At 48.6% G+C, this 56,480-nt stretch carries 56 protein-coding genes, 2 tRNA genes, 2 pseudogenes and 1 riboswitch (1 of these 61 running past the window's edge); of the genes and pseudogenes, 23 read left to right on the forward strand and 37 right to left on the reverse strand.

What is annotated here, in order from left to right:
* Positions 1 to 36, reverse strand: the 5' portion of a protein-coding gene (locus R0134_RS03855; protein ID WP_319783217.1) for an IS1634 family transposase. It extends 1,575 nt beyond the left edge of the window; 36 of the gene's 1,611 nt are visible here — the first part of the coding sequence; it begins with the start codon at positions 34 to 36; its stop codon lies off the left edge, out of view.
* 81 nt (positions 37 to 117) lie between these two features.
* Here R0134_RS03855 and R0134_RS03860 point away from each other — a divergent pair, with 81 nt between their 5' ends.
* On the forward strand, positions 118 to 408 hold the full coding sequence (locus R0134_RS03860) for a hypothetical protein (RefSeq protein WP_319783548.1): 291 nt from the start codon (positions 118 to 120) through the stop codon (positions 406 to 408).
* 232 nt (positions 409 to 640) lie between these two features.
* Here the strand turns inward: R0134_RS03860 and R0134_RS03865 are convergent, their stop codons facing one another.
* The 6 genes from R0134_RS03865 to R0134_RS03890 are packed head-to-tail and all read right to left on the reverse strand — an operon-like array spanning position 641 to position 5,214.
* Positions 641 to 1,219, reverse strand: coding sequence for a TerD family protein (locus tag R0134_RS03865; RefSeq protein ID WP_319783549.1), 579 nt, complete (start codon positions 1,217 to 1,219; stop codon positions 641 to 643).
* A 60-nt stretch (positions 1,220 to 1,279) separates the two neighbouring features.
* On the reverse strand, positions 1,280 to 1,858 hold the full coding sequence (locus tag R0134_RS03870; protein ID WP_319783550.1) for a TerD family protein: 579 nt from the start codon (positions 1,856 to 1,858) through the stop codon (positions 1,280 to 1,282).
* A 33-nt stretch (positions 1,859 to 1,891) separates the two neighbouring features.
* Positions 1,892 to 2,941, reverse strand: a complete 1,050-nt coding sequence (locus R0134_RS03875) for a TerC/Alx family metal homeostasis membrane protein (protein WP_319783551.1) — start codon at positions 2,939 to 2,941, stop codon at positions 1,892 to 1,894.
* A gap of 13 nt (positions 2,942 to 2,954) precedes the next feature.
* Positions 2,955 to 3,410, reverse strand: a complete 456-nt coding sequence (locus R0134_RS03880) for a tellurite resistance TerB family protein (protein ID WP_319783552.1) — start codon at positions 3,408 to 3,410, stop codon at positions 2,955 to 2,957.
* A 56-nt stretch (positions 3,411 to 3,466) separates the two neighbouring features.
* The gene (locus R0134_RS03885) at positions 3,467 to 4,618 is read right to left on the reverse strand and encodes a TerD family protein (protein ID WP_319783553.1); all 1,152 of its coding nucleotides are present in this window, start codon (positions 4,616 to 4,618) and stop codon (positions 3,467 to 3,469) included.
* Entirely contained in the window at positions 4,618 to 5,214 is a 597-nt protein-coding gene (locus R0134_RS03890; RefSeq protein ID WP_319783554.1) for a TerD family protein, read from the reverse strand. The genes R0134_RS03885 and R0134_RS03890 overlap by 1 nt, the downstream gene beginning before the upstream one ends.
* A gap of 687 nt (positions 5,215 to 5,901) precedes the next feature.
* Here R0134_RS03890 and R0134_RS03895 point away from each other — a divergent pair.
* From R0134_RS03895 to R0134_RS03915, 5 genes are read left to right on the forward strand one after another with little or no spacing between them, the layout of a single operon-like run.
* The gene (locus R0134_RS03895; protein WP_319783555.1) at positions 5,902 to 7,041 is read left to right on the forward strand and encodes an ATP-grasp domain-containing protein; all 1,140 of its coding nucleotides are present in this window, start codon (positions 5,902 to 5,904) and stop codon (positions 7,039 to 7,041) included.
* Positions 7,041 to 8,153, forward strand: a complete 1,113-nt coding sequence (locus R0134_RS03900; protein ID WP_319783556.1) for a phosphoribosyltransferase domain-containing protein — start codon at positions 7,041 to 7,043, stop codon at positions 8,151 to 8,153. Before R0134_RS03895 ends, R0134_RS03900 begins: the two co-directional genes overlap by 1 nt.
* Positions 8,146 to 8,922, forward strand: coding sequence for a hypothetical protein (locus R0134_RS03905; protein ID WP_319783557.1), 777 nt, complete (start codon positions 8,146 to 8,148; stop codon positions 8,920 to 8,922). Before R0134_RS03900 ends, R0134_RS03905 begins: the two co-directional genes overlap by 8 nt.
* A 1-nt stretch (position 8,923) precedes the next feature.
* On the forward strand, positions 8,924 to 10,021 hold the full coding sequence (locus tag R0134_RS03910) for a cysteine protease StiP family protein (RefSeq protein ID WP_319783558.1): 1,098 nt from the start codon (positions 8,924 to 8,926) through the stop codon (positions 10,019 to 10,021).
* Positions 10,022 to 10,023: 2 nt separating this feature from the next.
* Complete coding sequence (locus R0134_RS03915; RefSeq protein ID WP_319783559.1) at positions 10,024 to 10,971, forward strand: HpcH/HpaI aldolase/citrate lyase family protein; 948 nt, start codon at positions 10,024 to 10,026, stop codon at positions 10,969 to 10,971.
* A 31-nt stretch (positions 10,972 to 11,002) separates the two neighbouring features.
* Here R0134_RS03915 and R0134_RS03920 read toward each other — a convergent pair whose 3' ends face one another.
* From R0134_RS03920 to R0134_RS03935, 4 genes are all read right to left on the reverse strand, one after another.
* On the reverse strand, positions 11,003 to 13,384 hold the full coding sequence (locus R0134_RS03920; protein WP_319783560.1) for an ATP-dependent DNA helicase: 2,382 nt from the start codon (positions 13,382 to 13,384) through the stop codon (positions 11,003 to 11,005).
* Positions 13,381 to 15,051, reverse strand: a complete 1,671-nt coding sequence (locus R0134_RS03925) for a VRR-NUC domain-containing protein (protein WP_319783561.1) — start codon at positions 15,049 to 15,051, stop codon at positions 13,381 to 13,383. Before R0134_RS03925 ends, R0134_RS03920 begins: the two co-directional genes overlap by 4 nt.
* Before the next feature lie 133 nt (positions 15,052 to 15,184).
* Entirely contained in the window at positions 15,185 to 16,507 is a 1,323-nt protein-coding gene (locus R0134_RS03930) for an ATP-binding protein (RefSeq protein ID WP_319783562.1), read from the reverse strand.
* 177 nt (positions 16,508 to 16,684) lie between these two features.
* Positions 16,685 to 17,806, reverse strand: coding sequence for an amidohydrolase family protein (locus R0134_RS03935; protein WP_319783563.1), 1,122 nt, complete (start codon positions 17,804 to 17,806; stop codon positions 16,685 to 16,687).
* Between the two features lie 318 nt (positions 17,807 to 18,124).
* Between R0134_RS03935 and umuD the strand changes: the two genes are divergently transcribed.
* Both umuD and umuC read left to right on the forward strand, forming a co-directional pair.
* On the forward strand, positions 18,125 to 18,550 hold the full coding sequence (gene umuD / locus R0134_RS03940; protein ID WP_319783564.1) for a translesion error-prone DNA polymerase V autoproteolytic subunit: 426 nt from the start codon (positions 18,125 to 18,127) through the stop codon (positions 18,548 to 18,550).
* Positions 18,547 to 19,818, forward strand: a complete 1,272-nt coding sequence (gene umuC, locus R0134_RS03945; protein WP_319783565.1) for a translesion error-prone DNA polymerase V subunit UmuC — start codon at positions 18,547 to 18,549, stop codon at positions 19,816 to 19,818. Before umuD ends, umuC begins: the two co-directional genes overlap by 4 nt.
* Before the next feature lie 18 nt (positions 19,819 to 19,836).
* Here the strand turns inward: umuC and R0134_RS03950 are convergent, their stop codons facing one another.
* The 7 genes and pseudogenes from R0134_RS03950 to R0134_RS03980 all read right to left on the reverse strand — a co-directional run bounded on the left by R0134_RS03950 (position 19,837) and on the right by R0134_RS03980 (position 27,743).
* Positions 19,837 to 20,550: a hypothetical protein gene (locus tag R0134_RS03950; protein WP_319783566.1), complete on the reverse strand. Its 714-nt coding sequence runs from the start codon at positions 20,548 to 20,550 to the stop codon at positions 19,837 to 19,839.
* 61 nt (positions 20,551 to 20,611) lie between these two features.
* Positions 20,612 to 21,199 (reverse strand): DUF6933 domain-containing protein, encoded by a 588-nt coding sequence (locus tag R0134_RS03955; RefSeq protein ID WP_319783567.1) that lies wholly within the window; start codon positions 21,197 to 21,199, stop codon positions 20,612 to 20,614.
* Positions 21,200 to 21,754: 555 nt separating this feature from the next.
* Positions 21,755 to 22,390 carry an MAE_28990/MAE_18760 family HEPN-like nuclease gene (locus R0134_RS03960; protein WP_319783568.1) on the reverse strand — a complete coding sequence of 212 codons (636 nt, stop codon included), beginning with the start codon at positions 22,388 to 22,390 and terminating at the stop codon, positions 21,755 to 21,757.
* Positions 22,390 to 23,481, reverse strand: a complete 1,092-nt coding sequence (locus tag R0134_RS03965) for a DUF262 domain-containing protein (RefSeq protein ID WP_319783569.1) — start codon at positions 23,479 to 23,481, stop codon at positions 22,390 to 22,392. Before R0134_RS03965 ends, R0134_RS03960 begins: the two co-directional genes overlap by 1 nt.
* 1,053 nt (positions 23,482 to 24,534) lie before the next feature.
* Positions 24,535 to 25,209 (reverse strand): ankyrin repeat domain-containing protein, encoded by a 675-nt coding sequence (locus R0134_RS03970; RefSeq protein ID WP_319783570.1) that lies wholly within the window; start codon positions 25,207 to 25,209, stop codon positions 24,535 to 24,537.
* A 188-nt stretch (positions 25,210 to 25,397) separates the two neighbouring features.
* Positions 25,398 to 25,966: pseudogene (locus R0134_RS03975) on the reverse strand (IS1595 family transposase); the annotation flags it as partial.
* Between the two features lie 151 nt (positions 25,967 to 26,117).
* The gene (locus R0134_RS03980; protein ID WP_319783571.1) at positions 26,118 to 27,743 is read right to left on the reverse strand and encodes a methyl-accepting chemotaxis protein; all 1,626 of its coding nucleotides are present in this window, start codon (positions 27,741 to 27,743) and stop codon (positions 26,118 to 26,120) included.
* Between the two features lie 847 nt (positions 27,744 to 28,590).
* On the opposite strand from R0134_RS03980, the gene R0134_RS03985 reads away from it, so the two are divergent.
* Complete coding sequence (locus R0134_RS03985) at positions 28,591 to 28,797, forward strand: Arm DNA-binding domain-containing protein (RefSeq protein WP_413641449.1); 207 nt, start codon at positions 28,591 to 28,593, stop codon at positions 28,795 to 28,797.
* Positions 28,798 to 28,830: 33 nt separating this feature from the next.
* Positions 28,831 to 29,391 carry a phage integrase central domain-containing protein gene (locus tag R0134_RS03990; protein WP_319783573.1) on the forward strand — a complete coding sequence of 187 codons (561 nt, stop codon included), beginning with the start codon at positions 28,831 to 28,833 and terminating at the stop codon, positions 29,389 to 29,391.
* Between the two features lie 57 nt (positions 29,392 to 29,448).
* Here R0134_RS03990 and R0134_RS03995 read toward each other — a convergent pair whose 3' ends face one another.
* Positions 29,449 to 30,237, reverse strand: coding sequence for a hypothetical protein (locus R0134_RS03995; protein ID WP_319783574.1), 789 nt, complete (start codon positions 30,235 to 30,237; stop codon positions 29,449 to 29,451).
* Between the two features lie 1,280 nt (positions 30,238 to 31,517).
* Between R0134_RS03995 and R0134_RS04000 the strand changes: the two genes are divergently transcribed.
* From R0134_RS04000 to R0134_RS04015, 4 genes are all read left to right on the forward strand, one after another.
* Positions 31,518 to 31,745: a hypothetical protein gene (locus R0134_RS04000; RefSeq protein ID WP_319783575.1), complete on the forward strand. Its 228-nt coding sequence runs from the start codon at positions 31,518 to 31,520 to the stop codon at positions 31,743 to 31,745.
* Positions 31,738 to 34,089 carry a heavy metal translocating P-type ATPase gene (locus tag R0134_RS04005; protein WP_319783576.1) on the forward strand — a complete coding sequence of 784 codons (2,352 nt, stop codon included), beginning with the start codon at positions 31,738 to 31,740 and terminating at the stop codon, positions 34,087 to 34,089. Before R0134_RS04000 ends, R0134_RS04005 begins: the two co-directional genes overlap by 8 nt.
* 191 nt (positions 34,090 to 34,280) lie before the next feature.
* Complete coding sequence (locus tag R0134_RS04010) at positions 34,281 to 34,754, forward strand: hypothetical protein (RefSeq protein WP_319783577.1); 474 nt, start codon at positions 34,281 to 34,283, stop codon at positions 34,752 to 34,754.
* Positions 34,755 to 34,966: 212 nt separating this feature from the next.
* The gene (locus R0134_RS04015; RefSeq protein WP_319783578.1) at positions 34,967 to 36,379 is read left to right on the forward strand and encodes a heavy metal sensor histidine kinase; all 1,413 of its coding nucleotides are present in this window, start codon (positions 34,967 to 34,969) and stop codon (positions 36,377 to 36,379) included.
* 85 nt (positions 36,380 to 36,464) lie between these two features.
* Here the strand turns inward: R0134_RS04015 and R0134_RS04020 are convergent, their stop codons facing one another.
* From R0134_RS04020 to R0134_RS04040, 5 genes are all read right to left on the reverse strand, one after another.
* Positions 36,465 to 36,884: a hypothetical protein gene (locus R0134_RS04020; protein WP_319783579.1), complete on the reverse strand. Its 420-nt coding sequence runs from the start codon at positions 36,882 to 36,884 to the stop codon at positions 36,465 to 36,467.
* 113 nt (positions 36,885 to 36,997) lie between these two features.
* Positions 36,998 to 37,402 (reverse strand): cytochrome c, encoded by a 405-nt coding sequence (locus R0134_RS04025; protein ID WP_319783580.1) that lies wholly within the window; start codon positions 37,400 to 37,402, stop codon positions 36,998 to 37,000.
* A 107-nt stretch (positions 37,403 to 37,509) separates the two neighbouring features.
* Positions 37,510 to 37,995 carry a cupredoxin family protein gene (locus tag R0134_RS04030; RefSeq protein WP_319783581.1) on the reverse strand — a complete coding sequence of 162 codons (486 nt, stop codon included), beginning with the start codon at positions 37,993 to 37,995 and terminating at the stop codon, positions 37,510 to 37,512.
* A gap of 53 nt (positions 37,996 to 38,048) precedes the next feature.
* Positions 38,049 to 39,056: a copper resistance protein B gene (locus tag R0134_RS04035; protein WP_319783582.1), complete on the reverse strand. Its 1,008-nt coding sequence runs from the start codon at positions 39,054 to 39,056 to the stop codon at positions 38,049 to 38,051.
* Positions 39,057 to 39,082: 26 nt separating this feature from the next.
* The gene (locus R0134_RS04040) at positions 39,083 to 40,891 is read right to left on the reverse strand and encodes a copper resistance system multicopper oxidase (RefSeq protein WP_319783583.1); all 1,809 of its coding nucleotides are present in this window, start codon (positions 40,889 to 40,891) and stop codon (positions 39,083 to 39,085) included.
* 220 nt (positions 40,892 to 41,111) lie between these two features.
* Here R0134_RS04040 and R0134_RS04045 point away from each other — a divergent pair, with 220 nt between their 5' ends.
* Positions 41,112 to 41,789 carry a heavy metal response regulator transcription factor gene (locus R0134_RS04045; protein ID WP_319783584.1) on the forward strand — a complete coding sequence of 226 codons (678 nt, stop codon included), beginning with the start codon at positions 41,112 to 41,114 and terminating at the stop codon, positions 41,787 to 41,789.
* Between the two features lie 276 nt (positions 41,790 to 42,065).
* Here R0134_RS04045 and R0134_RS04050 read toward each other — a convergent pair whose 3' ends face one another.
* The 5 genes from R0134_RS04050 to R0134_RS04070 form a co-directional block, all read right to left on the reverse strand.
* A complete protein-coding gene (locus R0134_RS04050; RefSeq protein ID WP_319783585.1) occupies positions 42,066 to 42,638 on the reverse strand; it encodes a manganese efflux pump MntP family protein in 573 nt (190 codons plus the stop codon).
* 38 nt (positions 42,639 to 42,676) lie between these two features.
* A riboswitch (yybP-ykoY riboswitch) is annotated at positions 42,677 to 42,815 on the reverse strand.
* A 72-nt stretch (positions 42,816 to 42,887) separates the two neighbouring features.
* On the reverse strand, positions 42,888 to 43,748 hold the full coding sequence (locus tag R0134_RS04055) for a pirin family protein (protein WP_319783586.1): 861 nt from the start codon (positions 43,746 to 43,748) through the stop codon (positions 42,888 to 42,890).
* Positions 43,745 to 44,713: a glutathione S-transferase family protein gene (locus tag R0134_RS04060; RefSeq protein ID WP_319783587.1), complete on the reverse strand. Its 969-nt coding sequence runs from the start codon at positions 44,711 to 44,713 to the stop codon at positions 43,745 to 43,747. Before R0134_RS04060 ends, R0134_RS04055 begins: the two co-directional genes overlap by 4 nt.
* On the reverse strand, positions 44,713 to 45,114 hold the full coding sequence (locus R0134_RS04065; protein ID WP_319783588.1) for an FMN-dependent NADH-azoreductase: 402 nt from the start codon (positions 45,112 to 45,114) through the stop codon (positions 44,713 to 44,715). Before R0134_RS04065 ends, R0134_RS04060 begins: the two co-directional genes overlap by 1 nt.
* A gap of 333 nt (positions 45,115 to 45,447) precedes the next feature.
* Complete coding sequence (locus tag R0134_RS04070; protein WP_319783589.1) at positions 45,448 to 45,927, reverse strand: VC2046/SO_2500 family protein; 480 nt, start codon at positions 45,925 to 45,927, stop codon at positions 45,448 to 45,450.
* 122 nt (positions 45,928 to 46,049) lie between these two features.
* Between R0134_RS04070 and R0134_RS04075 the strand changes: the two genes are divergently transcribed.
* Positions 46,050 to 46,134, forward strand: a tRNA-Tyr gene (locus R0134_RS04075).
* A 164-nt stretch (positions 46,135 to 46,298) separates the two neighbouring features.
* Positions 46,299 to 46,383, forward strand: a tRNA-Tyr gene (locus tag R0134_RS04080).
* Between the two features lie 364 nt (positions 46,384 to 46,747).
* On the opposite strand, the gene R0134_RS04085 is transcribed toward R0134_RS04080, so the two are convergent.
* The 3 genes and pseudogenes from R0134_RS04085 to R0134_RS04095 form a co-directional block, all read right to left on the reverse strand.
* A complete protein-coding gene (locus R0134_RS04085; RefSeq protein ID WP_319784296.1) occupies positions 46,748 to 47,833 on the reverse strand; it encodes a ketoacyl-ACP synthase III in 1,086 nt (361 codons plus the stop codon).
* 109 nt (positions 47,834 to 47,942) lie between these two features.
* Positions 47,943 to 48,320 (reverse strand): DUF393 domain-containing protein, encoded by a 378-nt coding sequence (locus R0134_RS04090; protein WP_319783590.1) that lies wholly within the window; start codon positions 48,318 to 48,320, stop codon positions 47,943 to 47,945.
* 224 nt (positions 48,321 to 48,544) lie between these two features.
* Positions 48,545 to 49,027 (reverse strand): annotated as a pseudogene (locus tag R0134_RS04095) (carboxypeptidase M32); the annotation flags it as partial.
* 65 nt (positions 49,028 to 49,092) lie between these two features.
* On the opposite strand from R0134_RS04095, the gene R0134_RS04100 reads away from it, so the two are divergent.
* Complete coding sequence (locus R0134_RS04100; RefSeq protein ID WP_319782624.1) at positions 49,093 to 49,614, forward strand: helix-turn-helix domain-containing protein; 522 nt, start codon at positions 49,093 to 49,095, stop codon at positions 49,612 to 49,614.
* Positions 49,575 to 50,114: an IS630 family transposase gene (locus R0134_RS04105; RefSeq protein ID WP_319782623.1), complete on the forward strand. Its 540-nt coding sequence runs from the start codon at positions 49,575 to 49,577 to the stop codon at positions 50,112 to 50,114. Before R0134_RS04100 ends, R0134_RS04105 begins: the two co-directional genes overlap by 40 nt.
* Positions 50,115 to 50,118: 4 nt before the next feature.
* Here R0134_RS04105 and R0134_RS04110 read toward each other — a convergent pair whose 3' ends face one another.
* The 3 genes from R0134_RS04110 to R0134_RS04120 form a co-directional block, all read right to left on the reverse strand.
* Positions 50,119 to 51,132: a hypothetical protein gene (locus R0134_RS04110; protein WP_319783591.1), complete on the reverse strand. Its 1,014-nt coding sequence runs from the start codon at positions 51,130 to 51,132 to the stop codon at positions 50,119 to 50,121.
* 225 nt (positions 51,133 to 51,357) lie between these two features.
* The gene (locus R0134_RS04115) at positions 51,358 to 51,504 is read right to left on the reverse strand and encodes a DUF3149 domain-containing protein (RefSeq protein WP_087034823.1); all 147 of its coding nucleotides are present in this window, start codon (positions 51,502 to 51,504) and stop codon (positions 51,358 to 51,360) included.
* Positions 51,505 to 51,675: 171 nt separating this feature from the next.
* On the reverse strand, positions 51,676 to 52,527 hold the full coding sequence (locus tag R0134_RS04120; RefSeq protein ID WP_319783592.1) for a TraB/GumN family protein: 852 nt from the start codon (positions 52,525 to 52,527) through the stop codon (positions 51,676 to 51,678).
* 100 nt (positions 52,528 to 52,627) lie between these two features.
* On the opposite strand from R0134_RS04120, the gene R0134_RS04125 reads away from it, so the two are divergent.
* Positions 52,628 to 52,966, forward strand: coding sequence for a DUF1904 family protein (locus R0134_RS04125; RefSeq protein WP_319783593.1), 339 nt, complete (start codon positions 52,628 to 52,630; stop codon positions 52,964 to 52,966).
* A gap of 15 nt (positions 52,967 to 52,981) precedes the next feature.
* Here R0134_RS04125 and R0134_RS04130 read toward each other — a convergent pair whose 3' ends face one another.
* Complete coding sequence (locus R0134_RS04130; RefSeq protein ID WP_319784297.1) at positions 52,982 to 53,812, reverse strand: SDR family oxidoreductase; 831 nt, start codon at positions 53,810 to 53,812, stop codon at positions 52,982 to 52,984.
* Positions 53,813 to 54,104: 292 nt separating this feature from the next.
* Here R0134_RS04130 and R0134_RS04135 point away from each other — a divergent pair, with 292 nt between their 5' ends.
* A complete protein-coding gene (locus tag R0134_RS04135) occupies positions 54,105 to 54,818 on the forward strand; it encodes a Crp/Fnr family transcriptional regulator (RefSeq protein WP_319783594.1) in 714 nt (237 codons plus the stop codon).
* Between the two features lie 119 nt (positions 54,819 to 54,937).
* On the opposite strand, the gene R0134_RS04140 is transcribed toward R0134_RS04135, so the two are convergent.
* Positions 54,938 to 55,081 (reverse strand): hypothetical protein, encoded by a 144-nt coding sequence (locus R0134_RS04140; protein ID WP_319783596.1) that lies wholly within the window; start codon positions 55,079 to 55,081, stop codon positions 54,938 to 54,940.
* Between the two features lie 309 nt (positions 55,082 to 55,390).
* Between R0134_RS04140 and R0134_RS04145 the strand changes: the two genes are divergently transcribed.
* Together R0134_RS04145 and R0134_RS04150 are read left to right on the forward strand one after the other, a co-directional pair.
* Positions 55,391 to 55,669 carry a hypothetical protein gene (locus R0134_RS04145; protein WP_319783597.1) on the forward strand — a complete coding sequence of 93 codons (279 nt, stop codon included), beginning with the start codon at positions 55,391 to 55,393 and terminating at the stop codon, positions 55,667 to 55,669.
* A 207-nt stretch (positions 55,670 to 55,876) separates the two neighbouring features.
* On the forward strand, positions 55,877 to 56,371 hold the full coding sequence (locus tag R0134_RS04150; protein WP_319783598.1) for an MgtC/SapB family protein: 495 nt from the start codon (positions 55,877 to 55,879) through the stop codon (positions 56,369 to 56,371).
* Positions 56,372 to 56,480: the final 109 nt, after the last annotated feature.

Consider the following 56,480-nt stretch of genomic DNA (forward strand, 5'->3'; position numbering starts at 1 on the left):
GTCGAGATTCTTGATGCGATAAGAAGGAGTGGTCATGATACTGCCGCCAAATAGAAGTAATAGGATCAAACTGGCGGATCCATGTCAAGAAAAACAAATCAGGAAATTAGGTGCGGAATGTCGGTTCAAGCGCAATATCCGCAGATTTCCCAGCAGGTTTTAAGCTGGTATCTCAAGGCGCCCGGTGCCGAAACCCTAGCGCATGCAAAGCTGCGACTATTAAGCTGGCTGCAAGACCCTAATCTACCTGAGCAGGTGTTGGTGGTGGGCCATGGTTTATCGGGCGCGTTGCTACGGGGCGTGTATGCAGAAATGGATGAGGGCGCGGTCTGGCAGCAAGAAATTCCGCAACATGCTTTTTTTAAGTTACATCAGGGCCGAATAGAGCGCATTGCCTGCTATAAATAAGGGAACATAAGTAGCGAGTTATAAATAGATGGATATAAATAAAGCGGAATAATCAAGAGGGCAGGATTAAAAAGTGGTCTTTTTATAAATAGATAAATAGATAAATAGATAATAAATTAAATTCAGAGCTAATAAAAACAACGGTAGTGGCAATATTATTGAGAAGAGATGATGGCAAGCCTATCGTGATTCCTTGCCACCATTGGTTACTGTTTTTTATTAATGATTAGCCTTAGCCAACATTAACGCCGTGCTCGCTGGCCAAGGGGGCTAAGCCGCCGTTAAAGCCCTGACCAATAGCTTTAAATTTCCACTCGTCATTGTGGCGATACAGTTCACCAAAGATCATGGCAGTTTCGCTTGATGCATCTTCACTCAAGTCATAACGGGCCACTTCGGTGTTGTTATCGCTGTTTACCACACGAATGTAGCTGTTGCTCACTTGGCCAAAAGATTGCTTGCGCGCTTCAAATTCATGAATGGTCACCGCAAATACCAGCTTTTTAACGTCGGCCGCGATTTTATCGAGGTCGATATTAATGGTTTCATCATCGCCATCGCCGGCGCCGGTCAAGTTATCGCCCGTGTGCTCTACTGAACCATCGGCCGCTTTTTTATTGCCGTAGAAGATAAAGTCAGCATCGGTGCGTACTTTGCCATTCTCACCGACCAAAAAAACGGAAGCGTCAAGGTCAAAATCTGCGCCATCGGTCACGCGGGAATCCCAACCCAAACCCATGGCAATTTTTTTCATGCCTGGGGCTTCTTTAGACAGAGAAACGTTACCGCCTTTAGATAAAGATACCGCCATTTTATTATTCCTTAATAAGAGTATAAAAAAGGGGCAATATTGCCCCAAAGTAGGTATTACTTATGACGCGTTAACGCCAAACTCGCGGCACATCGCTAACAAGCCACCGGCATAACCTTGGCCAACGGCGCGGAATTTCCACTCGGTGTTGTGACGATACAGTTCACCAAAAATCATGGCGGTTTCAGTAGAGGCATCTTCACTCAAGTCGTAACGAGCCACTTCAACGCTGGTGTCTTTGTTCACCAAACGAATAAAGGCACCACTTACCTGACCAAAAGATTGCTTGCGTGACTCGGCTTCATGGATGGTTACGGTGAATACTATCTTGCTGACGTCGCTAGTAATTTTATCCAAGAAAACATACAGCGACTCATCATCGCCATCGCCTTCACCGGTCAGGTTATCGCCGGTGTGCTCAACGGAGCCGTCATCACTTTTCAGTTTGCCATAAAAGATAAAATCGGAGTCGGTGCGCACTTTTCCGTCAGCACCAACCAAAAATGCAGAGGCATCTAAGTCGTAATCGGCACCATCGGTAGAGCGAGCATCCCAACCCAAGCCAACAAGAATGTTCTTCATGTTGGGGGCTTCTTTACTCAGTGATACGTTTCCACCTTTGCTTAACGAAATAGCCATTTATTATCTCCTTATTCTGGTGTGGTTTTACGTTTATTTTTCATCAATAGATACTGTGTCGGTATGGTCTGCTTTTTCAGGGAACATAACACTTGCCACTATACCAATAGCCAAGGTGATTAACACAATCACAAGGCTAGTTGTTGCGTCAATGCTATACCCATGGTCAAATAAATGATTGCTGGCGTTAAGTGCTAACTTGCCGGCAATAAAGAACAATAGAGCCACAACGGCTTTTTCTAAATGCACTAAATATTGCTTTAGTGCTTCTAATACAAAGTACAAGGTACGCAGGCCCAAGATGGCAAACATCATGGCCGAAAATACGATTAACGGCTCACGACTCACGGCGATAACCGCAGGCACAGAGTCAAACGCAAACATCACGTCAGACAGTTCGATCACCGCCAGGCACAATAGCAGTGGCGTGGCATAATACTTGGCCTTGCCGGTGCGGCCCACTTGCACATCTTCATTACCCGGTTGCGCCAATTCATGGTCAACGTCTTTCTGGGTCATTAAAAACTTATGACCGTGTAATTTTGGCCACACTGGGAACAGCTTTTTAACGGAGCGAAAAGCCATGTGTTGCGAGTAATCTTCAATACTGTCTTCATCGCCGCCGCTTTTGAGCATCATGACTGCGGTCCACGCCACTATGGCGGCAAAGGCCATTTCGACCCAAGGGCCGAGCATCAACAAGCTGGTACCAATAGCAACGAAGATCAAACGGAACACGATTGCGCCCATGATCCCCCAGTACAATACCCGGTGCCGATAGCCGTCGGGCACGGAGAACCAGGAGAAAATGGCCATCATGACGAACAGGTTATCTACCGACAGTACTTTTTCCAGGGCGTATCCGGTGACAAACAGACTGGCTACTTCGGCACCATGGTGCCAATGCAGATAGCCGGCAAAGGCCAGTGAAATAAGCACCCAGAATACCGACCACAAGGCGGCACTTTTTAGTGGAATCGGCTTATCGTCACCGTGAGCGTACATGTCAATGGCAATGGCCCCCACGGACAATACCAAAAACACAATGATGGTCTCGATAGGAAAACCAATCGATGCTTCCATATAAAATTATCCTTTACAGATCATAGTCAGTGGGGGAGAGATTAAGTGCCGTACAAATGTCTTTGGCGCTGGCTTTTTCGGCTGCATCAAAGTCACCGTCACTCTTGCCGATGGCAATCGCGACTCTCAACATCAGTTGGGCAGCATCGCTTTCATCACGCATGCGCGTGATCAACTTCATTGCTTCACCTTTGCCAATGTCCTGGTCAAACTCAAAGTTGCTGGCCAGTTTATTGAACACTTCGATGATTTGCTCGGTATCAAACACGTTCAACTCTGGTGAATTTTTGATGAAGCCAATCATCTTTTGCTTTTCTTCTGCGCTGACGCCACCACTGGCCATGGCCACGTAGGCACAGGCTGCGACTGTGCCTTCCATAAACTTGCGGTTTTTGTACTTGCTGACCCGAGTCGCCAATTCGCTGCGCCCAGTATTCAGTGATTCTTTGATCTTGTTAAAAAATGACATTGTTATTCCTGTCTGTGTTGATGATTCATGTATAAAACATGAATACGTAAAAGCCATTACTTACTACCACGGCCCCAGCTAAAACCCCAGCCAAAAGCATTATCCAGCTCTTTATGACCAGAAAAATACCGATTAATTCGTTCTACTTCAATGGAGCCGTTGATGTTGCTGAGTCGGGCGATGGCACACATACCCTGACGGTTGTTGCCTTCGGTTAAACAGGTTTCAATGGGCCCCTGGCCTGGAATATGGATGGTGACCACGCCATCGGTATTTTCCCAGCTGGGTGTACCTTGATAGATAAAGGCAAAAATCAGAACTTCTTCAAGCTCTTGCCAGTGTTGGCCACTAATGTGTAACCATTCACCACCCGCCACTTCACCGGTACGATCATCCCCTTGCAACTCTACGTAGGGTGATAGGTTCATGGCACCAAAGCGTTCGCCGAGCGCCTGAATAACATCACGATTACCATTACGGGTTTTTACAAAGGCGCCCAAGTCCAGGTCTATGCCGCTGGTGCGGCCAAAAAGACCGGTTTTCTTCTTGCCCTGATTCCAGTCCAGGTTGACCTTAATAAGACCAAAGTTGTCTTTTTTGGCCAAGTTCACCCGGGGCGATTCTTTGGTTAAAGATACTTTACTCAGCCGTACCGGCGGGGCGGCAGGCGTGGGAGCCGGTGCGGGTGCGGGAGCGGGAGCGGGGGCTGACTTGTCGATATCAACGCCAAAGTGTTCGGCAAGCGGCTGCAGTCCGCCGTTAAAGCCCTGACTGATGAAGCGGAATTTCCACTCCTGATTACGGCGATACAGCTCACCGAGGATCAAGGCGGCTTCGGGGCGGCCTTGCAGTTCGACCTGTCCGCGAACCACGGGTTGACCATTTACCTCCACCTGAATTTCAAGGGTACGCAAGCTGGTGATTTGCGCGTTTTGTTCAGCCGTGGCGGTAAAAGCAATGCGCTGCACTTCGGAGCGCATGCGGGAAAGATCCACAGTAAAAGCGGAGTTGGAGCCATCGGATATCATCTGTATGGTGCTGTCGTCGTTCTGCTTCTGGCCATAAAACACCATGTCGGCATCACCACGTACCTTGCCCGAGTCATACAGCCGAAAGCTGGCAATATCAGCAGCTATCCCAGAGATAACGCGCACCGTGACATTAGTACCTGAAATAGGGGCATTACCCCCAGGAGTTAACTCAACCATTAAGCACCGACCTCTTGGCTGATCATCGGGAGCATATCATCTACGGTACGCCCAGGAGCGGGCTGACCGTGGGCGGTGAAGTTCCACTCTCCGCCTTGGCGGCGCAATGACGCAATAAGAATGCCGGTATGGGAGCCTTGCTCGGATAACAAAAATTTGGTCAGTTCGGTACCCTTATTGTCGAGTACACGGCAAAACGCATTTTCCACTTCATTAAAGGTTTGGCCACGGAAGCTGTTTACCGTAAACGCCAGGTACTCTACGCTATTAGGCAGCGCAGGCAGGTCAACATAAATGACCTCATCATCGCCATCACCGGCGCCGGTTAAATTATCACCACCATGTACCACGGCACCACAGCGAGATTTCAGCTGGCTAAACCAGATGGTGTCTACGGGGTGAGCTTGAGCATCAAGCAGCACACAAGAGGCATCCAGATCGATGCTGTCACCACCACCACCCGAGAATAAAGAAGACAACAAGCCTTTCTTCTTTTTCACCGGATCCCAGCCCAGGCCAATGGTAATACGAGTCAGCCCATTGCTGGCCGATTTGGTCAGAGACACGGTTTGCTTTTTCGTTAAAGATACGCTCATTTCATCCCTTTTTATATGACATGCCGTTAACGCCGAACTTCGTTTTTGCTTAATAATCGAGCAATAAGTAAGCGGCGATGTTGAGTATTAAGCTGATAAACTAGCAGCAGGGTACCAAGTAAAATACGGACAACAATAACATTGATCTGGTTGTTTTGGGTGATGATTTTTTTAACTACAAAGTCAGATTGGGTCCCCCAGAGCGTCGTGTAAGGGGGGGACAGGGCTACCCTATACTATGGCGTTACTAAAACGCATTTAAAATCAAGTGGATATGCCTTGGTTTAGTGGATGTGTCAATCGTTATTCTCTGCTGGTAAGAGCGTTAGCTTACCGGTTGCACCGTTTAGATGACACCGTAAATAAAGATGGCACGGCTATCCATTTTTCAGTGACCTCTCTATCAGGTAGAATTGGCTGCGCAGCACGCCGGTATGGCCGGTTACAGTATGACTCATCCATACATCGAGAGGAGTACATTGACTGGCCGCTCACAGCCTGAATGTTTGCCATGTTTGATATTGATGATGCAGCTCAAGGCACTAGCCGCACCAAGACAATGCGGTAACAGTTTAACAATAAGGAGCTTACTGACGACGCCAATGCGTTGCAGTGGCTGTGAGCCTTTGGGGTCAGAAGAGTCCTCTTTGTTAAACTGCAACCACTACCACCGATGGACGATAGAAATTGACACACGCTATTTGGTTTATGACGGGATTGTCGTCACAACGAGACATGATCCGTGCAATAAAAACAGCAGTCCCCGAGATCACTATTGTTGCTTCTCATCAACAACCGCGATACGAAATATTGGCTGAAGCGGATTACGCCTATCTTGAGCCTGCTTTATCGTTAAAACAGACTCACGCCAATACTGCCGATATCGAACCCATGCTGGTATTTATGGCCGAGGTGGTAAAAAAACATCAAGTAGCGGCCATTCATGTGGGGCGCAACAGCGGCTGGTTTGAAGGCCACAGAACAACCATTGAGGCGTGGGGCGTCACCCTGATCACCGGAGCTCGGGGGCTGACCGGCTTTGCTATTGCCGACAATAAACTGGCCTTTGCCAATCACATGCAGGCGCTGGGGCTGCCGGTGGTTCCTACTCTGGGTGCTGCGACCTTGGCAGAGTTGGAGCAAATATTTCAACGCCAGCCGTTTGGCGAAACCGACTTTTGTATTAAACCGGCGCACGGCATCTATGGCATGGGTTTTTGGCACCTGGATACCCGCGCCCGGTTGGTGGATGCCGATACCAAACGCATGCACCCTGATATTTATCTGGCGGCGGCACGTCTGGACAGCAACCGTGGCCATGAGTTTTGCCCGCAAGTGGTGATGCCATTTTTGCCCGGAATCGAGCGTTCGGTCGATATTGTTATCGACCAGGGTAAGGTGATTACGGCCGTGGGGCGGTGTAAACAAGATGCCATTCAGTATTTTGAACGCTCTGGCGCTGCGTTTGAATTGGCACTGGCATGTGCCGAGCAACTGGGGTTGGATGGCTTGATCAATGTGCAAACCCGTGACGATGCCAGCGGCAAGCCGCTACTGCTGGAGGCCAATTTGCGGCCATCGGGGGGCATCTGCTTTTCTTTATCTTCTCGGGTCAATCTGCCCGCGCTGTTTGCGCAGTACGTCACCGGGCTGCGGTCGGCCACCGACATTCAGGCGCAGGTGGCGGCTTGTTTTACCCCCGCTTACGTGAGAAGCACCAGCACAGTGTTGCCATTACCTTTGTCATTGCCCAGCCTTAATGCCTTGCCATTACCTGGTACCACACGGCTGCCGTTAGCGGCCACACTCGATCTGGAAACCATCTAATGAAGCACTATCAACTGACCACAGGCCGCTTGTCTGTGACTCCGCAGCCCGCTCGCTGGACCTGCGCCGATTTGTTTAATATTGCCGAACGACGTAATCCCAAACGCGCCTTTTTGTTTGTCAGCAAGGTACTGGGGCGCCATATGCCGGTTAGCCCGGGCACCATGCGTGCTGTGTATCGGGATTTGGCCGAGCAAATTCCTGATGATTTACCCGGGCCTGTTTTGTTTGTGGGCATGGCTGAAACTGCCGTAGGCCTGGCAGCAGGCGTGCACCAGGAATACCGCACCCGCCGTACCGACACCTGTCTGCTCACGTCTACGCGTCATCCGGTAGAGGGCGACTTATGGTGTGAGTTTAAAGAAGAGCACAGCCATGCCACGGATCATCTGATCTATTGGCCTGCCGACGCGGCTTTGCGCCAACAGGTGGCACAGGCCGCCTCTTTGGTGTTGGTGGATGATGAAGCCACCACCGGCAATACCTTCGTCAACTTGCTGACGGCATTGCGCCAGGCTGGGCAAGACGGATTGCCGAACCTGCAACAAGTGTGTGCGGTTACCTTAACCGACTGGAGCGGCGACGCACTGGCCAGCAGAACCGAATTGCCGGTACAGAGCATTAACTTGCTGGCCGGCCAGTGGTCGTGGCAAGCCGATGCCGATGCTACCTTGCCGACCATGCCGATGGTGAATGTTACCGAGCGTGGCGCGGCCAAGTTGAGCGAGCGCCAGGACTGGGGCCGATTGGGGGTGGCCGACAGCCCCGTTATGCTGGGGCGAGATATAACGGCGACCCAGGGCGAGCGCATTTTGGTACTGGGATCGGGGGAATTTGTGTGGCAGCCTTTTTTGCTGGCCGAGCGCCTAGCCCAGGCAGGGGCGACGGTGCATTACAGCTCGACTACCCGCTCACCGATTTCGGTTGGCCATGCCATTGAAACGGCATTGTCGTTTACCGATAACTACGGGCTGGGCATTCCCAACTACACCTACAATATTTTTCCCGAGCGTTATGATCGCATCATACTGTGTTCCGAAACACCCCGTTCAGCCTGGGATCCCCAACTGTTAACGGCGTTGCATCATCCGGAGTTTGCCTACTATGAATAAACCGCTGTTTTTGGTCGACCTGGACGACACCTTGTTTCAGACCCAACGCAAAATGACGCAAGAATTGGGGCAGGAGCCGGTGCGCGTTGGCGCGCTGGACCGCTCGCTCACCCCCCGTAGCTTTATGAATCAAAAGCAGGCCATGCTGGTGGACTGGTTACTGGAAAGCAGTGAGCTGATCCCAGTGACGGCCAGAGGCACGGAAGAAATAGCCCGGGTTGAAATACCGTTTCGCTCATGGCAGATAACCACCCACGGGGCGGTGATCCTGCAACCCGACGGCCAAGCGGATGCTGGCTGGAAAAAACACATTCTGGATGCGCTTGCCCCCTACACCGCACACTTGTTGGAACTGGAGCGGGTGTGTAATGCGGTGCTTAGCGAGCAGCAGGTAGATGGCTGGGTGCGCATTAACCACGAGTACGACGATCAGCCGGTGTATCTGGTGATGAAGCATCGCAACAGCAATCACATCGATGAGACCTATGCGGTGGCCGATGAAGTGGCCAAACGCATCGACCTTAGCGGTTACTATGTGCACCGAAACGGCAACAATATTGCCTGGTTACCGCACTGTATCGAAAAAGGCAAAGCCACCGAATACCTGTTAAAAACCTTACAGGAAACGGCTGGCACTCGCCCGGTCATTGGCCTGGGAGACAGCTTGAGTGATCACCGCTTTTTAACCCTGTGTGATTTTTGGGGCATGCCCAGCACCAGCCAGTTTGCCACTCACGTACACCAGTCTTTTCATCAGCAGGAAGATTAATATGCCCACCACTGCTATTACTCCGTTTTCCGGATCATACCAGCCAGAAGACGTGCAGTTTTTACTGCAACCTCTTGAAATGGCCTATACGCCAGTTGCAGAAAAAGAGCAGCTTATCCAGTCCGGCCAAAGTCATTATTCAGACATGCTCTCGCAAGAGCCAGCTCCGTCAGACACACACCTCGCCTTATTTAATCAGTCGCTGGACGAGCAGGGCGCGCGCCTGGCACAAGAAAGCGTGGCGCTGGCCAAAGCGCTGCAACAGCAGTTTGCAGGCGAGCCGGCCACGCCCATAGTACTGGTGAGTCTGGTGCGGGCGGGCGTGCCGCTGGGGGTGATCCTGCAGCAAACCTTACGCGAAATGGGCGTGGCTTCCGTCCACTATGGCATTAGCATCATTCGTGACCGAGGCATAGATGAAGCGGCGCTGGCCTACATAGAAGCGAAGCACGGCACCAAGGGCATAGTGTTTGTTGATGGCTGGACCGGTAAAGGGGCGATCACCGATGAACTGGCGAAAAATCTGGTGGGGCGGCCGGGTTATCCCGAACAACCCCGGCTGGTGGTGTTGGCCGATCCCGGTGGCTGTGCCTGGCTTAGTGCCTCGCCTGAGGATTGGCTGATCCCGTTCGGTATTTTAGGCGCACCCGTCTCGGGATTGGTATCGCGTTCTATCTGGACCTCTGAGGGCGTGCATGGTTGTGTGCGCTGCGATCACTTGGCCGCGGATGATCGCAGTCAGTTTCTGGTTGATGTGATTGGCGAATACAGACGGCACCTTAACCTGGAGAGCATACTGCCTGCGGTACTCACCGAGCATCAGGGGCTGGCGAATCCACGGCGTGCCAGCCGCGCCGTTATTCAGCACATAGCCAAACAGTACCAGGTAGACAGCATGAATCGCATCAAGCCGGGCATTGCCGAAGCCACCCGAGCCGTGTTGCGACGGGTGCCTGATCATGTGTTGGTGCGCTCCCTTAGTGATCCTGATGTTGCGCTGCTGGTGCATCTGGCACAGGCCTCGGGTGTGGTGATTAGCGAAGTTGGCGATGAAATTGGCCCTTACCGCGCACTGACCATCATTAAAAAGGTGCGCTAACCATGACCTTGTCACCTTATCGACTGGGGGCGTCTCTTTATATGCCCGCCGTGCGCACCGACATTGTGGATGTGGTGCTAAAAAATAAAATACCGGGCTTAAGCTCGCTGATCATCTGTTTTGAAGATGCGCTCGCCGAACAAGACATAGCGGCAGGGCTTAACAACCTGCGCTCGGTACTCACCATCTTGCGCCAGCATAGCCATGCTAACTGCGAGCACCACCATAGCAATCGAGAGCATGACCGGCCTTTGGTCTTTATTCGGCCGCGTCATCAAGCCATGGCCCGGCAATTGGTCAACGAGTTCGATCTCGGTACCGTTAACGGCTTTGTACTGCCAAAGTTCACCCAGGCAACCCTGGATGAATGGACCGAGATCCTGGAGCCGACCCACCTGTTGTGGATGCCCACCCTGGAAACCGCCGAGGTATTTGATGCACTGGCGATGCGCGAATTGGCGAATGAGCTGGATACACACCCTTGCCGAGCGCAAATTATAGCGATTCGAGTGGGCGGTAACGATCTGCTGAATGTGCTGTCTTTGCGCCGTCAGCGACATAAGACCCTGTATGATGGCCCGCTCGGTTATGTGATGAAAATGCTGGTAAGTACCTTTGGCTCACGCCAGTTCGCACTCACCGCGCCTGTGTGTGAATTAATTGAACGTAACGACATTCTGGCCGAAGAGCTTAAAGCGGATATTGAACATGGCTTTGTTGGCAAAACCGCCATTCATCCCCACCAGATTGACACTATCAATCAAGCATTGGCAGTAGACGCGATAGAATATGAAGATGCCTTGCGCATCGTCAATTCGGGCACGGCGGTATTCAAACACAACGGCGCCATGTGCGAGCCTGCTACACATACTCGCTGGGCAGAAAACATACTGACGCGCGCGCAGTATTACGGTTATCAAAAAAGATGGCTGACCAGCATTCCCGGCTGAATATAGAGCCTGACGCTAGGTTAGTCAGCGCTTAAGCGCCAAGCTGCGGCCACCAAGTGGGCAGCAGCCGTTGAATATCGGGTTTATTAAACCTGTCATCCATCAGCTCAATGACGCCAGTGTCGTCAGGGGTGCGGATCAAGCGACCCGCCGCTTGGATCACCTTGCGCAAGCCCGGATATAAATAGGTATAGGCATAACTTTGATCGGAGCCAAAGCGCGCGGCTAAGCGCAGGGCTAATTGTTGGTGATAATCATCAAAAGGGGGCAAGCCGAGCGTGGCAATAAACACCCCCACCAAATCTTCACCGGGCAGGTCTATGCCCTCCGAAAAAGCCCCGCCTAATACGGCAAAACCTACTAAGCCGCGTCCGTTGCGAAAGCGTTCAATAAAGGCCAGCCGTTCGGCTTCGCTTATGCCGGGCGTTTGCGCTATGCAGGGGAGTTGCGGATGCTGGTTTTGAAAATAATCCTGCAACTGATTGAGATACGCAAAGCTGCTTAAATACACCAAGTAATTACCTGATCTCACCTGATACTGCTCGGCAATGCGTTGACTAATGGCGGGTAAGGATCGGGCGCGATCGTTAAAGCGGGTGCTCACCTTAAGTACGTTCAATTGCAGTTGCTGAGCCGAGAAAGGGCTGGCAATGGTTTGGCCACAGGTAGAGTCTGGTAAGCCCAGTAAGTCGTGGTAATAACGGGCAGGGCTTAAGGTGGCAGAAAACAATATCGCCGCCTCGGCGTGGGCAAAGCGGGGCGCTAAAAAGTCTGCAGGAATTAAGTTTTGTAGCGCAAGACTGGCTGATTGCCGCGGCTTACTGCTAGCAGTCAAGGTGCGCACTTCCAACGTACATAAAGAATGCTCACCAAATTGTTCGGCCAGCTTTAAAAAAGCCAAGCTATCGAACAGCACTGTTTGTAGCTCGGGCGTTGGCGAAAATTCGCTAAAGTTTTCGGTAATATCGCCAATCAACCGCTGCAAGGCACCGTTCAGCTCGGTGGGCACGACGCTAAGCTGATATCTATCGGTAACACTGCTGGCGCTTGAAGACGCGATCACTGAATCCGCGGTCACTGAACCCGTAGTTTGGTGAGCCGCGATTAAGCGCTTCCAGGCTCGCTGCAACGCGGTAAACGATTTCTTTAAGTTTGTGGGGGCGAGGCGGGCTGCCGCACTAAACTGTGCCTGATTAAGCGCGGCTGAATACATACCCCGCGCCCGATCAATTAAGTTATGAGCTTCATCTATTAAGGGCACAGAGCGCCATTCATTTTGCTGACTTAAGGCAAATAACAGCGCTTGTTGATCAAAATAATGGTTCACGTCACCCACCACTACATCTGACCAGCGGGCCATTTCTTGCGCCAAATAATAGGGGCACAGCTGATGCTCAGCCGCTATTTCATTAATGCTGGTTTGATCCAACCAATAACGATTAGCCGCCGCTTGGCGCGCCGCCGGTAGTCGGTCAAAAAAGCCATTGGCCAGTGGGCAAGACTCGCCATGGCAAGCTAAGTCTTTATGCAAGCAGGCTTTATCGCGGGCGGTTAGCTCTAAGATGCGCACCGGTAAAATCCCATCATCTGGCCCTTTGAGCTTACTTAAGCTGTCGAGCATCAATTGCCGACCGGTAGTGCGCGCGCTCAGCATAAATAATCGGTCCAGCCCGCGTCTGGGCATGGCCATTAGAGCGGGATAGGCCACGCCTAAGGTTTTGCCAATGCCGGTGGGTGCTTCTAGCTGCAAACTTTGGGCGCGGCTAATGGCTTTATAAACGGTTTCGCTTAACGTGCGCTGATGAGTGCGAAAGTCCGCAAACGGAAACGCCAAGCTTATTAAGGCCTGATCGCGCTTTACTCTGTGGGCTTGCTCTTGCTGATGCCAGTCTTGATAGCGCTGGCATAAAGCATGCAAAAAATCTTCCAGTGCCTCTGCCGTCCAGCTTTCTTCCAGTGGCGTTTCTAAATCTTTGCCAATGTCGTAATACAACAAGCGCAGGCGCACTTTGGCTAAGTTGTCGCGACGACACAAGAGCGCGCCATAGACTTTTAATTGTGCCCAGTGCAGCTGGCGCTGACCGTGGCCTAAGCGCGCTAGGTCACTTCTGTGGGTTTTAATTTCTTCCAACAAAGGCAGCGCTGTTAGTGCTTGAGCAGCAGGCGCTTCATAGCCGTCAGCTCGGCCGCGTAGGGTAATGCCTAGGCAATCGCCGGTTAATTGATATTCCGCTTGGTAATGTGGCCCGCGTCGGCCTTGTACTTTTTTATGGCCAGCCATGCCCTCGGTAGAAGAAGGCGAGGGCGTATAACTGTGCTCAAGGCTGCCAAGGCGCGCCGCAAACTCGCACAAGGAGCGCACTGCAATGACTGTCTGCTCTTGCTTCAACTCTTGTGTCAGCTCTTGTTTCAACTATCACTCCAGCTCACTTGAATCACGCTCACGGGCAAGCCTTGGGCGAGCATAGTTTGGATCCATAAACGCTGATGATCTTGCAGGCGATCGCCGGGACCTTTTACTTCTATTAAGCGATAGCTTTGGTTGGCTAAGTCCAGCTCTAATAGGTCTGGCATGCCTTTACGATGATGGCGCAAGTCCAGTAATAAATAGTTAAACACTGAGGTTAAATGCGCAGCTGGGATCACTTTGAGTGCCATCTCTATAAGCTCAGAACTTAAGCTGGGCCAATGCATAAAAGCGCAGCTGATGCCGTGCTTTTGCTGATAGCGCGCTTTAATCACCTCTTTATATTCACCGGATTTAAGCCGTGCAAATCCCTCGGCCAGCCATAGAGCGCGACTGTCGATAAAGCCCGGACGATACAAATCCGCAGGGCCCGCTTGAAAGGGATTAAAAAAGGCGCCGCGAATGGGCGCAAATAACGCCGGCCAAAACAACAGCGCGAATAAGCCGTTAAACAAACGATTTTCTACATGAAACAGCTGAATGCTTTCGGTGCTTAAATGATTGATCACCGCTGCTTCTACTCGCCCTTGGCTTGGCTTTGCTAATATTTCACTGTCACTGGGCACATTTAACCTAACAGGCGCCGTATAAGGTATGCCCGCCTTTTTAGCGCTGCGTTGGCGAATGCGCTCCACGGTAACCAGCGCTTCAGGCTGAGTAATATTAATGAGCGCCTGCGTGGTATGAGCAAATACCTCGGCTGGCGGTAACTGCTTTTCTAATAGCCGCAGGGTGCGCACTTGCGCTGCTCGGTGCTCACTTTGCTGATACAAATCCAGCGCCAAGCTTAAGTCTTGCTGGCGCTCTGCTTCACGGCCAAATTGATACAGCACCTTGTGGCGACGATATTCAATCCATTCACAAGCCACGGGTGCAGGTAATAAAGGCCGAATATCGGCAATCGGCTCACCATTAAACACGCGGTTTTGCAGCTGCTGTAGCGCTAAATACAAGTCAACTTCGGCGCGTGCTTGAAAGGGCTTTGAGTCGCGACTCAATGGCATCGTTTCAAACTGCTGCAGGCCCAGTTCGGTTAATACAAACTCCGACCAATCTTGATGCAGGTTGCCAAAAAACATCAGTCGTAAACGTTCAAATAAAGCCGCACAGCTTAATTGGATTACCGTAAAAGGGGCATCAGGCCACCAAGCAGCCAGCGGTTTAAGCTCATCCGCTGATGCTTGCTCCAGTAAGGCGCTGACTAAATCAACCTTTCGACTATTGGCGGCAAAGGTAACGTCGCTTATTCGTAGCCGCGCCAGCGCCACGCATTCTTCGCGTTTGGCTAAATGACACAACTCGCTTAATAGCAGCTCAGGATCAAGCGATATCAAATCAAGTGAGCTCAATAGCGTAAGCGTCTGCGCTAAATCAGGCACTTCCGTATAACTCAGCTTGTCAGTGCGAAACAGCGTGCCTTTACGCATCACCAAACGCACCAGTAAAGCTTGAGCTGGCGTATTGAGCTGGAGTAGCTGTTGCAGTTGCTGGGTTTCGGCTGGGGTGAGTAAATCGCTATATTGACTGAGACACAGCTTAATCACCTGCTGCGCGTTGCGCAGGTAATACAGCGGATCCGCCAACGAAGTGGCAGTAACAAGGGGCATATTCATGGTCGTATTCTACGGCATTACATGTGTAAAATTACAGTGCTATAGCTGATTGTTTTTTGATCGGATTCGTGTGGGCTAGGCCCAAGCTAGGCTCAAGTCTTTCAAGACAGAGCGAGAGCTCACTGCCGATGCGTTAGCGCTTTAGATGTTGGGTGACCACGTATTCGCTGTAATAAAGCGGTAGCACAATATGTTGTTGCTCAGTCGCCGGTGAGCCTTGGGTGCCGGTCAGTTTAATGGTTTTGATGGGCTGACATTTCTCAATATAAGAGGCTAATGATTTTGCCTTGGTTCTTTTGCCGCTCTTAACCTCAATAGGAATAATGTTGCCTGCGTCATCTGTGGTAATGAATTCAATTTCGGCTCTGGCATCGTTCCAAGAGTAAGTGGGTTCTAGCCCAAAGGCGGCAAACTCTTGCTGCACAAAATTCTCTGCTACATAGCCTTTATACTCATATCCTTGCTGCTTTATCTCTTTGTAGCTGACGCCCAGCATGTGGTTAAGTAAGCCTACATCAAACAGAAATAGCTTTACCGCATTGTCTTTTTTGTAGGCCGCCAAAGGACTGCGTGGCATGCCATCAATAGGATAATTTTTTAGTACTAAGCGGCATTTTTCCAACCAGGTAATGGCACTTTCTAATTCGCTGTAACGGGATTTACGCTCATGGACGCCTTTAAACTTAAAGCGTTTCACAGACTCATCCATTACCGCAAACAACTGCGACGGCACATTCATAAAGACTGACTCAATCAAGGCTGCGTCCACCTTGCCGGCGTACTTACCAAAGTCCCGCTGGTAGCCAGAAACTAAGTCTGCGTGAATGCTGGACACGGCTTGTATACGCTCCAGAATGCTGGCGTCGGCCAAAGCAAACCACGCATTTATCGCTTCCGGCATGCCGCCGGTAAAGTAGTAATCGGTGAGTTTATCGAACAGTTTGGTATGTGCGGCGGCTGAGTTGGCTTGTTTTTCAAAGGCATTAATTAGCGCCGTCTCTCCGGAGGCCAGTAAAAATTCATGAAATGAGAGTGGCACAAGATTATGTTGCTCTACTTTACCAACCGGAAACGAGTTCAGTAAGCCAATGTTCGAACCACTGGCCACCACATACATATGGGGCGCTTGTTCGGCAAAATACTTAAGTGCGGTAACGGCTCTTTCGCATTCGCCAATTTCGTCTAAGATCAGCAGATCTTGAGTGGGATCAAAGGCCTCATTCGTTAGCAGCTCTATGTTGGATAACACGTCCGCTGGAGTGAGTGAACCCGCAAAGGCGGCGGCCATGTCTGGCGACTCAAGAAAGTCGATGCGTAGGACGCGTTGGAAATGGCGACCAAACAAGGTTTGTAGCAAGTAAGTCTTGCCCGTCTGGCGAGCGCCATCAATGAGCAAGGGTTTGCGTGATACTTTGTCTTTCCAAACCAGTAATTTGTCTAATAATAACCGCTGCATAATCTTTTCTCTGGGCTTAAACATCAACTCATTACACTTTAACGCGCCAATAAATGCAATAAACTACACTTTTACGCGCGAATAAATGTAATTCCGATGCTGGTAGTGCTCATTCAGTAACAAAAAAAGCGCTCACTTTTTCATGAGTGAGCGCTTTTTTGAAGGATACAAAGCGAGTCAGTCCGCAGACTTTGGTTTTTTCTGCGGCTTAAGATCTGTGTCTAACGGCTGAACTTTTTTCTCTTCATCTCGCTGCTGTTTTTGTTCGGGCTCTTGCTCAGGCGGTGCGTCTGGCTTGGCTGACTTAGGCAGTAACGCTAAAAAATTATCGTGGGCGATAGCGCTGGCCACATTGGTGGGCAATGCCTGCAATATCGGTTCGAAGCCTTGCATAGTCTTGCCTAAGTTGCCAAAGCGACCCACAACATCACTGCCGAGTACGAAGCGAGTGGGGTATTGTGTTAGCAATGCCAACCACTTCGGCCGTGGCTTGCCTTTTTCATCGAGCAAGTAGGGCTCTAGCAACGTCCAAGATAAATCTATGGTTAAGTTGTCATAGTCGGCCAACAGGCGCTTGAGTAAGGGTCGTAAAAAGTCTAATTCATCTTGATGACGATGCAGCTCTTTACTGGTACCCGCATGGGCCCAAATAAACTTAACATCAGGATTTTTACTGACCGCCTCTTCCAGCTCTTCTAAATACAGCGGGTTACGCTCACGCTTTGAGGTGACGTTGCTGTGAATAAGCACCGGCAAGTTGAACTCAGCTGCCACCTTATAGATTTTCATCATGGCTTCGCTATTGGCGCGCGGCGTATCGCCGTGCAGCAGCGCGGTGACGTCGTCGTGACGAGTAAACACTTCGCCAATGCCTTGCCAAAAGCCAGGGTTAAGCTCAAGCGCACGGCGCAAATGAGCGGCAGAATTTTTATCGGTGGCGTTAATGCCGGATAAAAAAGGAATAAAACGCTGCTGATCCTCAGGCGCCAGCGCTTGAATGGCATGCAATAACTCAAAATCAGTGGCGCTATACCAATACATGGCGGCGTCGTCACCCGCATAGTAACGAGGCTTTTGCGGTTCATCTTCTTGCCAAATTTTCGCCACCGGAATGCCCATAATGGCGGCACGGCGAATATCACCGTCGTCCATGGCGCTCAGCAATGCAGGCATGCCCTCAGACTCTTGAAAAAAATCGACGTAGTGCAGATGACCATCCACGTAGGCGCGGGCCTGAGCGAGCGGGCTGCTGAGTAATAAGGAGAGGCTCAGCGATGCATAAAGAGTAGTCCGTAACAAAATATTGCCTTTTTTAAGAATGACTTACTGATAAGAGCTCAGTAATACGTAAGAGTTCGCTTAACGCAGAGCGCTTGCTTGCGAGTTAGTCAGTAACTGACCTTAAAAGTATAAAAAGTCAGCATATTAGCCGACTTGAACGCGGCTTTCATCTTTTGGTGCTATCTGGATCTCATCTTGATCGATATGGGTTAACAGCTTGGCGCAGTCTCGCACTCACATTTATCCGCACTGAAACGCGTAAGCGCATTCCTTACTTGCGGTCTGAACTATCTAAAAATACACTGTTTATATATACAGTGTTGTGAGGTGACTAAGATGGCTGTTTTGTTAGGGAAAATAGAAGAAGGTATGCATCAAATACTGCCGTTGCTGCTGGATCGCGCTTCTTGTGGATTTCCGAGTCCGGCGCAAGATTATGTAGAGCAGGGCATAGACCTCAACGATTATTGCATTCGCCACCCCGCAGCCACGTATTTGGTGCGGGCCAGTGGTGATAGCATGATCAACGCTGGCATTTATCCCGGCGATTTATTAGTGGTGGATCGCAGTGTAGAGGCGCGCCATGGCCAGATTGTGATTGCCAGCGTGAACGGCGAAATGACCTGTAAGCGACTCGAGTTAAGGCCCATCGTTCGGCTGATGGCGGCTAATCCTGATTACGCGCCTATCGTACCGGGCGAGGGCGTCACGCTCGAAGTATTTGGCGTGGTCACCAATTTAGTACGCAAGTTAGCCCTATGAAACCGGTATTCGCGCTGGTGGATTGTAATAACTTTTATGCCTCCTGCGAGCGGCTATTTAGGCCAGATTTACTCGGCCGACCCATAGTGGTGCTCTCTAATAACGATGGCTGCGTGGTGGCGCGAAGTGCTGAGGCAAAGCTGCTCGGTATTAAAATGGGCGTGCCGTATTTTAAGATAAAAGATGAGTATCAGGCCATGGGCGGCGTGGTGTTCTCCAGCAATTACGCCTTGTACGCAGATATTTCTAGCCGCGTCATGCAAGTGCTAGAAATGCTCTCGCCCAAAGTCGAGGTGTACTCCATTGATGAAGCCTTTATTGATGTGAGCGGCATACAAAGTCTCACGCCGTTAAGCGTGTTTGGTGCCGAGCTACAAAGCACGGTGGCGCGCTGGGTAGGCATTAACGTGGGCGTAGGCATTGCACCCACCAAGACACTCGCCAAGCTGGCTAATTACGCGGCCAAACGTTGGCCAGCCACTGGGGGCGTGGTCGATCTGACCGAACCAGTGCGGCAAAAAAAGCTACTGCAGTTAGTGCCAGTGGAAGAGGTCTGGGGCATAGGCCGGCGTTTGGCCAAGCAACTGAATGCCATGGGTATTCATACCTCTTGGCAGTTAGCCCAAGCCAATAGCAAGGTGATCCGCCGCCAGTTTTCGGTGGTGGTGGAGCGCACCGTGTGTGAGCTGAATGGCGAGAGTTGTTTAGGGCTAGATGAAGGGCTTGGCCCCAAGCAGCAGTTGATCAGCTCGCGCAGCTTTGGCGAGAAAATTACCGAGTTAGCGCCGCTGCGCCAAGCGGTCAGCCAATATGCTTGTCGGGCAGCAGAGAAGCTACGCCTACAACACAGCTATTGCCGACTGGTGCAGGTATTTGTGCGCACCAGCCCGTTTGCACCCAATCAAACTTATTACAGTAATTCGGCGCTCACTGTCTTGAACGTGCCCAGCAATGATAGCCGCGAGTTAGTGCACGCCGCCCAGCATTGTTTAACGCAAATTTGGCGGCCCGGTTATCGCTACCAAAAAGCGGGCGTTATGCTCACCGACTTTTGGCCCGCCGGCACTTATCAAGCCAGCCTGTTTGATGAAGTAAGCCCTAAGCCGCGTAGTAAACAACTCATGGCGGCGATGGATAATATTAATCGCAGTGGCAAGGGCCGCATTTTTCTCGCCGCCGAAGGCATTCAAACCGACTGGAAAATGAAACGTGAGTACCTTTCACCGGCTTACACCACCCGTATTAGCGACTTACCGAAAGTCACTTAAGCCAGACTGAAATATGAGTTAGCGAGCGATTCGCGGTTCTGAGTCTTGTTCTGGCTCTTGTTGATAAGAGCTTGAGGGGGCTTCACTGGCAGGCAGCGCTTCGGTTACGGAAGGGGCGGGCTGCAACTCTTCTCTCGGGCTGGGCATAGTGAAGTATAAGAAGACGCCTAACCATATAAACGCACCTATTCTTAACCAATTTGAGTAGCCTTTACGCAGCGTCAGCCAAGCAAAAACAATCGGCAAAAATACGATACCGGCGCCTAAATAATGGCTCACTTTGCGCTTGCCGAGCTGCACCTCAGGCTCAGTCGTTAGGTTTGTATAGCGCGCTTCTATAAAAACTCGCAACCCTATCACTTGATCCACAATAGCCTGATGCGCCAATGGCTCAGGGTTATCTTCTGCTACCCAGTGTTCAATATCGGCCTTAGTGCGCGCAACCAAATCCACAAAGTCAGGGTAATGCTCATTGTCAGCAAACAGCGTATTAATATCCGTTTTATCTGCTGTTAGCTGCTGAACATCATGGTCATTCACTTCAATAAAGACCGCCACAGCTGCATTCAACTCGGTTTGGACCTCTTCCAAAAAGCTCAGGAAGCCCAGCGATTGCAGCTTTTTGTTTTGGCTGTCGGTTTTGTTGATCTTGAGACGAGTGTCGATGCCGGTGATGAATTTTTCGTCAGTGTGGTCGTCTGTGCCGTTTTCAGCAGGCATGTTGGTCGCCATGTCAGTCTCTTTTAATGGTAAATGTTAAGCAATAATAGGACGCTATTTTATCAAATTCGGCCTATTCGGCCACAGTCACGGCTAACCCTGAGAGTAAGGTCAACATGGCTTTGTCAGGTGAAATCATGCCTTTGTCTTTTACCGTGCGAGGGATGTGTGCAAGCCAAGCGCCCAAGCCATAGCCGGTTAATTCACTGATGTTGTCGTTCGTGTAAAGCAGTGATTGCTCAAGCTCGGTCTTGATGCGAGTGAGGGTGCTTTGCTCTGAGCGTTGGCACTGCGTGTCTATTTGCAACGGCCGTAAGCACAGTTGAGCTGCGTTCATCTGTGCCTCGTTAGCCGCGCATTTGAGCAAGGTATTCATGAATGAATCGACAAATCGATCATTTAACTCGCCGTAGTCAGGCTTAAGCAGCGCAGGCAACACCAGTGGGAAACGGGTGGCATTGTGCACCAGTAATACACAGTTACGTCTTTGTAACGTCACCAGATTACCGTCCCAGCCGCTGAGCGGATTGATATCTAGCATGGGTTGCTCAAACAGCCATTGGCTACGCGGCGTGGCTGCCAACTGGCCGTTTTTCAACTGCTCGTTATACAACAGCGGCAGCTTTTCAAATAATTTTCGGGTTGCGTGCAGCAGGATCATGGCATTACCTTCACATCACTAAAGAGCGAGCATTTTAAAGCTTAATGCCTGGTTCGGCTAGTTAGTGTCAACTAACATGGATGGCTTGTTAGTATTTTAGGTTTTTACTTTTTGTAATATGTATTTTTTATGCAGCCTAGTTCTGTTGATAGTAATAATTTATTATCTAATGCTATATCCGACATTCCGCACCTAATTTCTAGATTTAAAATTGAGATTTACATCACAATTTTTTCGCTAGGTACAGAATTTAGATGACATCTAAAGTGGTGTCATCTAACAATATCCGGTTACACTGTTTTTTTATCCCGAATAGGGGAGCTAAAGAGCATGCTCTACCATCCCACAACTCGATTTTACACTCTGATTTCAAAACAGCCACTTTCCTCATCTTCTGCAAATGTGTGGGCATCTTCGTCGAAAATAAACATTAAAACTGGTGCGGAATGTCGGTTATATTATCTTTCTAGTAGGTCGGTGGTTTTGTATTTTACAAAAAAAAGCAGTTAGTTTTTTAAACTAACTGCTTATGTTTCAAATGGTTATTTAAGAGCGTTATTTTAAATAATCTTTATTTACAGCGCTGTTTTCAATGATTGTTTTAATTCTTTCTAGTAAATATAGTACTTCTTCGTTAAAAGAATTGTAGGTGTCATAAGATATATGTTTGTATTCACCATGAGCTATATAGTTTCGTGTTTCAACTAAACTGTTTATTACTTCACTTTTTGTTTCTAGTCCATGATCTTTCAAGTTGACATTAAAAAGTATTTCTTGTAACACGTCATATTTTAAATTAGCTTTAGTGTTGATGATGTTCTTCTTCGGTATATTAGAACGAGATTCTAATTTTTCAAACATCAAGTCGACAAGTTCAACTTTTTTAAATATAGATTTACTATCGAAAGATGAAATGCTATTTGATAAAGAAAGTGCGATAAATGGTGTTTTTAATTGGCTGTGTTTAAGTTGCAGTTCTGAAACGTACCTTAAATATAAGGACATGCATACTTTTACAAAACCTTCCCAGTGGCCGTAAATGAAAGGGATTGATGCCCTTAAAAATACATTTTGAATAGGACTTTCATTAGTTGGTAGTTTAGTGTTATATAAAATTAACTCCCTGCGTCGCCAACTATATTCTTCAGATATCTTTTGAAGAAATTTATCTTCACGAATTCGAGTGTTCACTAATTTACCTTAAAATGAGTTGGAGCTTCAGTTAAAAATTTAGGCACTCTTGTTTTAATGTTTGAACCTGACCCTGTATAGCGGTTAAATGTATCATTAGTAAATACGGATCTAATTTTTTCTAGTAGGTTTGATTCAGTTAAATCCTCGATGTTATTAAAGACACCTATAGTAACAAATTCAAAAGTTGACTCCTGAAATCCTCCTGTATATTTATCTTCTTTAAATCTTCTAAACGAATTCTCACCTGAAACATTATTGAGCAAAGTAAATATCTTTATAAATTTTTCTTCAATATCTTCAAATTCACTATCACCATATTCGCATAATTTTTTTGATATGTGATCAAGGTAATCTGAAACGTGAACTTTAGAGTCAAAGCTAAAGTTATTAATCCCTATAAATCTAAGTGCTAATTCCATGTTGTAATTTTCATTTATTAATCTTTCGTTAATGTTTAAACAGTTTATAAAGTTTGAGTTGGTAGATAAAGATAAGAATCGTTCAAAAATAGGTTTGTTCATCATTACCATTACAGAGTTTCTTACTTCTTGAGGATTAGCAAAAGAACCTCCAGTGTTTAATCTTTCAAAAATATCAAATTTTGCATCTTTATCAGAATCATTTAGTATTATTGATAAATTTATTTTTGAACGTTTAAAATCCAGTTTTTGCTTGTTGCTAAAAATTAAAGGGTTGTTATCATCTGATTCTTCATTATTACCCCAGACAATTCCCTTTAAACTAGGTAAATAATTGGTTTCTACTAGCTCAAGAGGGGGTTCTGATTTATGCACACCCATAAATTGAAGAATCGTACTTAGACGCTGGAGACCATCAACAACTTCCCAGATTCCCTTATCATTTTGGTATACAAAAATAGGAGGAACAGGAATGCCCAAAAGAATAGACTCTATAAGTTTAGACTTTTGTAAATCTGACCATCTAAAGTTTCTCTGAAAGTCAGGGTTGATGAGCACTTCGTTATTTATATACATATTTGAAAACTCACCAATTGACATTGGGTATGAGTCGGTTTTAAAAACCTTTCTTTTTTGTGATATCTCATTTTCTAATTGAACGTTGCTCATTATTTTAAACCTTAATTTATATGTTAATGTAGTGTGCTGTTTTATTTTATATACTGATAGAGTTTTAATGTTACAATGAATTCTTGCTACTATATATAAGTAAAGAAAGAGAAGCGAGTAGTAAGTTGAAGTTTTTGAAAGTAAAATGTTTAAGTTTTTTATCTGAGCGTCAAAGACGCTAAAATTTAATAGCTTCATAGTATTAAACAGGATAAATGTACCAACGTAAACTCTATCATATGAAGGAGCCGACATGTGAATAGGGTCACAGGAGTTATGTCAGCATTGTGTTGGTAAGTAGGCCCATTGTCTTTTCTAATCCACATATGATCTCAAGCCTTTAACTTTCGGCTGCATGAAGAGCAATTCAGATCCAGTAGGAATTGCCGTAGTCGACCGTCAAATGCCAGGGACGGCATTTGACGAGCGTGCATGGGGCGAGTGTATATCGCCGTGACGAATCATTTCAGCCGACCGAATATCCAGTGAATGTTCGCAGTGCGCTGAAATGATGAGTGGTTTTATTGAGGAGCGTCGGCGTAGGCAAGCCTGCTGGCTTTAGATCCGCGCTATCTCTCTGGCCGTCATTCTGACTTTCGTCAGAATGACGGCAAACCAAAATCCTGCTTCGCAGAGCCGCTGACTACTCTTTACCTGAAAATATGGCGGCTATAAAAGCCGGCCTGCAACAGGCCACTCCACAGCTTTAGGGAGGATGAAGGAGTCTGCGTCGCCGACCATCACATGACAGGGATGTAATGTGTTTGAGCGCCACAGGGAGTGTGCTTGCAGCGTGTCGGTGGGGTGGACCCTTTGTCCGACTTTTACAGTGCGCTGGCAGCTATGCCAGCCTGTTGAAATATTTAAACCCCGAGATTCTGACTTTCGTCAGAATGACGACTAATGAAAACCCCGCTGCACAGGCCTGCCGAACTTTCTGCATCAAATAAGTGGCGGCTATAAAAGACGGTTCTGGATCGTTGTCATAGGCAGCAGGCATTGCCATTCACGCCATCTCTAGCGGCCTAGCTTCGTTCAACAATAGTTGGTCAGTTATTTAGCACCGGCTTGTTCGAGAAGCGTGACCATGGCTGAGTATCCGCGCTGGCGGGCATGCTGCAGCGGTGTGGTCCTTTCCTTGTCTGCGAGATTAACGTCTGCGCCTGCGTCTACTAACAGCCGGACTATCTCAATATGACGAGGCCCGCCATCGGCGAGAATGATCGCTTCCAGTAAGGCGGTCCAACCCAAATTGTTGATATGGTCGATGTTAGTACCGGCTTGGATCAGCGTGCGTACTGTCTCCACATGTCCTCTCTCAGCGGCCGGAATAAGTGCGGTGCCACCATAGCGGTTGGTGCTCGTCAGGTCGGCACCGTGGTCGAGCGTCATCTTTAGGATCTCAAGGTGCCCACGCGCACCGGCGTAAAGATAGGGGCTATCTTGGATTGCGTCTTTGGCATTTACGTCTGCACCGGCGTCGATCAGCACCTTGGCGGTGGCAACATGATTGGCGTGGGTGGCAACCATTAAGGGCGTCTGTTTAAGGCTATTGCGCGCGTCTATGCTTGCGCCTTGGCCTAGCAGCGCCGTGATTTGACTGCTGTCGCCCTTAGCTGCGGCCTCGTGCAGTTGCTGCACCATAGGATCAGCCTTCACCATCATTGCCATCAAGGTGAAAAGCAGACCGCCAAAGAGGGCGGCAAAAAATGTGCGTTTTATCCACATATAATTTCTCCGAATTCAGTGCTGACAGAGGTGTGAGCGAAACAGCTATGCTAGATGTCACGCCATGCATTTGAAAGGCGAATATTTTCAGGAGGGTGCTTTGTAAAGTGTGGGTTCAACTGTGGGGTCAAAAGAAAAAAGCGCTACCTCTTGCGAGATAACGCTTTTACCGTCAATACCTGACCTGATTACCCATGATCGTCAGCCAATTTGAGAAGTCTCATCGGCATCGGAGGGGTCCTTACTGCAACAAAGCAAAATCGCGGTAACATCCTCTCCAAATCAAAACGACGGTTAAATCGGTAGCAGAATTCCGCTAGGTATCGAGGAAGGTGTTTGTGATTAATAGCGTGATAGGCACCTCGGATAGCATTTTTTATATAACCAATCATCGTATTCAACCATGTAAACTCGACTAATGAGACTCTCGCGGCGCCACCGCCTGTCACGATGTGGGTATGCTAGCAACCTATTGCTCTGACATGAGAAAAACACACTAATCCATCCGATATGACGTGACTTCCTGACTGTAAATGACGCTTGGCCCACCGGACTATTTCCCGAATACGAAAATCCTCAACAACATTCACCTTCATGTACAAGTGATGGCCCTCTTCGTTCACGGTAACGGCAGCAATAAACGGCGTTTTACCGGGCGAGCCTCTGCCTTTATTGCCGCCGTGTCGCTCTCCACCTCAAAAACATCATCCAGCTGTATCACGCCGATCAGTTTCTTGCCGTCATCGCGCTCTTTCATGACCGTACTCCTACCCGATACTAATTGTTTTAAGTTTAGTCGCTCCGGATAGGCTGAGGATCATGGGTAATCAGGTAAACCCAAGTCTGGTGATTGCCAGTGGATCTGGATGGCAGGCGGGAATCCTCGATGTGGTTCTAGCTCCCTTGATTTAGGCGGTAAGTCGCCCTGATAGTTGTTTTGTTGAGTGGGCCATAGCCTCAAGCTCTGGTATGAGTTTAAGATTATCATCGGATGACTTGCTCATCTCCCCTGACAGTTCCGCGATGTCCGTTATGTTCCGATTTATTTCATCACAGACGCTGGTTTGCTCTTCCGCCGCTGTAGCAACCTGTATTGTTGCGTCCTTAACACTACTCATGCGCTCGTTAATATCGGCAATAATAACCTGTATATCGTTTACTTGGCCGACACACTCATGAGTAACCGCTTCACTCGCGCGCATAAATGCCGTGGCGTCCTTAGAGCCGGAAGCGATGTCTACAATAATAGAGTCAATCTCGATAGTGGCTTGCTGGGTTTTTGCGGCCAGATTTCTGACTTCATCAGCCACTACTGAGAAGCCGCGACCAGCCTCACCGGCCCTAGCTGCTTCAATCGCAGCATTCAACGCGAGTAGATTAGTTTGATCGGCGATTTCACGAATGACTTTCATCACATCACTGATTTTATTGCCTCCAGCGGCCAGCATGGTAACGGTTTCGCCGGTGGTTCGAATTTGATCTGCGAGCCGTTCCATGCTGCTAGTGGTTGTGGTGATATGTCGCTCCGCATTATTAGTCTGGGTGGTTGTCTCATCAACCTGGGAGGAGACGCCTGCTGCATGTTGCGCTACATCCTGGGCCGTGGCAGACATCTCATTCATCGCAGCCGCGACCTGATCAATGCGTAGGTAGCTACCCTGAGATTTTTCGGAAATACTGAAAGCACTCTCCTTGACTGATGTTGCAATCAAATTTAGATCTGCTGTGTTTGACTGAGTGGTAATCCGGATTTCCTGAAGAAATTGATGAAGCTTGCGAGCAGCATCGGCTAAAGCGCCCAGTTCGTCCTGGCGCTCGAGGGTCACTGGGTCAGAAAGATCGCCATCGCCAAGCTTTTGAAGCTGGCCACTGATTTGTACCGTAGGCCTCACAACCCAGCGGCTGATAACCAGAAGCGTGATGCCTGTGCCAGTAAAAATGATAAGAATTAAGCCGGCGCCTGCCAGTAGGGTATTTTTATGAGCGCTTTCTGAAATCGCTGTTGCATCCTCATGAGCAAGTCTTGCGAGCAGAGTGACAGCCTCTTCTATTAGCCGAGCAGGCTCTCGGTCAATGCCAGACACAGCTGCATCTCCTGCAGAATGGTCGTATCCGGATACCACAAAGCGCTCGAAACCTGTGCGATAGGCCTCTCCCATGGCCTTATGTACCTTCTGAAAGGATTGCAGGATAGCCTTTGCTTCTGCGTTCCATAGGCTGTCAGTCAGCTTATCCAGCTGCGCCTGAATTTTTCGTTCCTGTTCCTGAAAGCGAGCCCAGTATTTTTCTCTCTGACTATCATCATCACCTCGGATCAGTACGTTTTTCCATTCTTGCACCTGGGTTTTGAAATCAACAAGAATAGCTTGGGCTTCATTAGCGCTAGTAAACTCTTCTTCAAGCACGAAAGTGAATTGCTCAGTAACGTCCAGCGAGTACATAAAATAACTACCCGCTACAGCGACAATAAGCAGGTTTACGGACAAAATCAGACCTGTTATCTGCTTGGAAATACTCTTGCTAAAAAATGCCATGGATCAGCCTTATGTCGGATATATGTGTTGGTTCGGTTCTGCGGTGTGGGAATAATTGTAATGAACCAATTCGTTGTCAATGTCCGTTGCAACGTTAGTCGCGGATATTCCTCTGAGAGTCCGAGTACACACATCCGCGCTTCGACCTGTTTGTATCATCAGCCACTATTGCGTGAAGCTCTCAGGCCTCGAAAGTTCCGACATTATACTTACCCGTCTAGGAATGTCTTGTTGCTCACAGATGGAGCAAACTATGTTTACAGTACCACGCATTGTCGACATTCGGTCCTAATGCTGTCCATTAAACCTTCTTAGGGGGGGGCACTCGCAGCTCTGGGATGTAAATCAGGCTGTCATGTTGTTCTCTCATAAAATCTCTCACGCTCTCTCAATGAAACATACAACGAGACTAGCGAAATCATGCGTGTTAGTGGTTCGTGTAAACACTGTTTTCTATGCTAACTCGAGAAAATTGTTAAAAACAGGAGGGATGGGAGAGTGTGGAGTGAAATTTAATATTGGCCATCATGAGATATTTTCATGTGGGTACTTTGCCAATTGTGGGTTAAAAAACAAAAAAAGCGCTATCTCTTGCGAGATAACGCTTTTGCATTCAATACGTTAACTAAAACTACTTAGTTCATGCGGTATGAACAGAGTTCTTGTCTCGATACGTCTCGATACGTCTCGATCTGTCTCGTTTATGGTTTAATTTGTTATTTAAATCAAAGGTTTAATATATTAAGTTGTCTCGTTTGGTCCTGTGTTATCTTAGGGTGTAGATCACAAAGTGTGGGTTCAACTGTGGGTTCAATATATGGCGTTAACGGACTCAAAACTAAAGGCGATGTTGAAGGGACATAATGACAAACAGCCAAAGAAGGTGGCTGATCGGGATGGTCTCAGTGTGTTGTGGCGTTCTACCGGCAGGATCTCTTTCGTGTATCGCTACCGATTTGCTGGTAAACCGTTAAACGTAACCCTTGGCGTTTACACTAACAACTATGCTGGAATAACTCTGGGGGAAGCACGGCGTAAAGCTGAACAATGTTAGTCATGGTTAGATGAAGGCCGTAATCCTGCATCTATGCTTAAGATGGTAAAAGACGAGAGACTAAAGTCGGTAACCGTCAAAGATGCGCTTCAATACTGGATTACTAATTATTCATTAGAGAATCGGAAAAACACTCATAAGCACGTTTTACAGTTAGAGAAGTGGGTTTATCCCCGTATTGGTGATTTTCCTCTTGCAGATTGTGAAGCTCGACACTGGCTGGAAGTGTTTGATGCTTACCGTAAGACGGCTCCCGTAGCCGCAGGTTACTGCTTTCAGCTGTGCAAACAGGCACTAAAATATTGCCGAGTTCGCCGTTATGCAGTCTCTAATGCACTCGATGATCTGACCGTGGCAGATGTGGGTAAAAAGCAGGATCAAGGCGATCGAGTGCTGAGCATTGATGAACTGCGTGATGTGTTGCGCTGGTCAGGGGAACTCACCACTAATCGCTATTACGGTACCTTTGCTTACCTGTTGCTGGTCTTTGGTGCTCGTAGTCAAGAAGTAAGACTATCAAAACCCAGTGAATGGGATCTGGATACTGGAAATAAGGGCGACCGCTTAGCGTGTCGCCCCAAATTTATTTATTAGCAGCATTATCCGTTATCGTGGTCTGTCAGCGTTAAAGTAACGCGTCGTAACTTTTAATTACTCTTGGCCTAGCGCTTTTTCGGTTTCTTCCGACTGCCACACATTGGTGCTGACATCTATTTCATTAACAATCTTGGTTGATGGGTCTCGATCAAGCTGAACTTCAAAGCTGTGATCTCCCTTTACTACTTCAAACTCAACATTATCGTCGTCAACATCATTGATTGAAGTAATTTGATAGCCTTTATCTTGTAGCATCTTTTGGTAATCGGCCACCTTTTTACCTACAGGCATCGCCGCTTCAAGGGCATTCTTCTCGTCGCCCCACGAGTCCATGTACTTAGAGTCGCTGTATTTTCCTGCTTGATCTTTATCGTACATCACTTCACCGTCTTTATAGTCGGCGTCTGTCATGGCACGCTTAGTTTCGTCGGCACGCCAGATATTATTGGATACTGTAATGCCTGTAATCCTATGGTTGTCTGTATCCGCCTTTACCTCAAAACTGCTGTTCCCCTTAACCACTTCATATTCAAGGTCATTGTCCGATTGCTGATTGATAGAGGTGATCACGTAGCCTGCTTTATGCAAGCGAGCACGTAATTGGTCAACACTGGTGGTATCAGCGAGCGCCTTCTCAAGCATGGTTTTTTCACCGCCATACTGTTCCATGCGTTTGCTGTCTCGCCAAGCCTCATTATCCATAGTCGTTGAGGATTCTAGCGCCTGCATCTCAGCGGTATTTGCAGCTTTATCCTCGGCAAGGGCTAGGCTGGCACTCGACAATGAGAATGCAGCGAGCAGGGCGGTCATAATGATGGTTTTAGGGCTGTTAAACGTTTTCATTATTAATACTCCTTAATGCATTTATTCTCTGTATGGCATGAGGGTATGGACCAAGCTCAGCGTCGAGACCATGCAGCTAAGTGTGAAACTGCAATGATATCAAAGCCAATCAAAGAGAATTGTTGATTAAAAGCAGAAGAGTTATGGAATGAAATTAGTGTATATTTGTGCATCATTTCTCTCCTTACTTTATTGAGCCTGATGATTTGTCCAACGGACACCATCAAGCATTAGCCAGAAGTAATAATATATCAAGGTCGGGTTGAGCTTAAAGCATACACACCACTCATTACTGCGTCATATCCTGACAAGAGTTGTTGTCGAGGTTTCATATGCATTTGATACTATTAGATAATAGCTATTGTTAGCCAATGTACACTCAACTAAGGATTTACATTAATATAAACTTAATTCTACACTCGTTTGAGGCCGGTCGGGCTGGCTGACTTTGGAACTTTATTGACTATAACGTCAGCGGTTCTACTGGTGGGTTTTTATTAGTTGTCGGGTTGTTTGTTAATTTTAAACTTTTAATTTAAGTGTGATTTATATTTTAATTTCTTTGTTAGGTTTAATTTTTCACGTAGTCAGTTTTGTAACTAAATAACTTCAATGATTTTTACTATGTTTATGCCTAGGTCGTAGCTTTTATTGTTATCTGGTTTTTATAAACTTTAGTTTGTAAGGTGTTACGTTTTTTTAAGGTGAAAATTCAACTCTCAAGTGCAACACTCGCCTATCCCGCCCTGAAGCAAAGAGGCTGTCACTTAGTCACAAGTTTCTGTTTATTTTAATGATGTACTCTGAATAAACGGATTGCTCGACCAGCACGCTGTCGGATACGCCGAAACAGAAATTTGTAGTTGCCATGTTTGTCATTTGTAGCTGCCAACTTGTTCGGCAGGCCAGCTTTGCTGGCTTTTTAAGGCCTAAACACAAAACCGAGCCGAAGTCCTGCTAAGCGGGATAAAGGCCAGCTACAAGGTAAAAATACGTGGCTACAGCAGTACATCTGCCTACTTCATGTTTTCTTATAAGGCAAGAAAAAGATGTGATGAAGAGACAGGCAAAGAGTAAGTCGCTGATTTTAGAGAATTTAAAGCACCTTTACGAAGCTTGAGCTTCATGAGCTATGATTATTTTGCGGTTGCCGAACAGATCTTCCTGAAGCCTTCCGCCACCTGATGTTTTCCACTAAAAGTAAGGCGATGAAACGGAAAAGTGATGGGGCAGATGTACAGCATCACTGATCTTCAACACGTAAATTGGAGGATAGACCCATGATGGAAGGAAATATGTTTGGGAACACTATGTGGACAGGGCATTGGCTATGGATGCTGATCATTGCCATTGTAGTCGTCATACCCGCGTGGCGAATCTGTCAGCGCATCGGTTATCCAGGTTGGATGGGGATCCTGATTCTTATTCCGATGGTGAATCTGATTCTCCTGTTTTTTATTGCGTTTTCTGATTGGCCAGCGGACAAAGCCGGATCACGCAATGGGTGATCATCCGCGCACAGACCAACATGATCATCCCACTCCTGAACATCACGTTGAAGACGCGATAAAAGACCCAGTCTGCGGGATGCCCGTAGATCCTCATACCGCTGAACCTCGCAGTCAGCATGCTGGAAAGAGCTATTATTTCTGCTCAATTCGATGTCAGTCAAAGTTTGATGAAGATCCAAGTAAATACCTAGGCGAAGAGAAAGAACCCGCGGAGCCGGTTGCCTCTGGCACTATGTATACTTGTCCGATGCACCCAGAAATCCGTCAGCAGGGGCCGGGCGATTGTCCAATTTGCGGCATGGCCTTGGAGCCGGAACAAGTCAGCATCGACGATGGACCGTCGGAAGAGCTTACGGATATGAATCGTCGGTTCTGGATTGGCCTATTGCTTGCGCTCCCAGTGTTTGGACTTGAAATGGGGGGCCATCTTACAAATCTTGAGCACATCGTATCATCACAAACTTCCAACTGGATTCAGATGATACTAGCTACGCCAGTGGTGGTTTGGTGCGGCTGGCCTTTCTTTGTTCGTGGCTGGAAGTCAGTGCTCAACCGCAACCTGAACATGTTCACACTAATCTCCATTGGGACCGGCGTTGCGTTGATTTATAGCTTGGTCGCGACATTGGCTCCTCAGATTTTCCCTTCTGCCTTCCGGCAGGCTGATGGTTCGGTCGCCGTCTATTTCGAGGCGGCTGCCGTCATTGTTGTGTTGGTGTTGCTTGGGCAAGTATTGGAACTTCGTGCGCGAGAGAAAACCTCAGGCGCAATAAAAGCCCTGTTGGACTTGGCACCGGCCACGGCAAGAAAGCTGGATAATGAAGGGGGTGAGTCCGACGTTTCTCTCGAACAGGTCAAGGTCGGCGACCGTTTGCGAGTCCGTCCGGGCGATAAAGTGCCTTTGGATGGAGAGATTTTAGAAGGTAGCTCTCATGTTGACGAGTCTCTGGTAACCGGTGAACCCTTGGCGGTGAGCAAGAAGACCGGCGACCAGGTGATTGGTGGCAGCATGAACCAACAAGGTAGCTTTATTATGCGCGCAGACAAAGTTGGGCACGACACCATGCTTGCGCAAATTGTGCAGATGGTGGCCAGTGCTCAGCGCAGCCGCGCACCAATTCAGGGGTTAGCCGACAAAGTGGCCGGCTGGTTTGTGCCGGTGGTGATTGCCATCATTGCCTTTATTGCTTGGTCAGCCCTTGGACCAACGCCTCCCATGGCCTATGGCCTGATTGCAGCGGTGAGTGTGCTGATTATTGCTTGCCCATGTGCGCTGGGTTTGGCCACTCCTATGTCAATCATGGTGGGGGTTGGTCGAGGCGCTCAGAATGGGGTGCTCATTCGCGATGCTGAAGCGCTGGAACGCATGGAAAAAGTCGATACCGTGGTCGTGGATAAAACGGGGACACTGACCGAAGGCAAGCCTCAGGTAACGCAACTGGTACCCGCAAACGGTTTTAGTGAGGAAGATCTAATGCGCTACGCCGGGGGTCTAGAAAAGGGCAGTGAGCATCCCTTGGCACATGCCATTCTCGATAAAGCCAAAACCATGGCGCTGACATTGCCGGACGCTGAGGATTTCGATTCGCCCAATGGCAAAGGTGTCACCGGTAAAGTCGACGGGAAGAAAGTTCTGCTTGGCAACCGATTGTTGATGGAGTCAGAAAGCGTCGATACCTCCGCCTTTGAGGAGGAGGCCGATCGGCTGCGCACGGATGGTGCGACGGTAATATTTGCAGCGGTAGAGAAACAGATTTGCGGCTTGATTGCCATTGCTGACCCGATCAAGGAAACCACTAAGGCGGCCATTGCTGCACTGCAGAAGGACGGCATTCGCGTGGTAATGCTGACCGGTGATAACCGAACCTCAGCCGAAGCTGTTGCTCGCCAACTCCATATTGATGAAGTGGAAGCGGAAGTGCTGCCTGAGGACAAAGGGAAAGTTATCCAACGTCTAAAAGACGAAGGGCGGATTGTCGTGATGGCAGGGGATGGCGTAAATGACGCCCCAGCTTTGGCTACTGCAGACGTGGGTGTCGCTATGGGCACCGGGACTGACGTAGCCATTGAGAGTGCGGGCATTACACTCTTACGTGGTGACTTGATGGGGATCGTGGAAGCGCGGCGGTTGTCACAGGCGACGATGCGCAATATTCGCCAAAACCTGTTTTTCGCCTTTATTTATAACACGGCTGGGGTGCCGATTGCGGCAGGCGTGCTCTATCCGTTTTTCGGCATTCTCTTATCGCCAATTGTTGCGGCGGCGGCGATGTCGCTATCTTCGGTCAGCGTTATTGCCAATGCGCTACGATTGAGGTTAGTGAAACTGTCAGACGACTAGGGTGATGGATTTTCCCACCGAAAAAAGGAGATTTATATGCCTTATACAATGGATCCTGTGTGATCTGAATAGACCGGCCAATAAATTTATTTATAACAATTAAAAGGATCATCTGAAGTAAATTCAGGAGCGATTTAGGTCGACGGTGTTTACTGAAACTGTCGCAAAAGAATTTCATTAAGGAGTTTGACATGAAACGTCTGACGAAAGTAATTGCTGTCTCCTTGATTGTCGCCGCACCGGCTCTTTGGGCCGCTGATTCAGACAACCAGCACGGGGCTGGTGGCATGATGATGTCCCCAGAAAAGGTGCAGGAAATGCAGCAGAATATGTCCCGTATGCAAGGTATGACCAGCCAGATGCGGCAAAATCCCGGACAAGACCATCAAGAGCTCATGAATGAGCATATGGAACTCATGCAAAAGCAAATGCACATGATGCGCGGCGGTATGATGGGTAACCGAGGCATGATGAAGGACGAGGGAGTGATGAAAGGCGAGAAAATGATGGATGGTCAAGGTATGCAGGATAATTCCAGCCAAGGCCACCCTGCAATTAAGCCGGAGGATCGCTTCCAGTTTATGGAGAAGCGCATGGATCAGATGCAACTGATGATGGAACAAATGCTGGAACATCAGCAGCAGCTGCAAGGCCGCTCGAAATAAATTACTGGCCATTTTTTTTGGGGGGCGCCTGTCCCCTTTTTTTATGGCTGCCGATGTCACTGTGAAAACAGCAGGGGATATAAAGCTAACATGCGGCCCGCAGCTCTATGATCATCGGATACTATGACTACCTTGCCGTCACCTTACTTCTGCCTGTTCGTGGCATGGTATATTAGGCAACGTTGGAGCATTACAGGGTAAAGAGCTACATAATGAGCAATTATCTGTCTTTAACCACTCGGCTCAGCCTGATGTTTAGCATCACCATGTTAGCCATCTGGGGTTTAGTGAGTGTCGTATTAATGCAGTCGTTAGAACATCACTTTGCGCGCCAAGACGAAAGTGATATTCAAAGTAAAATAATATTAACTAAGAAGTTTATCGCCAGCCAGCAACAGAGTCATGGACAAAATTGGTCGACACTGAAAGCTGATCTGAACAACATGCTTTCTGGCCATAGTGGGTACTTTCTGCTGATTAGAGATCTAAATGGCAAAGAGTTGGCCAGCGTCCATCCCACAGGGCGTCAGCAACCTGGCCTGAGCCATGCCATGCCCGACTATGACTCATTGCCATTGCAAGAGAACTGGATTGAAGGTGGTATTCGCTATCGCAGTATTACTGACCGGGTTGCTGTTGGCTCGGCGATAAGTGGACTCAATACTCCCAATGCTATCTTGGTCCGTGTGGCATTAGACACCAGTTATCATCAGCACTTTATTGATGAAATAAAAATTGGCCTTGCTTGGCTGACGAGCGGCATTGCCTTAATCTCAATATTGCTCGGATGGTTGGCATCACGTACCGGCCTAAAACCATTACGCAGCCTAGCCTCGCTTTCTGCTCGGGTCACCGCCAATAAGCTCGGTCATCGGCTCTCTTTGGCCAAAGCTCCCTCAGAACTACACGGCCCAATTCAAGCATTCAATGACATGCTGGATCGACTGGAAGGCTCTTTTCAGCGACTAACGGCTTTTTCTTCGGATATTGCTCACGAGCTGCGCACCCCGGTTAACAGCCTAATGATGCAAACCCAAGTGGCGTTGGCACAGCCGCGTAATGCCGAAGAGTACAAAGAAGTGCTCTACGCTAATCTGGAAACTGCCGAGCGGCTGGCAAGGATGATTGGTGAAATGCTATTTCTTGCCAAGTCTGAGCAAGGTCAGTTAACCATGCAGCACGAGCCGCTGGCTTTGAATGATGAATTGGATGAACTGATTGAATTTTTTGAGCCCTTGGCCAGTGAACAACAAGTGCGCCTACACCGACAAGGCCAAGCTAACTTGCTGGGCGACAAAGCGATGCTGCAACGGGCTTTCAGTAATCTACTCACGAATGCCATTCGCTATACACCAGCACAGGGTGAAGTACGCATCACGATTAGCAGTGATAAGCAGGGCACAACCGTGACAGTCATCAATCCGGGACCGGCGATTCCAATCGAAGAATGGCCTCATCTGTTTGACCGCTTTTACCGAGTGGACCATGCACGCCAACCCATAACCGAGGGCACGGGGCTTGGGCTAGCGATTACCCAAGCGATTATTACCGCGCATCACGGCACTATAGCTGTGCAGTCTGATGCACAAGAAACCTGTTTTAGTGTTTGGTTTCCGTATGTTTAAGATATTGACTAAATAAAAATAGGGAGCCTAAGCTCCCTGTTTTTATAAATAAACCTGTTAAATGTATTCAATAGGTTTACTGCTATTAAAGCTCGCGGCTACCGGTCCGTAATTGCAGAATTTTTTCATCAAAGCGATCGACACCATCGGTACCATTACTGCCATTGTTAAGATAAACATCTGCGGGCGCTTTTTGTTGTTGAGCCGCAAGTTTATTTTTTTCGCGGGTCTGTCGCATTTTTTCATCGAAACGATCGACGCCATCGGTGCCAGTGCTGCTTATATTGAGATATATCTTGGCAGGAATGCAGGCTGATAAATCTTTACCGTTTTTTTGAGCCTGTAATTTTGCCATCTTGGCGTCAAATCGATCGACGCCATCGGTGCCGTTACTCAAGGAGTTAAAACAAACGCTAGCCGGTGCATAATGACTGGATGCCATCGCTAATGGCGCAGAAATAATACTAATGGACGAGAAAGTAAGCAGTGCTACAGTTTTAAACATTGTATCCCCCTTTATTAATAAATTGATCTAAGTCAATTTAAAGGGTAGCAATGTGAACCTGACGAGAAGCTGTCATATACATGACAATGTTGTCAGGTATATTCTTACCGTGGCTATTTTATGCCATTGGCACGCTGCTGCTCGCGAATATAGCCAATTATCTCACCCACCTCAGCTTGGGTAACACCCGATACCGGCGGCATATCGCCAAAGCGCCAATGATGGGCACGCACGCCATTAGCGGCGGCACGATAAAATGCTTCGTCACCATGATGAGAAGGCTCATACACCGGATGAATAAAGGAGGGGCCTTGGCGAGTGCCTTTCAAGTCTGCACCATGACAGCTGGCGCAATTGTCGTTATAAGCTTGTTTACCCTGAGATAGTTGTGCTTGCTGGTTTTGCTGCTCCGACTTACCGTTTGGTAGAAATCGACTGCTGATAATAACAACGAATACGAGCGCGCCAACCACTACGCCCCATAACCGCCAACGACTGGCTGTTGATATTTTTTTCACGCTATTACATCCTCTTACTCAATTAACTAAAAAATGGCATGGGCGAGGCCCATGCCATTAGTGTTACATGTTTTTTAATGCATTTGTGCGACTACTTTACCTCATCCCTACATAATCTCTACACGACCCTTCATGCCCGCTTCCATATGGCCGGGGAGTAGGCAGGCAAAATCGACGGTACCAGCCTGATCAAACTTCCAGACCAAGCCGCCTTTCTGGCCCGGCTGTAGGGTGATCATATTGGGCTCGGCGTGTTTCATATCTGGCATCTGGCGCATCATTTCGGCATGTTCTTTTAAGGATGCCATATCACCAATCACCAATTCATGAGCCACTTTACCCGAGTTTTTAATAAATAACCGCACGGTTTCACCGGCTTTCACTTCGATGTGCTCTGGTGAAAAACGCATATTATCATGCATCACTACTTCGATAGTGCGACTCACGTCGGCCGCCTTACCAGGCAGGCCTACCCCTTGCATATTCTGTTGCATCGCCGCCATATCATGACCTTGATGGTCACCGTGCTCGCCAGCAGCCATTGCCAAGCTGGGTAATAAAGACAGCATTAATACGGATAGTGTTTTTTTCATGAGTGTTTCCTTGAGTGTACTTGTTTAGCGTATTTGTTGAATATCATCACGGTTTAAAACCAGAACTTAACCCCAGCTAACCAGCGAGTTTCCTGGGTCGCTTCGTCTTCTATTCGCCGTAGATCGGCACTATTTCCCAGCGCTGTTGCCCATTCCCAGCCTAGATAGGGGGCAAACTGGCGATCGATTTCATAGCGCAGTCGAGCACCGGCTACTAGCTCAGATAAACCTTGGCCTTGGCCGCGTTCGGCATCATCCTTACCATAAGCGGTCAGCTCCACACTGGGTTGCAATACCAGTCGCTGGGTTAATAAGAGTTCATATTCCGCTTCTACGGCTAACGCCGTTTGTCCATCGTCACCCAAATAGGTTGTGGCATCGAGTTCAAACCAATAAGGGGCCAAGCCCGCCACACCTAAGGCTAACCAGCCCTGATCTGGCCCGTGCCCCGTGTCATAACGCACACCCAATTCACTGTTCCAGAAGGTGCTTAGTGCATGGCTCCATAACAGCTCAGTACTGGCTTCTGCCAGCTTGCCTTGCTCTATGTCGCCTTCTGCTTTTAGTACGGCTCGGTTGTAATCACGACCAATCCAAGCACGAGTGTCAAAGGCTAAGGCATGGCCTGCACCGTTATCTACCCGCTCTAATTTATCGACTAGCACCCCGTAGAAAGTATGCTCGTCAGCCAGTCTTAACTGACGAGGACCGGGCAACGCATAGGGACCGTCTTCCAAGGTGAAACCACCGGAATAGGCATCGGGATCTCTGGCATCGGCGGGGGGGGAGCCCCCCTGCATCTGCATGCTACCGTGATCCATACCCTGCATCTGGCTATGATCCATGTCTTTCATTTGACTGTGGTCCATGTCCTTCATTTGACTGTGGTCCATGTCCTTCATTTGACTATGGTCCATGTCTTTCATTTGACTGTGGTCCATGTCTTTCATTTGGCTGTTTGCCGGTGCTGAGACATGCCCAGCATGAGCGTCTTGAGCCAATGCAGCGCCAGCTGGCAGCACTGTTAAGGCCAGTAATATACTGTTCAATCCGGATTTCATGGTCGCTTTCCTTCCGTTTATCCCGCTCATGACACCACCACTTCGCGGAACATACCCGCATCCATATGGAACATTAGGTGACAGTGCCAAGCCCAACGTCCAAGCGCGTCTGCAGTGACCAAAAAGCTGATCCGTTGCGCCGGTTGCACCTGTATGGTGTGGCGACGTACCTGAAAACTACCGTCCGGATTTTCCAGTTCGCTCCACATACCGTGCAGATGCATGGGGTGAGTCATCATGGTGTCGTTGTGCAGAATGATGCGCACTCGTTCGCCATAGTTAAAGTGCACGGGTGTAGAGCTGCCAAATTCAACGCCATCGAACGACCAAGTATAGCGTTCCATATTGCCGGTTAGGTGTAGTTCTATTTCCCGCTCCGCCGGTCTTGGATCCATAGGGCCGCCCGGGGTACGCAAGTCAGCCAAGGTCAGTACTCGACGGCCGTTGTTGCGCAAGCCAATGCCGGGATCGTCTAAGTTAGTGCGCGGCGTATCGACCCGCATATCCACGCTAGGACCATATTCACTACGAGCATGATTCACTTCGCTGCTCGCCTTACTTAATCCCCCAGCCATAGCGCCGTGGTCCATACCAGCCATGCTCCCGTGATCCATGCCAGTCATAGCGCCGTGGTCCATGCCAGCCATGCTACCGTGATCCATACCCGCCATAGCGCCGTGATCCATGCCGCCCATATCGCCCATCATATCGGCCATGGTTAGCCATTCAGCAGGATCCAGCTCTGGCACGGCAGCACTCAGTCCTGCTCGCGTACCTAAAGTGCCTCGGGCATAACCGGTTCTGTCCATCGCTTGGGCAAACAGGGTATAAGCCTCGGCTTGGGGCTCCACCAGCACATCATAAGTTTCGCCAGGGCCAAACCGAAATTCATCCACGGTGACTGGCTCTACATTCAGACCGTCGGCTTGAACCACCGTCATTTTAAGCCCAGGGATCCGCACATCATAAAAGCTATTGCCTGCGCCATTAATAAAGCGCAATCGCACTCGTTCACCTTGTTTGAACAGCGCCGTCCAGTTGCCCGCAGGAGCGGTGCCGTTCATGAGATAGGTCAGCGTCTCCGAGGACAAATCTGCCAAGTCGGTCGGGCTCATGCGCATTTCGTTCCACATTTGCCGTTTGTTCAGCGCTGACGTTAAGCCATCACTCGACACATCACGAAAGAAGTCGAATACCGTAGGTTGATTGAAGTTGTAGAGATCGCCCTGATTCTTGAGCTTACCTAATACTCGCATCGGATTTTCATCGGTCCAGTCCGAAAGCAACACCAGATGTTCGCGGTCGGCTTTAATGCTATCGCCTGCGGCGGGATCTATGATTAATCCCCCGTACATACCGGTGAGTTCCTGCATGCCCGAATGAGAGTGATACCAATAGGTGCCGCTTTGTTCCAACTTGTACTTATAAGTAAAGGTTTCGCCGGGGGCGATACCCGCAAAACTAATGCCCGGCACGCCGTCCATCTGATAAGGCAAAATAATACCGTGCCAGTGAATGGAGGTCGGCTCTTTCAGCCGATTGGTCACCCTAATGGTCACCTCATCTCCTTCACGCATGCGCAGTGTTGGGCCAGGAATGGAGCCGTTAATGGTGGTGGCCATGCGTGTTTTGCCAGTAAAGTTAACGGGCGTTTCATCGATAATCAGGTCGAACTCTTTTCCGGACAGCACGGGTACATCGCCGGTGACTGTGCCCACACTTGCAGCCTGCGCGGGTCTCAACATGGGCGCCATGCCTAACACCACGCCACCTGCAGCGAGTCCTTGTACAAATCTACGTCGGGGTAGATTGGGACTGTTCTCGATTACTTTCATCGCAACTCCTCTCCTTGTTGGCATTTTGCTCATTAGGAATATTTATATAAGGAAAGAATAGAAGGTCAGCCTGTCGTCAACATGACTGTAAGATTACAAAATTGTCATGTTGCGGTCATGTGACTGGCAGCAAGCTGGCCTCATGCTATAAACATAACGCTGGCAGTAGCGCACCTTGGTCGCCATCATGGGTCATCAATGACAGTACAAAGAGATAAAAATGAAAATTCTGATCATCGAAGATGAGCAAAAAACAGGGGATTATCTGCAAAAAGGGCTCAATGAGGCAGGGTTTGTGGTGGATCTTGCCCGCAATGGTTTAGATGGCCTGCATCTGGCGGTCACTGAGCCTTACGATTTGATCATTCTCGATGTCATGCTGCCAGATCTGAATGGCTGGCGAATTGTCGAAGCGCTGCGTGAGCAAGGGCGACAGATGCCGCTGTTATTTTTAACCGCCAAAGACAGCGTAGAAGACAGGGTGCGGGGATTGGAGCTGGGGGCCGACGATTATCTCGTTAAACCCTTTGCCTTTGCTGAATTGCTGGCCAGAGTACGAACCTTACTGCGCCGAGGTAGCCCCCAAGCACCCAGTAATCTACTGGAAGTGGCCGATCTGACGCTCAATCTGCCACGTCGCCACGCAGTGCGCGCCGGAGAGCACATTCACTTAACCAATAAAGAGTTTGCGCTGTTGGAGTTACTGGTGCGCCGCCAAGGTGAGGTGCTGCCACGCTCGCTCATCGCCTCTCTGGTATGGGATATGAACTTCGACAGTGATACCAATGTCATCGACGTGGCCATTCGCCGCTTGCGCGCCAAAATAGATGATGGCTTCAGTCTTAAACTCATCCAAACCATCAGAGGCATGGGCTACACCATAGATATTACCCGGTAAGCTGGAGCCTGTGATCTTATAGCGGTTCATGCCTTAGCGTACGCTGCATTTTTACCTAGATTTGCTTATCAACACTATGATAAAAGCGCGTTTAACTCGAACAAAATTTAACCGCGAAAGGTCAACAGCCCCTAGTATCTTTGACATGGCAAAGTAGGGCTTAGTGGCAGTTTGTGGTGCAATGCAGTGTGCGCTGTTGCTCTCATCGTCAAAGACTGCCATTTTCCGGCCGGAAAATGCGGGCGGTAACAGACAGTATATTGAACCTGCTCGTAACTAAAGGTGACTTACCAGAATCCACGCGCCGATAGCAATCAGCATTAGGCCACCAAATATTTCAATTCGATGGCCAAATAATGCCCCCAATACCTTCCCCAGCATAACGCCTAACGTGACCATGATTGTGGTCGCTAGACCAATTAGGCCCGCCGCCAGTAGAATATTAACGTCGACAAACGCTAGGCTAATGCCTATGGCCATCGCATCCACACTCGTGCCAAATGCGGTCACAGCGAGTCTGGAAAAAGAGTGTCTCGACGGTACTGCTGCTTTTTCACTGCAAGGCTTACAACCTTCATAAATCACGTGCAGACCGAGAGCGCTGAGTATGGCGAACGCTATCCAGTGATCCCATGCTTCGACAAAAGATGCATCAACAAAAGAAGCCGCTGAACGGCCAATAAACCAACCTATGATGGGCGTGATCGCCTCAATGGTGCCAAAAATGAGGCCCATTCTTAACGCTTCAGTAAAACGAGGGTTTTTAAGGCTTGTCCCTTTACTAATTGCCACAGAGAAGGCATCAGCAGACATTGAAAGAGCAAGTAACAGCAGGGCGATAGGGTTCACTTTTTATTTTCTCAGGTCGGGTATCGAGTCCACGACATACCCATACACCCGACGTGCAGTATAGATATATCGATGGTCTCGCCAACCGAGAGGTGTTCGCACCATGGCATTTTGCCAAGTATGTTGACACGAACTCTTTCGCAGAACGAAAGCAGGCTACTCCCCAAAGAGCGTTTAGGTTAGCATAAACTCCTGAATCCACTAAGTACTGCATTATGCCAAAAAGACGGGGCTTCCCACTAAGTTTTGTTACGGCCCTGTTTTTCTACCGGACGTTAACTGTTTTAGAAACTGCGGGTTGCTAAAATCATGTAATGCTTGTTCAATTTCATCGGGTGTATTCATCACAAAAGGACCGTATTGCACCACAGGCTCTTCAATAGCGCGACCGCTGAGCACTAATATCTCCGCGCCTGAGGAGCTAGCTTGCAGGTGTAGTGTGTTGCCTTTAGCGTAAATGCCCAGCTGCCGCGACCCGATCAAATCGGTTGCCCCTTTATAGACATACACCAGTACAGAGTTATCGGCATTGAAAGACAGCTCAACGGTTTCATTACCCGTCAATTGCACATCGATAAAAACAGGTTGCGTCGAAATCTCAGGCAACGGACCTTGCTGTACATGCTGATTGATAGTCACGTTACCGGCGATAACGCGAACCATGCCACCGGTTGATAGCCGCTGCTCGGATATGTCAGCACTCACAATCTCCTGATAGGCTGCAGGCTTCATTTTTTCAGCGGCAGGCAAATTCAGCCAAATTTGAAAGCCGTGCAACAGGCCGTGCTCCTGCTCGGGCATTTCCGAATGCAGTACCCCCGAGCCTGCGGTCATCCACTGCACATCACCGGCGCTGATAACACCTTCATTACCCATGTGGTCGCGGTGGCGCATACGCCCAGCCTTCATATAGGTAATGGTTTCAAAGCCTCGATGAGGATGTTCGGGAAAGCCGCCAATATAGTCGGCCGCATTGTCGGAGTTGATTTCATCAATCATCAAAAAAGGATTGAGTACCTGATGCAGACGCTGACCTGCTAGGCGATGGATCTTGACGCCGTCACCATCCTGAGTAGGGCGAGCAGGTATCACTTGAATTAACTCTCTCATCGATATTCTCCCTGCTGTTCTCGACCATGGGCGGCGGTAAAATCCTGAACTGGACCTACGGGAATGATGCCGGTGGGATTGATCATCAAGTGGCTCGCATAATAGTGGGTCTTGATATGTTCAAAGCAGACGGTGTCAGCCACACCAGGTATCTGATACAGCTCGCGTACATAACCACTCATGGCCGGATAATCTGCCAGCAACTGACGATTGGTTTTAAAGTGACCAAAATACACGGCATCGAAACGGATCAAGGTGGTAAACAAGCGCCAATCGGCTTCCGTCAACTGATCTCCCGTCAGGTAGCGCTGCTGCGCGAGCAAACCTTCGATCCAATCCAGCGAATCGAACAAGCTATGGTATGCCTGTTCATAGGCATCTTGGGTGGTGGCAAAGCCGGCGCGATAGACCCCGTTGTTGATGGTGTCGTAGATACGATCATTCAGAGCGTTGATCTGTTTATGTAACGTCTCTGGGTAGTAATCTGTCATGTTGCCTGTTAGATGATTAAACGCAGTATTAAACATACGGATAATCTCTGAAGATTCATTGCTGACAATGGTCTGTGTTTGCGTGTCCCACAACACCGGCACCGTAACGCGGCCCTCATAGCTGGCATCCGCTTTTAGGTACAGTTGATAAAGAAAGTCAAAACCATAAAGTGGGTCTTTCATCTCCCAGCCATTTTCCAGCATCACCGGCTCGACCACGGTGACATCGATATACGCTTGCAGCTGCTTTATTTCACGAAAAATCAGCGTGCGGTGTGCCCATGGGCAGGCCAGAGACACATACAAATGGTAGCGGCCTTTCTCAGCTTTAAAGCCAAGCTCCCCGTTTGGCCCTGCTTTGCCATCGGGTGTCAGCCAATGTCTGAAGCGACTGTCCTGACGGCGAAATTCACCACCGCTATTGCCAGTGTCGTACCACTGATCAACCCATTTCCCTTGTTGTAATAAGCCCATTATGCCTCTCCTGTAAACGCATTGGTCAAGAGTGTAGACACCAGAACATCCACTTGGCGTTTACCCTGTGCAATGACTTGCTCTGGTGTGCCTTTAGATCCGCTGGCATCGATATGGAACACATCGCCGATACCGATAAATTTGCAAATATGCTCCAGGTAGCGACTGGCAAAGTCCATTTCGCTACCGACAGGGGTACCACCGGAGGCGGTGATAATGAAAGCCCGTTTTATATCCAGTAAACCCACCGGTCCCTGCTCTGTGTATTTAAAACTGACACCTGCACGACAGACGCTATCGATCCATTGTTTCAATGTGGCCGGGATCCCAAAGTTGTACATAGGTGCTGCGAGTATCAGGGTGTCGGCGTTTCTCAACTCATCAATCAATTGCTCCGACACGCTTAATTGAGCTTTTAAGCTAGCGCGATCACTCGCGGATGACGGACAGAGCCTCAGCCCCTCTCTTTTGGTTGTTGGATTATACGTCTATAACCAACCGGTAAAGCATAGGAAGACGGAATTAAGGGCGCATAACAACAGAGCGCAGAACGGCGTAACGTTAAACCTTTACCTCCCACAGAGTATCTACATGACATTTAGCTTATTTTTTGCGGGTGCAGTATTTCTAATAATCCAGAGTGAAAGCCACAGCTTTAAAGCTACAGGCCGTAATGATCGTAGAAGGGGCTGTATTTTAGCTCGGCGCTTGGTGCAGGACGCATGGCGCTGCAGTTAAGCCATGGCCCTAACAGATTCAATAATCGATAACATACGGCTGGGATCTTGGGGTAGGGTGCTATTGAGTTGCTCACCATTGAAGCGAGCTTGGGTGCGCGGGCTTAAGTTGCTGCTCACTTCATATGGCAGCACATCTGGGCTGACGCGCAGCGGCTCGGCGCGCATGGCTAACATTAAGCGCATGCTATCTTGTTGCAAGTCCGTCGCCAAGGCCGAGAGTTGCGGTGCTCTGATGCTGTCTTGCTCCTCGGCGTACAGGGGGCTAGCTTGCGGTAAATCAAAAAATTGGCGCCAGTTAACTTGGCCTTGTTCATCTTTGGTGGCTTCGATGCGCGGTAAATCTCGCGCATCATCCGAGAGTAATGCCAGTAACAAGCCGAAATCGCTACGACGGCCCTCAGAGACTGCAGTGTTAAGGCGGTCTCCGAGTTGGCTGTCGTTTACGAGTAGCGTATTCTGGATGTCGGTCAGCATAATTAAGTTTAAAAAATAGGCATTTGATTAGTTATCGGCAGCAAAGCGCTTTTAATTAGCAAAAAATTGCCCTTAGGGGTTCACAAACAGAATTCTTTTGGTAATATGCGCAACACAAGTGTGGAGGAGTTCCCGAGTGGCTAAAGGGATCAGACTGTAAATCTGACGGCTCAGCCTTCGCTGGTTCGAATCCAGCCTCCTCCACCATTTATTTAAAATGGTGTGATTGATAAACACACTGTGTAGTGAAAATTTAGGTAGTTAGAAATTAAGTAATTAAAATTTGATTGATTAAAAATATAGCAAATATTAATCGATTAAAAATTAGCCATACCATATTTAAAATATAGCTAAATATAAGTTTTAAATGTGGAGGAGTTCCCGAGTGGCTAAAGGGATCAGACTGTAAATCTGACGGCTCAGCCTTCGCTGGTTCGAATCCAGCCTCCTCCACCACCCTTTAAAAGGCCAGTGCTTAGCACTGGCCTTTTTCATTTTTTAGTCGTCATCCTGACGCACGTCAGGATCTAGTTTTAGATTTTAATACTAAGTGCGAGATACCGGGGCGAACCCGGTATGACGGCTAAGGGCGGTTTGTTTTATATGTATGCCGTCATCCTGACCCACGTCAGGATCTCGTAGTAGATTTAAATACTTAGTGCGAGATACCGGGGCGAGCCCGGAATGACTGCTAAGGGCGGTTTGTTTTATATGTATGCCGTCATTCTGACGAACGTCAGGATCTCTGTTTAGGTTTTATTACGAAGAGCATGACTGCATTGAAACAATAAAACGCCAATCTTCAGCTTTTGGCTCTGCTTCACGCTTCATTTTTCGCTTGCAGACAGCCTTTAATGGCCGACGCCAATAACTCCAGCGCGCTGTGCTCACAAGGCGGCAAGGTCGCATCTGACACTTGTAGTGGTGTGACTCGTTCGCCCCAGCGAATAACGCCGGCACCCCACGTTAGTCCGGCACCAAAGGCGGCGGTTAATAACAAGGCGCCAGGCTTAATGCGGCCTTGTTCGAGTGCGTCACACAAGGCGATGGGCACGGTGGCGGCAGAAGTATTGCCGTAGTGTTCTATGTTGATCATCACCTTGTCGCTGGGCATGGCCATCTTCTTGGCTAAAGTCTCAATAATGCGCACGTTGGCTTGATGCGGCAATAACAAGTCGATATCTGCACCGGTCAATTTCGCTTCTGCTAAAACGTGGCTTGCGGCTTCGCCCATGCCTTTGACTGCGCGCTTAAAGATTTCTTTGCCGTCAAAATTCACCTCAAATAAGCCATCGGTATGCGCAAAGCGCTCCCGACTTGTGCCTGAATTTGGGATAGCTAAAATATCACTCGCTTCGGCGTCGCAACCGAGTTTGTCGGCAATCAGGCCTACCGGCTGATCACTGGCTTCTAAGATCACGGCACCGGCACCATCGCCAAATAACACGGCGGTGTCGCGCTGGGTCCAGTCTAAATAATGGGTTAAGCGCTCGGCACCTATAACCAACACCTTTTGCATAGTGCCGGCTTTAATCAAAGCGCTACCCACACTTAAGCCATAAATAAAGCCTGTACAGGCGGCGTTAATATCAAACACTGCGGCTTTACTGGCACCTAAGTTACGCTGTATCGCAGAGGCGGCGCTGGGCACTAGGGTATCTGCGCTGGCGGTGGCCAAAATGATGCAATCAAGCTGGTCTGCGGTTAAGCCTGCGGCAGCTAAGGCGTGCTGGGCGGCCACAGTGGCGAGAGCCGAGGTGTTTACATGGGAAATACGGCGCGAGCGAATACCGGTGCGGCTATAAATCCAGTCGTCAGAGGTATCTAAAAAAGTACTTAAGTCGTCGTTACTTAAGGCGGCAGGGGGCAAGCATTTACCCCAGCCGCTAATATTGGCATAGCGCATCATCAGGCCTGCAAGTGTTAAGTTATGGGATTTTGTTATGCCTTAGCGGCGTATAGGTGTCAAATTTAGTGTCGGTAAAGCGTACATTGAACCACTATAGATAGGTGGCTTAAATGCGCCCTTGGCGTTTTAAACGACGTTCTACCCAAGTGCGATAAGCCCAAGATAAGCAGGGGCGGATGATGGGCAACGCAATCAACCAAGCCAGCGGTTTAAGTCTAGGCACCCGCTGCATCAATAAGATATAAGCATCCAGCTCAGACAGCACTTTGCCATCGCTGGTTTGCACATGTAACTCACGCATCACATGGCTCGGATCTAGCCCAAGGTCTAACAGCACCTCATCGCGGTCGGTAATATCAAACCAATAAATGTCATTACCGCCAGCACCGGCCCAGCGCTCGTAGTTAGCGCGGTCTTTAATGCAGCCCTCACAGCTGCCGTCGTAAAATACCACCAACTTATGGTGAGCTTCCTTGTTATCCATTCCAACCTCCTAGACTCGTCGCGATGCCCTACGTCGAGCGCCGTACGACTTGTCGATTTTATCTTTGCCGTCATACCGGTACCGGGTCGAGCCCGGCATGACGGCCCCGGTATCTCGCTCTTGGTTCTAAAAGCCAAACCAGTTCCTGATGTTCATCAGGATGACGGCATAAAAACAAAAATACGCTGACCTATATTGAGCTTCGTGCTTGGCGTTTAGCGCTATTATTTGCCCAAATACCGTTGCTCTAAATGTTGCTTAAAGGCATTAGCGGTTAGCGGCTGGCCGCACGCTTGAGTAATCAGCTGATCGGTTTCTAACAAGCTGGCATGTTGCCAAATATTGCGTTCTAGCCAGTCGAAAATGCGAGGGAGTTGAGCACTGATAACGTTAACAAATGAGCCAAGTTCCGTTTGCATGGCCTGCGCCTGTTGGGCCGCATACATGGCACCCAAGGTGTAACTGGGGAAGTAACCAAAACTGCCGTCGGTCCAGTGAATGTCTTGCATGCAGCCGTCCTTATAGTTGCCTTGGGTGCTGATACCTAAATATTGCTGCATCAGCTGATCCCAACGCTCGGGCAAGTCTTTGGCTTGCAGCTTGCCTTCAATAAGGTCGCGCTCAATTTCATAGCGTAGCATTACGTGGGCGGGATAAGTGACTTCGTCTGCATCCACGCGAATTAAGCCGGGCTGTACGCGGGTATAAGTAATGCCGCGTAACTCATGTGGATCTACACTGTCATTATAGATGCCATTTTGTGGGCCCAGATATGAAGCGACACTTATTAGGACAACCACTAACAGCCGAAGAAACTATCACTCTGAAAGAGATGTCAAAACACCATCCTTTCCCAGATTTCAGACGAAGGGCTCTCGCACTGCTCGCGCTGAATGATGGCTCTACGGTTGTCCAGATTGCCCAGATGTTTCGGATAAGCGATCAACCGATCTACAACTGGACAAAAGGCTGGAGAACTACGGGATTGGTCGGCATTTTGACTGGGCATAAAGGCGGCCGACCGCCCAAGTTGACAGCTGAAATGTTGGATATGGCTGCAGATATTGCCCGCTCTGAGCCACTGACGCTGGCTAAGATAGCTGTCCGCGTTCGCGACCAATATCCTGATGCCCCTTCATTCAGTTTGGACCGCCTTTCGGTTGGACTAAGAGCCAGAAAGCTATCTTTCAAACGAACCCGGCTCAGCCTCGAAAAAAAAGAGACGAAGCAGCCTTCCAGGAAGCAAAAGGCCGCTTGGCAAGACTCCAAGGAAGGGCCAAAGCAGACAAAATAGAACTTCTTTACTGCGATGAAAGTGGCTTCTCCTGCGTACCGAATGTACAGCGGGCCTGGGCACCACTCGGTGTCACTCATCTCGCTGATGCCAGTGCAAGCCGTAAGCGTGTGAATGTGATTGGCGCACTGAACTATGCTACCGGTAAGCTGCATTTTGAACTTTTTGAACACTCAGTGAAACGGCAACACGTGGTACCCTTTTTAGATAAGTTGGCGCAATCTTCCTGCCAGGATAAATTGACGATTGTGGTCGTGGACAATGCGTCAATCCATCATTTTATCGCCCCCTCGATGCGAGATAAGTGGCTGTATGATCATCAGTTTGTACTGCTTTATCTCCCCCCATACAGCCCGGAATTGAACTTGATCGAGATATTGTGGAAGCAAGCTAAATATCACTGGCGAAGCTTTACCTCTTGGAAGAAAGACAAGTTAGTGAATGAAGTATCAACGCTATTCAAGGGAGTGGGTAATGACTTCCACATAAGTTATGCGTGATTACTTAGAGTTTGCTTAAGTTGTCGGCGCTAAACGCCGGCTGCTCACCAAATTGTTGCACTAACATGGGGGCTAGCTTGGCGATAAAGGCCGGATGACGCGCCAATTGCATCTCAAAAAATAGACTCTGTGACTCGTGCACGCCCATGGATCGCGCTTGGCCGACCGGTAAACTGCGCCATTGTGCCGGGAGACCTTGCTCGTAGCGGGCATGGCCAGTCTCATGAATAACGCCCATTAGGGCCTGCGCTACATCTTGCTCATCGTAGCGAGTGGTTAAGCGCACGTCTTCGCTCACGCCACCACAAAATGGATGCACGCTTACGTCTAAGCGGCCGTGATTAAAGTCGAAGCCCAGCAGTTGCATAACCTCTAATCCGAGGGCTTTTTGCTGGGCGGTGGCAAAGAAGCCCTGAGGTTGTAATACCCGATCTCCCGTCTGCTTGGCTTGTACCTCTGTTATTAAGCTAGGCAGCCATTGTTTTACGCCGTCAAATAATGAGTCAAGTGTGGCGGTGCGCATGCCTGGTTCAAACTGCTCGAGCAAACTGTCGTAGCGGGATAAGCCGAGTACTTCGGCGCGGGCCGCTGCCACTTGGCGCGACAGATTTAATACTTCTTCAAATAGCGGTAAAAAACCGGCCCAATCGTTAGCCGGACGTAGGCTGCGCCACGCATGCTCACAGCGCGAGCCGGCCAGTGAAAATGCCCCCACCAAATCGCTGGGTAACATAGTGGCATCGCGCCACTGGCGTTGCATGGCCTGTAAACTTACTTTTTGTTCTGCCGTTAATGCTTGCTCTGTGTTCGTTGAAGATTCTGCTGCGGCAAACCAATCGGCCAGTCTGGGGTCTTGCAGTTGTTGATGGCTAAGCACGGCCAGCGTGCTCATGGCTTCGGCACGGGCTTGGCTGCCGCCTGCTGGCATCATGGTGGCCTGATCCCAGCCACAGATGGCCGCAATATGCTGCAAGTGATATTGCTGTTGAAAATGCTGACTTAAGGCTGTGTAAGACATATGGCTCCAGAAAAGTATGAATGCAGAGTCTGGAGTTAATCATAAAGCGCGCGCCAGCGCCAAGTTGGCGGCCTTATTGGGCGGGCTTTAATAAAAATAGCACGCAAGAGAACGGCAAGCCTAGGGGAGGAGGAGGGGCTGGCCGTTATTAGAAATGAGGATGATAAAAATATTTATTTGTTAAGTTTATTGTAATTAAATTACTTTCCTCAAACAGAAGGGGGATTATTCTTCTTCTGGTTGAGGAGCAGTGCGTACTTTATAAACAAAGTAGCAGCATATAACGCTGACTATGATGGTAGTGGATATGATAGTCATCATCGACATAAAACCAATATCACTGCCAAACATTAAATCAAGCCAAAATTTCATAGTCGTCTCCCTTCGTGTGCGCTATGAAGGTATCTTAACGACTGGAAATAACCCTATGCTGATCTTGATCAATAAAGCGCACTGTCGATGATTCATCGACAGTGCGCTTTAAATGAAGGATTCTTAAATATCTGATATATCTTGTTAACTGAATGTAAGCTATTTGAGGCGCTAGGCTTCATTCATTTTCTGTAACTGGTAACCGTCTTGTTGCAGTAAATCGAGCAAGCCCTGCTCGCCGTATAAATGCAAGGCGCCTACTACGATCAATGCTTGGGAGGGGGCTTGGCGCTTTAGCTCTGCTAGCCATAACCGATTGCGTGCCCACAACAATTCTTGGCGGATAAAATCAGTCAGTTCTGGCGTACCTTGATCTTCGAGTAAGGCTAACAGCGCTTGCTCATCACCGCTGTGCCAAGTGTTAAACAATAGCGCTAAGTGCTCAGCCATTTGCTCCAGCTCTTGGAGGCTGTGGCGTACAAAGTCTTGCTCTAAGTTGCGCTCAGCTAACGATGCCATCAGCTTAAACACCAAGCTCGGTGGCTCCAAACCAGAAACGGGCACACCTTGTTGCTGGGCAAGTTGCAGCATTTGCATATCAATTCCCTGACTGCTCACAAATCCTAGCCGCTGCGCCTGAGCTTGGCTCAACTGCATGGCTGCAAACCAGGGTGGCAAGCGCTTTAAATGGGATAAATTGAGATCATTCAGCTGTTGCTCAAGCTGGTCACTCAAAGATGAACCCAGTCGGGATTGCCAAGTCTCTGTCGCCGGTAACGTTATAAAAGGCGCCAGCATTTGCGGGGTAACCGTATTGGGATCCACCTCCAAATATAAATGCTCACTGCGGCGCAGTTGCTCGACTAAGGCCTGAGGTAGCTTCGGCCTTAGTCGAGCATCTGCGAGGTGAATAGAGCCAAATAGCCACAATTGTTGTTCGCCTTTGGTTGCCGACCACAGGGCCGGGGTGGCTAAGCTATAACCACTGCACGCCCACAATAATAGAAAAGACAGTATTTTCATGTTAAATCCTGTTTGGGTGCCTCAGCTTTGCTTACACTGCAGAGCTATTTATTTCTTACGCTTTCCCTTACATCAACCTCCCTTACAACAGGATTTGATTATGCCTCATTTACGCTTTCGTGGAATGGCCAGAGCCACCGTTAAAGAAATCAGCAAAACCTTAGTGACTACCTTAGCACCCGTCATTAATAGTCCAGAAAGTCACTTTGTAATGGAATTTATCCCGGCCGAGTTTGTACGTGACGGTCAAATCATTACCGGCCAGCCGCTCATCGAAGTACTGTGGTTTACCCGACCACAAGAGCTGCAAGACCAAGTAGCGACCCTGATCACAGAGGCAATGCGCGCCTACCTTGAACCAGACCAAGATCTTTGCATTATCTTTACCGCCTTAGAAGGGCACAATTATTACGAAAATGGCCAGCATTACGGCAAATAACCTGTCGCTGGGCAGCTAGCCGCCGGCTTTTAGTAGAATACGATCCAGTGCTCGCGCGCTGAGCAAACGGCGTAACCAGCTCATAATATGAGTGGGGCGAGTCACGGGGTAACGAATTTTGGCGGTCTTGCTGGTGAGCGCATGTAATAAGGGTGCCATGCAGGCCTCGGGATCCAAGCTAAACTTTGAGCTCGGCCCTGGCCGCTGTAAGCGCTCTAGCGTTTGTTGGTAGCCCGCTTGGTGGCGGCTGTGCTCTGCGTCGATATGGCGTAAAAATGCGATTTTAGAGTTCGCTCTAAATTGAGTTTCTATCGGGCCTGGCTCAATTAAACTCACCTGCACGCCGCTGCCGTTTAGCTCTAAGCGTAAGGTGTCTGTGTAGCCTTCAAGCGCAAACTTAGAGGCGTTATAAGCCCCACGAAATGGCATGGCGACTATGCCTAAGATTGAACTATTTTGAATGATGCGGCCTTCACCGGCGGCCAGCATGACCGGCAACACTAAGCGCGTGAGATGATGAGTGCCAAACAAGTTAGTATTGAATTGCTCCCGCAAGGCGGCAGTCGGTAAGTCTTCTAACGCGCCGGGCTGGCCGTAAGCGCCGTTATTAAACAACCCATACAAGCGCCCACCCGTCAGTTGCAGTGCCTCTGCCACGCCTGCCTCTATACTGGCCTCGTCAGATAAGTCTAACTGCACTGCGGTTAATCCTGCAGCGATTAAGGCGGCGACATCAGCGGCACTCCGCGCCGAGGCGATGACTTGAAAACCGGCTTTTTGTAAAAAGTGCGCCGCACATAAGCCAATCCCCGTCGAGCACCCCGTAATCAACACACTTCTTTTTATTTGTTCCGTCATATTATTGCCTAATAAGAGAGTCAAGCTAAGGAATAACCTTATCCGCCTACTGTGCCGAGTCTTGCCATCGGCTGCAACCAGCCGATGCAGGTTAGCGCTATGTTAAGAGCGCTATGTTAAGAACTTTATGAAGCTAAGAGCGACCATGAAAAAATCTCAATACTCAGCTGCGTTCCCATTTGTTGGCATCGTTCAACACTCAATATACCGCTAGTTCGAGTCCTTCATTGTGTAGTTATCTGGACTAGAATGATGTGCATGTTGAATTAGGGATATGGACATGCCTCCCTCTGTTTGTGCCGCTAGTCTCGCGCATAATCGCCTGTTAGCCTTGCTGCTAAGCATCGCGCGTGAACGATTATTACCTTATCTTGAAGCGGTGCCATTGTTAGTAGGTAATGAGCTTTACCAAGTAGGGCAGAAGATACGTTATGTGTATTTCCCGACTCACGGCTTGGTATCATTGGTGCACGTCGTGGGTCAAGGTGAGGCGCAAGTGGCCACCGTCGGGTGTGAGGGCGTGATTGGCTTGGCCGCATTAATGGATTGCGAGCACGCACGTATTCACCCCATTGTGCAGATAGCAGGGAGTGCTTATCGGCTACCAAGCTCAGTATTAAAAGCAGAGCTGTATCAAAATAGTGAGCTGCAGCGGGTGTTTTTGCGCTACTTTCATACTCTGCTAATGCAAATAGCACAAATTGCTTTGTGTAACCGCTACCACAGCATTGAACAACAGCTGTGCCGCTGTCTGTTATTGTCTACGCAGCACAGCTTTCAACAGCCTTTGATGTTAACGCAAGAGCAGATTGCGAAACTATTAGGTGTGCGTCGTGAGGGAGTAACTTTAGCAGCAGGCAGGCTACAGCAGCTGAGCGTGATACGTTATCACCGTGGGTGTATAGAAATATTAGATAGAGCCAAGCTGGAACGATTAGCCTGTGAATGTTATGGAACACTAAAAAATAAAGCACCGCAAGAGGGTGCTTTATAATATTAAACTTGTCTCTTGAGTTGGTTGCTCATTAAGCTAAAAGTTTGTGGCACATATGAGTCTTATCTTTCTCTTAGCTAACACTCAACGTCTATGTAGAGTGCGAAAAAGCCATTACATTATTTTGCAGGTTTTTTTACGGTTTCATGATCTTTACTTTTAGATTTATCCGCTTCTTTATGCTCACCTTGCTTATCTTTATGCGCAGGGTCTTTAGACGGTGCATTTTTATCAGGCTGGTTAGACACATGTAATGTATTCATATATCACCTCATTGAAGTTCGTCCAACTGAAGGTCGTCCAATACAGTATTGCATTACACGACCCGATGATAATGGCAGTAGATAACATTATGCTCTGTATGCCATCGCACCAAACTGACAGATAAATTCATTATTTATCATTATTCTTCATAGAGCCTTAAATGTTCCAAGTTATCTTTAAATTATATATAGATATCTTATTGATTTTTAGAGATAGGTAAGTAAGTTTATGATGCTAGAGGTAGCATTCTCCCATGCCTCGTTTGGTAACCACCATCAATGATTATCCTAGGAATAAGGTGGAAACGCATGATTTGTTATGAAATAGGCATGTACGTACGAATCGAAGAAATGGAGGGAGACAGAGCACCTATGCCTAAACCCTTGGCTAGCGGCTTTGTTACCGAGCATGCCTATCGTGTATTAGGTATGTTTAGTCCGTCTGAAACATCAGATGCTTACCTCATTTTAAGTAACGAAAGAGATGAGTTATGGTTTATTTGTAATCGGCACCTCAGAACAGCGGGCATCATAGAAAAAGGTCCCTTGAGACTACCGTTAGAAAAAGTGCAGGCAGGAGATACCTAGCAACCTCGATGGCAGTAGTCTTGCTTACGAAGAGGCAGCTCAAGCAGCCTTGCCTGAGAAGCACAGAATCAGTTGCCGAGTTTTTTGGCACCTATACTTTAATGTCTGCAACAATATGCGCATAACACACAAGTCGATAGTTGGGAGATGCGGCTTCGCTTTATAATCCAAACAATAATCGAAATACCTGCAGATAGGCGGAGAGCCATGGACTATATTTGGGAAGCGTTAATATATGGTATGCCGAGCGGACGCGAGTTAACCCACTTTGCCATTCGTTTGCTGGCGGCCTCTTTTTTTGGCGCCCTAATTGGCTTACAGCGAGAAAAATCCGGCAAACCAGCAGGGTTTAGAACCCATATCTTAGTGTGTTTAGGTACGGCATTGTTTATTCTTGCTTGCTCCAGTGTGGGCATGTCCTTAGATGCATTATCTCGGGTAATTCAAGGCATAGTGACTGGCATCGGATTTATTGGCGCTGGCGCTATTTTAAAGCTAAACAACGAGCAAGATATCAAAGGTTTGACTACGGCCGCGGGAGTGTGGATGACGGCGGCCATTGGTGTAGCGGCGGGCTTAGGTAGTTTAGGGGTCGCTTTATTAGGAACGGTCATTACCCTGATTACGCTAGCATTATTAATGCCCTTTGAAATGCGCACAGAAAAAACTAATAAAGAACTAAGCAAAGCGCAGAAAGACTAAAAGGTAAAAATACTTATGCTTTGCTGAGCTGTTAAGCATGACTTTGAGTCAGCATTAATCTGGGCTAGAAAAATCCGTGCTTGCCAAAGCGTCAAGCACGGATTTTAGG

Origin of the sequence: Oceanisphaera sp. IT1-181 (assembly GCF_033807535.1) — a bacterium.
Taxonomy (GTDB): domain Bacteria; phylum Pseudomonadota; class Gammaproteobacteria; order Enterobacterales; family Aeromonadaceae; genus Oceanimonas.

What these genes read in the sequence shown, in the direction of transcription:
- R0134_RS03860 (WP_319783548.1), top strand. Translation starts at nt 118, where the DNA reads ATGTCGGTTCAAGCGCAATATCCGCAGATTTCCCAGCAGGTTTTAAGC.
- R0134_RS03865 (WP_319783549.1), bottom strand. Translation starts at nt 1,219, where the DNA reads ATGGCGGTATCTTTATCTAAAGGCGGTAACGTTTCTCTGTCTAAAGAA.
- R0134_RS03870 (WP_319783550.1), bottom strand. Translation starts at nt 1,858, where the DNA reads ATGGCTATTTCGTTAAGCAAAGGTGGAAACGTATCACTGAGTAAAGAA.
- R0134_RS03875 (WP_319783551.1), bottom strand. Translation starts at nt 2,941, where the DNA reads ATGGAAGCATCGATTGGTTTTCCTATCGAGACCATCATTGTGTTTTTG.
- R0134_RS03880 (WP_319783552.1), bottom strand. Translation starts at nt 3,410, where the DNA reads ATGTCATTTTTTAACAAGATCAAAGAATCACTGAATACTGGGCGCAGC.
- R0134_RS03885 (WP_319783553.1), bottom strand. Translation starts at nt 4,618, where the DNA reads ATGGTTGAGTTAACTCCTGGGGGTAATGCCCCTATTTCAGGTACTAAT.
- R0134_RS03890 (WP_319783554.1), bottom strand. Translation starts at nt 5,214, where the DNA reads ATGAGCGTATCTTTAACGAAAAAGCAAACCGTGTCTCTGACCAAATCG.
- R0134_RS03900 (WP_319783556.1), top strand. Translation starts at nt 7,041, where the DNA reads ATGAAGCACTATCAACTGACCACAGGCCGCTTGTCTGTGACTCCGCAG.
- R0134_RS03905 (WP_319783557.1), top strand. Translation starts at nt 8,146, where the DNA reads ATGAATAAACCGCTGTTTTTGGTCGACCTGGACGACACCTTGTTTCAG.
- R0134_RS03910 (WP_319783558.1), top strand. Translation starts at nt 8,924, where the DNA reads ATGCCCACCACTGCTATTACTCCGTTTTCCGGATCATACCAGCCAGAA.
- R0134_RS03915 (WP_319783559.1), top strand. Translation starts at nt 10,024, where the DNA reads ATGACCTTGTCACCTTATCGACTGGGGGCGTCTCTTTATATGCCCGCC.
- R0134_RS03925 (WP_319783561.1), bottom strand. Translation starts at nt 15,051, where the DNA reads ATGAATATGCCCCTTGTTACTGCCACTTCGTTGGCGGATCCGCTGTAT.
- R0134_RS03930 (WP_319783562.1), bottom strand. Translation starts at nt 16,507, where the DNA reads ATGCAGCGGTTATTATTAGACAAATTACTGGTTTGGAAAGACAAAGTA.
- umuD (WP_319783564.1), top strand. Translation starts at nt 18,125, where the DNA reads ATGGCTGTTTTGTTAGGGAAAATAGAAGAAGGTATGCATCAAATACTG.
- umuC (WP_319783565.1), top strand. Translation starts at nt 18,547, where the DNA reads ATGAAACCGGTATTCGCGCTGGTGGATTGTAATAACTTTTATGCCTCC.
- R0134_RS03950 (WP_319783566.1), bottom strand. Translation starts at nt 20,550, where the DNA reads ATGGCGACCAACATGCCTGCTGAAAACGGCACAGACGACCACACTGAC.
- R0134_RS03955 (WP_319783567.1), bottom strand. Translation starts at nt 21,199, where the DNA reads ATGATCCTGCTGCACGCAACCCGAAAATTATTTGAAAAGCTGCCGCTG.
- R0134_RS03965 (WP_319783569.1), bottom strand. Translation starts at nt 23,481, where the DNA reads ATGAGCAACGTTCAATTAGAAAATGAGATATCACAAAAAAGAAAGGTT.
- R0134_RS03970 (WP_319783570.1), bottom strand. Translation starts at nt 25,209, where the DNA reads ATGTGGATAAAACGCACATTTTTTGCCGCCCTCTTTGGCGGTCTGCTT.
- R0134_RS03980 (WP_319783571.1), bottom strand. Translation starts at nt 27,743, where the DNA reads ATGGCATTTTTTAGCAAGAGTATTTCCAAGCAGATAACAGGTCTGATT.
- R0134_RS03985 (WP_413641449.1), top strand. Translation starts at nt 28,591, where the DNA reads ATGTTGAAGGGACATAATGACAAACAGCCAAAGAAGGTGGCTGATCGG.
- R0134_RS03990 (WP_319783573.1), top strand. Translation starts at nt 28,831, where the DNA reads ATGCTTAAGATGGTAAAAGACGAGAGACTAAAGTCGGTAACCGTCAAA.
- R0134_RS03995 (WP_319783574.1), bottom strand. Translation starts at nt 30,237, where the DNA reads ATGAAAACGTTTAACAGCCCTAAAACCATCATTATGACCGCCCTGCTC.
- R0134_RS04000 (WP_319783575.1), top strand. Translation starts at nt 31,518, where the DNA reads ATGATGGAAGGAAATATGTTTGGGAACACTATGTGGACAGGGCATTGG.
- R0134_RS04005 (WP_319783576.1), top strand. Translation starts at nt 31,738, where the DNA reads ATGGGTGATCATCCGCGCACAGACCAACATGATCATCCCACTCCTGAA.
- R0134_RS04010 (WP_319783577.1), top strand. Translation starts at nt 34,281, where the DNA reads ATGAAACGTCTGACGAAAGTAATTGCTGTCTCCTTGATTGTCGCCGCA.
- R0134_RS04015 (WP_319783578.1), top strand. Translation starts at nt 34,967, where the DNA reads ATGAGCAATTATCTGTCTTTAACCACTCGGCTCAGCCTGATGTTTAGC.
- R0134_RS04020 (WP_319783579.1), bottom strand. Translation starts at nt 36,884, where the DNA reads ATGTTTAAAACTGTAGCACTGCTTACTTTCTCGTCCATTAGTATTATT.
- R0134_RS04030 (WP_319783581.1), bottom strand. Translation starts at nt 37,995, where the DNA reads ATGAAAAAAACACTATCCGTATTAATGCTGTCTTTATTACCCAGCTTG.
- R0134_RS04035 (WP_319783582.1), bottom strand. Translation starts at nt 39,056, where the DNA reads ATGAAATCCGGATTGAACAGTATATTACTGGCCTTAACAGTGCTGCCA.
- R0134_RS04040 (WP_319783583.1), bottom strand. Translation starts at nt 40,891, where the DNA reads ATGAAAGTAATCGAGAACAGTCCCAATCTACCCCGACGTAGATTTGTA.
- R0134_RS04045 (WP_319783584.1), top strand. Translation starts at nt 41,112, where the DNA reads ATGAAAATTCTGATCATCGAAGATGAGCAAAAAACAGGGGATTATCTG.
- R0134_RS04055 (WP_319783586.1), bottom strand. Translation starts at nt 43,748, where the DNA reads ATGAGAGAGTTAATTCAAGTGATACCTGCTCGCCCTACTCAGGATGGT.
- R0134_RS04060 (WP_319783587.1), bottom strand. Translation starts at nt 44,713, where the DNA reads ATGGGCTTATTACAACAAGGGAAATGGGTTGATCAGTGGTACGACACT.
- R0134_RS04070 (WP_319783589.1), bottom strand. Translation starts at nt 45,927, where the DNA reads ATGCTGACCGACATCCAGAATACGCTACTCGTAAACGACAGCCAACTC.
- R0134_RS04085 (WP_319784296.1), bottom strand. Translation starts at nt 47,833, where the DNA reads ATGCGCTATGCCAATATTAGCGGCTGGGGTAAATGCTTGCCCCCTGCC.
- R0134_RS04090 (WP_319783590.1), bottom strand. Translation starts at nt 48,320, where the DNA reads ATGGATAACAAGGAAGCTCACCATAAGTTGGTGGTATTTTACGACGGC.
- R0134_RS04100 (WP_319782624.1), top strand. Translation starts at nt 49,093, where the DNA reads ATGAAGCGACACTTATTAGGACAACCACTAACAGCCGAAGAAACTATC.
- R0134_RS04110 (WP_319783591.1), bottom strand. Translation starts at nt 51,132, where the DNA reads ATGTCTTACACAGCCTTAAGTCAGCATTTTCAACAGCAATATCACTTG.
- R0134_RS04115 (WP_087034823.1), bottom strand. Translation starts at nt 51,504, where the DNA reads ATGAAATTTTGGCTTGATTTAATGTTTGGCAGTGATATTGGTTTTATG.
- R0134_RS04120 (WP_319783592.1), bottom strand. Translation starts at nt 52,527, where the DNA reads ATGAAAATACTGTCTTTTCTATTATTGTGGGCGTGCAGTGGTTATAGC.
- R0134_RS04125 (WP_319783593.1), top strand. Translation starts at nt 52,628, where the DNA reads ATGCCTCATTTACGCTTTCGTGGAATGGCCAGAGCCACCGTTAAAGAA.
- R0134_RS04135 (WP_319783594.1), top strand. Translation starts at nt 54,105, where the DNA reads ATGCCTCCCTCTGTTTGTGCCGCTAGTCTCGCGCATAATCGCCTGTTA.
- R0134_RS04140 (WP_319783596.1), bottom strand. Translation starts at nt 55,081, where the DNA reads ATGAATACATTACATGTGTCTAACCAGCCTGATAAAAATGCACCGTCT.
- R0134_RS04145 (WP_319783597.1), top strand. Translation starts at nt 55,391, where the DNA reads ATGATTTGTTATGAAATAGGCATGTACGTACGAATCGAAGAAATGGAG.
- R0134_RS04150 (WP_319783598.1), top strand. Translation starts at nt 55,877, where the DNA reads ATGGACTATATTTGGGAAGCGTTAATATATGGTATGCCGAGCGGACGC.